The 56,716-nt window shown below is 72.1% G+C and carries 49 protein-coding genes, 3 rRNA genes and 1 pseudogene (1 of these 53 running past the window's edge); 40 read left to right on the forward strand and 13 right to left on the reverse strand.

The window, feature by feature from the left end:
• The 4 genes from IE326_RS30430 to IE326_RS30445 all read left to right on the forward strand — a co-directional run.
• On the forward strand, positions 1 to 188 hold the final stretch of the coding sequence (locus IE326_RS30430) for an ABC transporter ATP-binding protein (RefSeq protein ID WP_150227512.1). 604 nt of this gene lie to the left of the window's left edge; the window shows 188 of its 792 coding nt (coding positions 605-792); the start codon falls outside the window, past its left edge; the stop codon is at positions 186 to 188.
• A gap of 94 nt (positions 189 to 282) precedes the next feature.
• A complete protein-coding gene (locus IE326_RS30435) occupies positions 283 to 711 on the forward strand; it encodes an NfeD family protein (protein ID WP_150227511.1) in 429 nt (142 codons plus the stop codon).
• Between the two features lie 109 nt (positions 712 to 820).
• Entirely contained in the window at positions 821 to 1,765 is a 945-nt protein-coding gene (locus IE326_RS30440) for an SPFH domain-containing protein (protein WP_030763263.1), read from the forward strand.
• Between the two features lie 108 nt (positions 1,766 to 1,873).
• Positions 1,874 to 2,641 (forward strand): sulfite exporter TauE/SafE family protein, encoded by a 768-nt coding sequence (locus tag IE326_RS30445; RefSeq protein WP_150227510.1) that lies wholly within the window; start codon positions 1,874 to 1,876, stop codon positions 2,639 to 2,641.
• Positions 2,642 to 2,716: 75 nt separating this feature from the next.
• On the opposite strand, the gene IE326_RS30450 is transcribed toward IE326_RS30445, so the two are convergent.
• The 3 genes from IE326_RS30450 to IE326_RS30460 all read right to left on the reverse strand — a co-directional run bounded on the left by IE326_RS30450 (position 2,717) and on the right by IE326_RS30460 (position 4,738).
• Positions 2,717 to 3,223 carry an HNH endonuclease gene (locus tag IE326_RS30450; RefSeq protein WP_030763270.1) on the reverse strand — a complete coding sequence of 169 codons (507 nt, stop codon included), beginning with the start codon at positions 3,221 to 3,223 and terminating at the stop codon, positions 2,717 to 2,719.
• A gap of 158 nt (positions 3,224 to 3,381) precedes the next feature.
• On the reverse strand, positions 3,382 to 3,921 hold the full coding sequence (locus IE326_RS30455; protein ID WP_150227509.1) for a YbhB/YbcL family Raf kinase inhibitor-like protein: 540 nt from the start codon (positions 3,919 to 3,921) through the stop codon (positions 3,382 to 3,384).
• Positions 3,922 to 3,955: 34 nt separating this feature from the next.
• Positions 3,956 to 4,738 (reverse strand): sporulation protein, encoded by a 783-nt coding sequence (locus IE326_RS30460; RefSeq protein WP_150227508.1) that lies wholly within the window; start codon positions 4,736 to 4,738, stop codon positions 3,956 to 3,958.
• Between the two features lie 87 nt (positions 4,739 to 4,825).
• On the opposite strand from IE326_RS30460, the gene IE326_RS30465 reads away from it, so the two are divergent.
• The 6 genes and pseudogenes from IE326_RS30465 (at position 4,826) to IE326_RS40440 (ending at position 13,315) form a co-directional block, all read left to right on the forward strand.
• Positions 4,826 to 5,488 carry a DNA-3-methyladenine glycosylase gene (locus tag IE326_RS30465; protein ID WP_190043866.1) on the forward strand — a complete coding sequence of 221 codons (663 nt, stop codon included), beginning with the start codon at positions 4,826 to 4,828 and terminating at the stop codon, positions 5,486 to 5,488.
• A gap of 497 nt (positions 5,489 to 5,985) precedes the next feature.
• A 16S ribosomal RNA gene (locus IE326_RS30470) occupies positions 5,986 to 7,510 on the forward strand.
• 282 nt (positions 7,511 to 7,792) lie between these two features.
• A 23S ribosomal RNA gene (locus tag IE326_RS30475) occupies positions 7,793 to 10,914 on the forward strand.
• Positions 10,915 to 11,019: 105 nt separating this feature from the next.
• Positions 11,020 to 11,136, forward strand: a 5S ribosomal RNA gene (gene rrf, locus IE326_RS30480).
• Together the 16S, 23S and 5S rRNA genes form the textbook arrangement of a ribosomal RNA operon.
• A 484-nt stretch (positions 11,137 to 11,620) precedes the next feature.
• Positions 11,621 to 12,151: pseudogene (locus IE326_RS42045) on the forward strand (DEAD/DEAH box helicase); the annotation flags it as partial.
• Between the two features lie 339 nt (positions 12,152 to 12,490).
• Positions 12,491 to 13,315 (forward strand): tetratricopeptide repeat protein, encoded by an 825-nt coding sequence (locus IE326_RS40440; RefSeq protein ID WP_194735984.1) that lies wholly within the window; start codon positions 12,491 to 12,493, stop codon positions 13,313 to 13,315.
• 76 nt (positions 13,316 to 13,391) lie between these two features.
• Here the strand turns inward: IE326_RS40440 and IE326_RS30490 are convergent, their stop codons facing one another.
• Positions 13,392 to 14,684, reverse strand: coding sequence for a DUF1015 family protein (locus IE326_RS30490; protein ID WP_190043868.1), 1,293 nt, complete (start codon positions 14,682 to 14,684; stop codon positions 13,392 to 13,394).
• 83 nt (positions 14,685 to 14,767) lie between these two features.
• Here IE326_RS30490 and IE326_RS30495 point away from each other — a divergent pair, with 83 nt between their 5' ends.
• The 4 genes from IE326_RS30495 (at position 14,768) to IE326_RS30510 (ending at position 19,014) form a co-directional block, all read left to right on the forward strand.
• Positions 14,768 to 15,841, forward strand: coding sequence for an HAD hydrolase-like protein (locus IE326_RS30495; protein ID WP_150227504.1), 1,074 nt, complete (start codon positions 14,768 to 14,770; stop codon positions 15,839 to 15,841).
• 130 nt (positions 15,842 to 15,971) lie between these two features.
• Positions 15,972 to 17,027 carry an iron chelate uptake ABC transporter family permease subunit gene (locus IE326_RS30500; RefSeq protein ID WP_150227503.1) on the forward strand — a complete coding sequence of 352 codons (1,056 nt, stop codon included), beginning with the start codon at positions 15,972 to 15,974 and terminating at the stop codon, positions 17,025 to 17,027.
• On the forward strand, positions 17,024 to 18,055 hold the full coding sequence (locus tag IE326_RS30505) for a FecCD family ABC transporter permease (RefSeq protein ID WP_150227502.1): 1,032 nt from the start codon (positions 17,024 to 17,026) through the stop codon (positions 18,053 to 18,055). The genes IE326_RS30500 and IE326_RS30505 overlap by 4 nt, the downstream gene beginning before the upstream one ends.
• Before the next feature lie 44 nt (positions 18,056 to 18,099).
• A complete protein-coding gene (locus tag IE326_RS30510; RefSeq protein ID WP_229915738.1) occupies positions 18,100 to 19,014 on the forward strand; it encodes an ABC transporter ATP-binding protein in 915 nt (304 codons plus the stop codon).
• On the opposite strand, the gene IE326_RS30515 is transcribed toward IE326_RS30510, so the two are convergent.
• Complete coding sequence (locus IE326_RS30515; protein ID WP_150227501.1) at positions 19,003 to 19,350, reverse strand: SCP2 sterol-binding domain-containing protein; 348 nt, start codon at positions 19,348 to 19,350, stop codon at positions 19,003 to 19,005. The two genes, IE326_RS30510 and IE326_RS30515, sit on opposite strands and share 12 nt — an antisense overlap.
• Positions 19,351 to 19,392: 42 nt before the next feature.
• On the opposite strand from IE326_RS30515, the gene IE326_RS30520 reads away from it, so the two are divergent.
• The 5 genes from IE326_RS30520 to IE326_RS30540 all read left to right on the forward strand — a co-directional run bounded on the left by IE326_RS30520 (position 19,393) and on the right by IE326_RS30540 (position 24,688).
• Positions 19,393 to 19,662 (forward strand): hypothetical protein, encoded by a 270-nt coding sequence (locus tag IE326_RS30520; RefSeq protein ID WP_373310315.1) that lies wholly within the window; start codon positions 19,393 to 19,395, stop codon positions 19,660 to 19,662.
• A gap of 7 nt (positions 19,663 to 19,669) precedes the next feature.
• Positions 19,670 to 20,485, forward strand: coding sequence for a TlyA family RNA methyltransferase (locus IE326_RS30525; protein ID WP_150227500.1), 816 nt, complete (start codon positions 19,670 to 19,672; stop codon positions 20,483 to 20,485).
• On the forward strand, positions 20,482 to 21,399 hold the full coding sequence (locus IE326_RS30530; protein WP_373310317.1) for an NAD kinase: 918 nt from the start codon (positions 20,482 to 20,484) through the stop codon (positions 21,397 to 21,399). The genes IE326_RS30525 and IE326_RS30530 overlap by 4 nt, the downstream gene beginning before the upstream one ends.
• A 93-nt stretch (positions 21,400 to 21,492) precedes the next feature.
• Positions 21,493 to 23,235, forward strand: coding sequence for a DNA repair protein RecN (recN, locus tag IE326_RS30535; protein WP_150227499.1), 1,743 nt, complete (start codon positions 21,493 to 21,495; stop codon positions 23,233 to 23,235).
• Positions 23,236 to 23,599: 364 nt separating this feature from the next.
• A complete protein-coding gene (locus tag IE326_RS30540; protein ID WP_190043869.1) occupies positions 23,600 to 24,688 on the forward strand; it encodes a glycosyltransferase family 4 protein in 1,089 nt (362 codons plus the stop codon).
• 7 nt (positions 24,689 to 24,695) lie between these two features.
• Here IE326_RS30540 and IE326_RS30545 read toward each other — a convergent pair whose 3' ends face one another.
• Positions 24,696 to 26,318 (reverse strand): PucR family transcriptional regulator, encoded by a 1,623-nt coding sequence (locus IE326_RS30545; protein ID WP_150227497.1) that lies wholly within the window; start codon positions 26,316 to 26,318, stop codon positions 24,696 to 24,698.
• Positions 26,319 to 26,477: 159 nt separating this feature from the next.
• Here IE326_RS30545 and IE326_RS30550 point away from each other — a divergent pair, with 159 nt between their 5' ends.
• Both IE326_RS30550 and IE326_RS30555 read left to right on the forward strand, forming a co-directional pair.
• Positions 26,478 to 28,007: an APC family permease gene (locus IE326_RS30550; protein ID WP_150227496.1), complete on the forward strand. Its 1,530-nt coding sequence runs from the start codon at positions 26,478 to 26,480 to the stop codon at positions 28,005 to 28,007.
• A 29-nt stretch (positions 28,008 to 28,036) separates the two neighbouring features.
• The gene (locus tag IE326_RS30555; protein ID WP_190043870.1) at positions 28,037 to 29,668 is read left to right on the forward strand and encodes a flavin monoamine oxidase family protein; all 1,632 of its coding nucleotides are present in this window, start codon (positions 28,037 to 28,039) and stop codon (positions 29,666 to 29,668) included.
• A 39-nt stretch (positions 29,669 to 29,707) separates the two neighbouring features.
• On the opposite strand, the gene IE326_RS30560 is transcribed toward IE326_RS30555, so the two are convergent.
• Both IE326_RS30560 and IE326_RS30565 read right to left on the reverse strand, forming a co-directional pair.
• Positions 29,708 to 31,096 (reverse strand): FAD-binding oxidoreductase, encoded by a 1,389-nt coding sequence (locus tag IE326_RS30560; RefSeq protein ID WP_190043871.1) that lies wholly within the window; start codon positions 31,094 to 31,096, stop codon positions 29,708 to 29,710.
• Positions 31,097 to 31,173: 77 nt separating this feature from the next.
• Positions 31,174 to 32,976 carry a glycoside hydrolase family 15 protein gene (locus IE326_RS30565; protein ID WP_150227493.1) on the reverse strand — a complete coding sequence of 601 codons (1,803 nt, stop codon included), beginning with the start codon at positions 32,974 to 32,976 and terminating at the stop codon, positions 31,174 to 31,176.
• Between the two features lie 541 nt (positions 32,977 to 33,517).
• Here IE326_RS30565 and pyrG point away from each other — a divergent pair.
• The 14 genes from pyrG (at position 33,518) to IE326_RS30635 (ending at position 48,748) form a co-directional block, all read left to right on the forward strand.
• A complete protein-coding gene (gene pyrG / locus IE326_RS30570) occupies positions 33,518 to 35,170 on the forward strand; it encodes a CTP synthase (protein ID WP_150227492.1) in 1,653 nt (550 codons plus the stop codon).
• A gap of 85 nt (positions 35,171 to 35,255) precedes the next feature.
• Positions 35,256 to 35,882, forward strand: a complete 627-nt coding sequence (locus IE326_RS30575) for an NUDIX domain-containing protein (RefSeq protein WP_190043872.1) — start codon at positions 35,256 to 35,258, stop codon at positions 35,880 to 35,882.
• A 450-nt stretch (positions 35,883 to 36,332) separates the two neighbouring features.
• The gene (locus IE326_RS30580; protein ID WP_229915739.1) at positions 36,333 to 38,318 is read left to right on the forward strand and encodes an AAA family ATPase; all 1,986 of its coding nucleotides are present in this window, start codon (positions 36,333 to 36,335) and stop codon (positions 38,316 to 38,318) included.
• A gap of 146 nt (positions 38,319 to 38,464) precedes the next feature.
• Positions 38,465 to 39,580, forward strand: coding sequence for an alanine dehydrogenase (gene ald / locus IE326_RS30585; protein ID WP_150227489.1), 1,116 nt, complete (start codon positions 38,465 to 38,467; stop codon positions 39,578 to 39,580).
• A 453-nt stretch (positions 39,581 to 40,033) separates the two neighbouring features.
• On the forward strand, positions 40,034 to 41,077 hold the full coding sequence (locus IE326_RS30590) for a ParA family protein (protein ID WP_226651714.1): 1,044 nt from the start codon (positions 40,034 to 40,036) through the stop codon (positions 41,075 to 41,077).
• On the forward strand, positions 41,062 to 41,568 hold the full coding sequence (locus tag IE326_RS30595) for a hypothetical protein (RefSeq protein ID WP_150227488.1): 507 nt from the start codon (positions 41,062 to 41,064) through the stop codon (positions 41,566 to 41,568). Before IE326_RS30590 ends, IE326_RS30595 begins: the two co-directional genes overlap by 16 nt.
• 48 nt (positions 41,569 to 41,616) lie before the next feature.
• Positions 41,617 to 42,588 (forward strand): segregation and condensation protein A, encoded by a 972-nt coding sequence (locus tag IE326_RS30600; protein ID WP_190043874.1) that lies wholly within the window; start codon positions 41,617 to 41,619, stop codon positions 42,586 to 42,588.
• Complete coding sequence (scpB, locus tag IE326_RS30605; RefSeq protein WP_150227486.1) at positions 42,585 to 43,205, forward strand: SMC-Scp complex subunit ScpB; 621 nt, start codon at positions 42,585 to 42,587, stop codon at positions 43,203 to 43,205. Before IE326_RS30600 ends, scpB begins: the two co-directional genes overlap by 4 nt.
• Positions 43,205 to 44,338, forward strand: coding sequence for a pseudouridine synthase (locus tag IE326_RS30610; RefSeq protein ID WP_150227485.1), 1,134 nt, complete (start codon positions 43,205 to 43,207; stop codon positions 44,336 to 44,338). The genes scpB and IE326_RS30610 overlap by 1 nt, the downstream gene beginning before the upstream one ends.
• Positions 44,339 to 44,463: 125 nt before the next feature.
• Positions 44,464 to 45,117, forward strand: coding sequence for a nicotinamide riboside transporter PnuC (pnuC, locus tag IE326_RS30615; protein ID WP_190043875.1), 654 nt, complete (start codon positions 44,464 to 44,466; stop codon positions 45,115 to 45,117).
• Positions 45,114 to 46,196 (forward strand): AAA family ATPase, encoded by a 1,083-nt coding sequence (locus IE326_RS30620; RefSeq protein ID WP_190043876.1) that lies wholly within the window; start codon positions 45,114 to 45,116, stop codon positions 46,194 to 46,196. Before pnuC ends, IE326_RS30620 begins: the two co-directional genes overlap by 4 nt.
• On the forward strand, positions 46,193 to 46,930 hold the full coding sequence (locus IE326_RS30625; RefSeq protein WP_190043877.1) for an NUDIX hydrolase: 738 nt from the start codon (positions 46,193 to 46,195) through the stop codon (positions 46,928 to 46,930). Before IE326_RS30620 ends, IE326_RS30625 begins: the two co-directional genes overlap by 4 nt.
• Entirely contained in the window at positions 46,927 to 47,940 is a 1,014-nt protein-coding gene (locus IE326_RS30630; protein WP_150227481.1) for an ADP-ribosylglycohydrolase family protein, read from the forward strand. The genes IE326_RS30625 and IE326_RS30630 overlap by 4 nt, the downstream gene beginning before the upstream one ends.
• Positions 47,941 to 47,965: 25 nt before the next feature.
• Entirely contained in the window at positions 47,966 to 48,748 is a 783-nt protein-coding gene (locus IE326_RS30635) for a nucleotidyltransferase domain-containing protein (RefSeq protein WP_190043878.1), read from the forward strand.
• On the opposite strand, the gene IE326_RS30640 is transcribed toward IE326_RS30635, so the two are convergent.
• The 3 genes from IE326_RS30640 to IE326_RS30650 are packed head-to-tail and all read right to left on the reverse strand — an operon-like array spanning position 48,728 to position 50,307.
• Complete coding sequence (locus IE326_RS30640; protein ID WP_190043879.1) at positions 48,728 to 49,423, reverse strand: nucleotidyltransferase domain-containing protein; 696 nt, start codon at positions 49,421 to 49,423, stop codon at positions 48,728 to 48,730. The two genes, IE326_RS30635 and IE326_RS30640, sit on opposite strands and share 21 nt — an antisense overlap.
• A 10-nt stretch (positions 49,424 to 49,433) precedes the next feature.
• Positions 49,434 to 49,907, reverse strand: a complete 474-nt coding sequence (locus IE326_RS30645; protein ID WP_190043880.1) for a Rieske (2Fe-2S) protein — start codon at positions 49,905 to 49,907, stop codon at positions 49,434 to 49,436.
• A 55-nt stretch (positions 49,908 to 49,962) separates the two neighbouring features.
• Positions 49,963 to 50,307, reverse strand: a complete 345-nt coding sequence (locus IE326_RS30650) for a DUF952 domain-containing protein (protein ID WP_150227477.1) — start codon at positions 50,305 to 50,307, stop codon at positions 49,963 to 49,965.
• A gap of 65 nt (positions 50,308 to 50,372) precedes the next feature.
• On the opposite strand from IE326_RS30650, the gene IE326_RS30655 reads away from it, so the two are divergent.
• The 5 genes from IE326_RS30655 to der all read left to right on the forward strand — a co-directional run bounded on the left by IE326_RS30655 (position 50,373) and on the right by der (position 55,175).
• Entirely contained in the window at positions 50,373 to 50,858 is a 486-nt protein-coding gene (locus tag IE326_RS30655; RefSeq protein WP_506417387.1) for a YidB family protein, read from the forward strand.
• Between the two features lie 217 nt (positions 50,859 to 51,075).
• Positions 51,076 to 52,164, forward strand: coding sequence for a prephenate dehydrogenase (locus IE326_RS30660; RefSeq protein WP_190043881.1), 1,089 nt, complete (start codon positions 51,076 to 51,078; stop codon positions 52,162 to 52,164).
• A gap of 113 nt (positions 52,165 to 52,277) precedes the next feature.
• Positions 52,278 to 53,009, forward strand: a complete 732-nt coding sequence (gene cmk / locus IE326_RS30665) for a (d)CMP kinase (RefSeq protein ID WP_190044256.1) — start codon at positions 52,278 to 52,280, stop codon at positions 53,007 to 53,009.
• A gap of 53 nt (positions 53,010 to 53,062) precedes the next feature.
• Entirely contained in the window at positions 53,063 to 53,650 is a 588-nt protein-coding gene (locus IE326_RS30670) for a lysophospholipid acyltransferase family protein (RefSeq protein WP_373310354.1), read from the forward strand.
• 76 nt (positions 53,651 to 53,726) lie between these two features.
• A complete protein-coding gene (gene der, locus IE326_RS30675) occupies positions 53,727 to 55,175 on the forward strand; it encodes a ribosome biogenesis GTPase Der (RefSeq protein ID WP_030751318.1) in 1,449 nt (482 codons plus the stop codon).
• A 77-nt stretch (positions 55,176 to 55,252) separates the two neighbouring features.
• Here the strand turns inward: der and IE326_RS30680 are convergent, their stop codons facing one another.
• A complete protein-coding gene (locus IE326_RS30680) occupies positions 55,253 to 55,513 on the reverse strand; it encodes a hypothetical protein (protein ID WP_308440348.1) in 261 nt (86 codons plus the stop codon).
• 179 nt (positions 55,514 to 55,692) lie between these two features.
• On the reverse strand, positions 55,693 to 56,475 hold the full coding sequence (locus IE326_RS30685; protein ID WP_190043883.1) for a DUF8842 C-terminal domain-containing protein: 783 nt from the start codon (positions 56,473 to 56,475) through the stop codon (positions 55,693 to 55,695).
• Positions 56,476 to 56,716: the final 241 nt, after the last annotated feature.

The following is a 56,716-nucleotide window of genomic DNA, read 5'->3' on the forward strand; positions in this document are numbered from 1 at the left end:
CCCACCACGTCGAGGAGATCCCGCCGGGCTTCACCCACGTCCTGATGATCCGTCAGGGCAAGCTGCTCGCGGCCGGACCCGTGGAGACCGAGCTCAACTCCCGCAACCTCTCCCGCTGTTTCGGCCTCCCGCTCGTCGTCGAGCGCGTCGGCGACCGCTGGACCGCCCAGGGCCTCCCGCTCAAGTAGCCCCGCCCGACAGGGCCGTGGACCGCCGTGCCCCGCACAGCCACGGCACCCCGCGCCCTGTCCGATCCGGCCCCACCCGCCCTACCATGGCCCCGTGGACATCGACGCATGGATCTGGTGGCTGATCGGCGCGGTGGGGCTCGGCATCCCCCTGGTGCTGACCGCGATGCCGGAGTTCGGCATGTTCGCCGTCGGCGCGGTCGCCGGCGCGGTCACGGCGGCCCTCGGCTTCGGGGTCGTCGCCCAGGTGATCGTCTTCGTGGCCGTCTCCGTGGCGCTCCTCGCCGTCGTCCGCCCGATCGCGGCCCGCCACCGCGCGGGCACCCCCGCCCTCGCCACCGGCATCGACGCGCTGAAGGGCCGTCAGGCCCGCGTGCTGGAAAGGGTCGACGCCGAGGGCGGCCGCATCAAGCTCGCCGGCGAGGTCTGGTCGGCCCGCTCCCTCGACGCCACCCGCGTCTTCGAACCGGGCGACGAGGTCGACGTCGTCGAGATCGAAGGGGCGACCGCCGTCGTCATCTGACCGAAGCCCGCCCCACCACACCCATCCGTCTGGGAAACTCGATCATCGGAAGAGAAACCCGGAAGAGAAACCCGGCACACAACCGGCAGCGAAGGGCACGGGGAACACGATGTCAGCAGTCATCATCGTCCTGATCATTCTGGTGGTGCTCGTCTTCATCGCCCTGATCAAGACGATCCAGGTCATCCCGCAGGCCAGCGCCGCGATCGTGGAGCGCTTCGGCCGCTACACCCGCACCCTCAACGCCGGCCTCAACATCGTCGTCCCGTTCATCGACACGATCCGCAACCGCATCGACCTCCGTGAGCAGGTCGTGCCGTTCCCGCCCCAGCCGGTGATCACCCAGGACAACCTGGTCGTCAACATCGACACCGTCATCTACTACCAGGTGACCGACGCCAGGGCCGCGACCTACGAGGTCGCCAGCTACATCCAGGCCATCGAGCAGCTCACCGTCACCACGCTGCGCAACATCATCGGCGGCATGGACCTGGAGCGCACCCTCACCTCCCGCGAGGACATCAACGCCGCCCTCCGCGGCGTCCTCGACGAGGCCACCGGCAAGTGGGGCATCCGCGTCAACCGCGTCGAGCTCAAGGCCATCGAGCCGCCGACCTCCATCCAGGACTCGATGGAGAAGCAGATGCGCGCCGACCGCGACAAGCGCGCCGCCATCCTCCAGGCCGAGGGCGTCCGCCAGTCCGAGATCCTCCGCGCCGAGGGCGAGAAGCAGTCCGCCATCCTCCGCGCCGAGGGCGAGTCCCAGGCCGCGGCCCTCCGGGCGGAGGGCGAGGCCCAGGCCGTCCGCACCGTCTTCGAGGCCATCCACGCCGGCGACCCGGACCAGAAGCTCCTCTCGTACCAGTACCTCCAGATGCTCCCGAAGATCGCCGAGGGCGACGCCAACAAGCTCTGGATCGTGCCCAGCGAGATCGGCGACGCCCTCAAGGGCCTCTCCGGCGCCCTCGGCGGCATGGGCCAGGGCGGCGCCCCCGCCGCGCCCTTCACCAAGGACGTCCCGTCCGCCAGGCGAGAAGAACCCACCGTCGACTGAACCGGTGGCTGACACGTACACGTAATCCGTGCATGATCGGTGCGAGCCCCTCGACCCCGCCGCACGCGGGGCGGGGAGGCGAGCCACTGACCATGTGAGGAAAAGGCCGTGTCCATCTGGGAAGCCCTGGCGGTCTTCGCCGCAGGAATCGGCGCCGGCGCCATCAACACCATCGTCGGATCGGGCACGCTCATCACGTTCCCGGTCCTGCTCGCGACCGGCCTGCCCCCCATCACCGCGAACGTCTCCAACGCCCTCGGCCTCGTGCCCGGCTCCATCAGCGGGGCCATCGGCTACCGCCGCGAACTCAAGGGCCAGACCCGCCGGGTCCTCCGCCTCGGCGCCGCCGCCCTCGTCGGCGGCCTCGTCGGCGCGATCCTCCTCCTCGCCCTGCCCTCCGAGGCGTTCGACGCGATCGTCCCCGTCCTCATCGGACTGGCCCTGCTCCTCGTCCTCTTCCAGCCCCGCATCGCCGCCGCCGTCCGGCGCCGCCGCGAACGGACCGGCGGCGAGGCCCACCCCGACGGCGGCCCCGCCCTCCTCGTCGGCCTCACCCTCGCCAGCATGTACGGCGGCTACTTCGGCGCCGCCCAGGGGGTCCTCTACCTCTCCCTCATGGGCCTGCTCCTCCACGACGACCTCCAGCGGATCAACGCGGTCAAGAACATCCTCGGCGCCCTCGTCAACGGCGTCGCCGCCGTCTTCTTCCTCTTCGTCGCCGAGTTCGACTGGACCGCCGTCCTCCTCATCGCCGTCGGCTCCACCCTCGGCGGCCAGATCGGCGCCAAGGTCGGCCGCCGCCTCAAGCCGGCCGTCCTGCGCGGAGTGATCATCGCCGTCGGCATCGTCGCCATCCTCCAACTGACTCTGGGATGACGAGATGACGAAAGGGCCCGCCCCGGCCGGGGCGGGCCCTCACACGTCCGTATACGTACGGGCCGGGCGCGCGGATCAGGCGGCGGTACGGGCGAGCCACTCCGGCAGCTCCGACCGCTCACCGGCCCTCATCGCCAGCAGCATCGCGTCCGCGGGCGTCGGCACGAACGGCTGGAAGAGCAGCGGCATCCCCGCCTGCTCCGGCGTCCGGTCCGCCTTCCGGTGGTTGTCCTCCGCACAGGAAGCGACCGTATTCAGCCAACTGTCCCCGCCCCCCTGCGCCCGCGGCACCACGTGGTCCACGGTCGTCGCGCGCTTCCCGCAGTACGCGCACCGGTGCTGGTCCCTGACCAGCACCCCCCTCCTCGACCAGGGGGCCTGTCTTCGGAAGGGCACCCGGACGAAACGGCAGAGCCTGATCACCCGGGGCACCGGCAGGTCGACGGCGGCGGCACGCACCCGCAGATCGGGATGGGACTGCTCCACGACGGCCTTGTCCTGAAGGACCAGGACCACCGCACGGTTGAGTGTCACCGTCGAAAGCGGTTCGAAGCTCGCGTTCAACACCAGCGTGTCCCGCATTGTGCCCACCTCCCGTTGTGCCGGCCCACCCCCCTGGCGGGCTTGGATCAAACGATGGCCGGGCCGGCCGGGGTCGGACAACGCAATTTCGTGCGCAACAAAAGATGCCCGCTTCTGATCTCTCCAAGACCAGAAGCGGGCAAACAACAAACGAACGATCAGCCTTCGGCGGGAGCCGCGTACTCACCGACCAGCTGGGCGCGGCCCAGCGTGTGGAAACGCAGGTTGAACCCGACGGCGGCCGGAGAGGCGTCGGAGTCCGGCCCGAGCTTCTCCGTGTCCACCGCGTACACCGTGAACACGTAGCGGTGCGCCGGGTCCCCGGCCGGCGGGGCGGCCCCGCCGAAGTCCTTCGACCCGTAGTCGTTCCGCGCGTGCACCGCACCGGCCGGCAGTCCCTCGAAGGAGCCCGAACCGGCACCCTCGGGAAGCTCGGTCACCGACACCGGGATGTCGAAGAGCGACCAGTGCCAGAACCCGCTGCCCGTCGGCGCGTCCGGATCGAAGCAGGTGACCGCGAAGCTCTTGGTCCCCTCGGGGAAGCCCTCCCAGCGCAGCTGCGGGGAGACGTTCCCCTTCGCGTACACCTGAGCGTCCTTCAGCACCCCGCCGGGCGCCACGTCGTCACTCGTCACGGTGAACTCGGCCACCGGCGGGTGGAAGGCGTGGGGGAGCGGTGCCCTCGTGCCCTCGGACATGTCGAAACCTCCGTCCTGTTCGTGCGACCCGGGCCTACAGCCAGTTGCGACGGCCGCCGACCTCGGCGAGCCACTGGTTCAGGTACGCGTTCCAGTCGGTGCCCCGGTAGTCGTCCAGCCCCACCTTGAACGCCCGGAACGAGTCGCTGCCCTCGGTGAACAGCCCCGGCTTCTTGTCCATCTCCAGGACGACGTCCATCTCGCGGTCGTCCGCGACGAAGCTGACCTCGACCTGGTTCAGGCCGCGGTACTGCTGCGGCGCGAAGAACTCGATCTCCTGGTAGAAGGGCAGCCGCTGCCGGGTGCCGCGGATGTGCCCGCGCTCCATGTCGGCGCTCTTGAAGCGGAAGCCCAGCTGGATGAAGGCGTCGAGGATCGCCTGCTGCGCCGGCAGCGGGTGCACGTTGATCGGGTCGAGGTCGCCCGAGTCCACCGCGCGGGCGATCTCCAGCTCGGTCTTCACGCCGATCTCCATGCCGTGCAGCCGCTGCCCGGCGATCGTGTTGACCGGGGTCTCCCACGGGATCTCCAGGCCGAACGGCACCACGTGCACCGCCCCGGCCTTCACCTCGAACGCCCCGCCGAGCCGCACCTTCACGAACTCGACGTCCTGCTTGTGCTCCTGGTCGCCGCCCTCGACCTCCACGCGCGCCTGGAGCCCGACGGAAAGGCCCTCGATCTGCTGGTCGACGTTGCCGCCCTGGATCCGGACCTCGCCCTGGACGACACCGCCCGGGACGACGTTCTCCTCGGTGAGCACCGTCTCCACGGTCGCCCCGCCGGCGCCGAGGCTGGCCAGCAGCTTCTTGAATCCCATGCCAGTTTCTCCTTCTCGTTCCTGTCCCCTACATACGCGCGACGACCGTAGCGGGTTCCGGCCGGTTCCCGGTTAGGCTCGGGCGCCATGAGCGAGAGCCCCGACCGTACGCCGCTCCCTCGGAGCTTCTTCGACCGCCCCGTCCTGGAGGTCGCCCCGGACCTCCTGGGCCGCACCCTCGTCCGCACCACGGAAGAGGGCCGGATCGAGCTGAGGCTCACGGAGGTGGAGGCGTACGCCGGCGCGATCGACCCCGGCTCGCACGCCTTCCGCGGCCGCACGGCCCGCAACGCGGTCATGTTCGGCCCGCCGGGACACGCCTATGTCTACTTCACCTACGGCATGTGGCACTGCCTGAACCTGGTGTGCGGCCCCGAGGGCGAGGCGAGCGGCGTACTGCTCCGAGCGGGTGAAGTCCTCCACGGCGCCGACCTGGCCCGCCCCCGCCGCCGCTCGGCCCGCAAGGACACCGAACTCGCGAAGGGCCCGGCCCGTCTGGCCACCGCCCTGGACGTCCCCGGCACGCTCAACGGCACCGACGTCTGCGCAGGCCAGGACGCCCCCCTCGCGGTCCTCACCGGCACCCCGCCGTCCCCCTCCCTGATCCGTACGGGCCCGCGCACGGGCGTCGGAGGCGACGGCGCCGGCCACCCCTGGCGCTTCTGGATCACCGAGGACCCCACCGTCAGTCCGTACCGTCCCCACACGCCCCGGAAGCGCCGACTTGACCCGTCCCGCCCCGACGCGTAACGTAGCCCGAGCCGCTTGAGAAGGTCGTGCTTGTTCAAGCACACCGAGAGCGGCCATCCACTCCTTGACGACACACCCCACGGGGCCTATTTCGGCATGCCGGAATTCGTTTCCAAAAGGCTCGATTATGAGTCGCCGGGGAAATCGGTTAACGTAGTGGAAACGCCGGAAGGGCCCGGAGCGAAAGCGAACGGGGCCGGAAAGCACCGAGGAAATCGGGTCGGAAAGATCTGATAGAGTCGGAAACGAAGGAAGCGCCCGGAGGGCCCGGAAACGGGATCGAAGGAAGCGTCCGCACCTTGAGAACTCAACAGCGTGCCAAAAATCAACGCCAGATTAGTTGATACCCCGTCCATCTTCGGATGGTCGAGGTTCCTTTGAAAAGTCCATCCTCTTCGGGGGGTGGCGATGACACAGCGAGGACGCTGTGGACAGCGGGCCTTATTCCGGCTCGTCTGTCCCGCTCAACGCGAGTGTGACCGGATATCCGGTAAACATTCACGGAGAGTTTGATCCTGGCTCAGGACGAACGCTGGCGGCGTGCTTAACACATGCAAGTCGAACGATGAAGCCCTTCGGGGTGGATTAGTGGCGAACGGGTGAGTAACACGTGGGCAATCTGCCCTTCACTCTGGGACAAGCCCTGGAAACGGGGTCTAATACCGGATACGAGTTCAGGAGGCATCTTCTGGACTGGAAAGCTCCGGCGGTGAAGGATGAGCCCGCGGCCTATCAGCTTGTTGGTGGGGTAACGGCCCACCAAGGCGACGACGGGTAGCCGGCCTGAGAGGGCGACCGGCCACACTGGGACTGAGACACGGCCCAGACTCCTACGGGAGGCAGCAGTGGGGAATATTGCACAATGGGCGAAAGCCTGATGCAGCGACGCCGCGTGAGGGATGACGGCCTTCGGGTTGTAAACCTCTTTCAGCAGGGAAGAAGCGAAAGTGACGGTACCTGCAGAAGAAGCGCCGGCTAACTACGTGCCAGCAGCCGCGGTAATACGTAGGGCGCAAGCGTTGTCCGGAATTATTGGGCGTAAAGAGCTCGTAGGCGGCTTGTCACGTCGGGTGTGAAAGCCCGGGGCTTAACCCCGGGTCTGCATCCGATACGGGCAGGCTAGAGTGTGGTAGGGGAGATCGGAATTCCTGGTGTAGCGGTGAAATGCGCAGATATCAGGAGGAACACCGGTGGCGAAGGCGGATCTCTGGGCCATTACTGACGCTGAGGAGCGAAAGCGTGGGGAGCGAACAGGATTAGATACCCTGGTAGTCCACGCCGTAAACGTTGGGAACTAGGTGTTGGCGACATTCCACGTCGTCGGTGCCGCAGCTAACGCATTAAGTTCCCCGCCTGGGGAGTACGGCCGCAAGGCTAAAACTCAAAGGAATTGACGGGGGCCCGCACAAGCAGCGGAGCATGTGGCTTAATTCGACGCAACGCGAAGAACCTTACCAAGGCTTGACATATACCGGAAAGCGCCAGAGATGGTGCCCCCCTTGTGGTCGGTATACAGGTGGTGCATGGCTGTCGTCAGCTCGTGTCGTGAGATGTTGGGTTAAGTCCCGCAACGAGCGCAACCCTTGTCCTGTGTTGCCAGCATGCCCTTCGGGGTGATGGGGACTCACAGGAGACCGCCGGGGTCAACTCGGAGGAAGGTGGGGACGACGTCAAGTCATCATGCCCCTTATGTCTTGGGCTGCACACGTGCTACAATGGCCGGTACAAAGAGCTGCGATGCCGCGAGGCGGAGCGAATCTCAAAAAGCCGGTCTCAGTTCGGATTGGGGTCTGCAACTCGACCCCATGAAGTCGGAGTTGCTAGTAATCGCAGATCAGCATTGCTGCGGTGAATACGTTCCCGGGCCTTGTACACACCGCCCGTCACGTCACGAAAGTCGGTAACACCCGAAGCCGGTGGCCCAACCCCTCGGGGAGGGAGCTGTCGAAGGTGGGACCAGCGATTGGGACGAAGTCGTAACAAGGTAGCCGTACCGGAAGGTGCGGCTGGATCACCTCCTTTCTAAGGAGCACAGTACCGATTGCAGGCAAACGTTCTGCACGGTCAGCTCATGGGTGGAACGTTGATTAGTTGGCACGATCAGGCGAGTCCTTCACCAGTACTGCTTCGGCGTGGAACGTGAAGAGACCTCAAGAGATCGTGCCTGGCACGTTGTTGGGTATCTGAGGGTACGGCCGCAAGGTTGTGTCTTCGCGATGCCGGCCCCAGTGAAGCACCGAGTTTCGGTGTGTGATGGGTGGCTGGTCGTTGCTTGAGAACTGCACAGTGGACGCGAGCATCTGTGGCCAAGTTTTTAAGGGCGCACGGTGGATGCCTTGGCACCAGGAACCGATGAAGGACGTGGGAGGCCGCGATAGTCCCCGGGGAGCCGTCAACCAGGCTTTGATCCGGGGGTTTCCGAATGGGGAAACCCGGCAGTCGTCATGGGCTGTCACCCACTGCTGAACACATAGGCAGTGTGGAGGGAACGAGGGGAAGTGAAACATCTCAGTACCCTCAGGAAGAGAAAACAACCGTGATTCCGGGAGTAGTGGCGAGCGAAACCGGATGAGGCCAAACCGTATGCGTGTGATACCCGGCAGGGGTTGCGCATGCGGGGTTGTGGGAGTTCTCTTGATCAGTCTGCCGGCTGGTCGGCGAGTCAGAAACCGTATGGATAGTCGAAGGACATGCGAAAGGTCCGGCGTAGAGGGTAAGACCCCCGTAGACGAAATCTGTACGGCTCGCTTGAGTATTTCCCAAGTAGCACGGGGCCCGAGAAATCCCGTGTGAATCTGGCGGGACCACCCGCTAAGCCTAAATATTCCCTGGTGACCGATAGCGGATAGTACCGTGAGGGAATGGTGAAAAGTACCGCGGGAGCGGAGTGAAATAGTACCTGAAACCGTGTGCCTACAAGCCGTGGGAGCGTCGGACACAAGCTTGCTTGTGTCTCGTGACTGCGTGCCTTTTGAAGAATGAGCCTGCGAGTTTGCGGTGTGTTGCGAGGTTAACCCGTGTGGGGAAGCCGTAGCGAAAGCGAGTCCGAACAGGGCGATTCAGTAGCACGCTCAAGACCCGAAGCGGAGTGATCTAGCCATGGGCAGGTTGAAGCGGAGGTAAGACTTCGTGGAGGACCGAACCCACCAGGGTTGAAAACCTGGGGGATGACCTGTGGTTAGGGGTGAAAGGCCAATCAAACTCCGTGATAGCTGGTTCTCCCCGAAATGCATTTAGGTGCAGCGTCGTGTGTTTCTTGCCGGAGGTAGAGCACTGGATAGGCGATGGGCCCTACCGGGTTACTGACCTTAGCCAAACTCCGAATGCCGGTAAGTGAGAGCACGGCAGTGAGACTGTGGGGGATAAGCTCCATGGTCGAGAGGGAAACAGCCCAGAGCATCGACTAAGGCCCCTAAGCGTACGCTAAGTGGGAAAGGATGTGGAGTCGCAGAGACAACCAGGAGGTTGGCTTAGAAGCAGCCACCCTTGAAAGAGTGCGTAATAGCTCACTGGTCAAGTGATTCCGCGCCGACAATGTAGCGGGGCTCAAGCGTACCGCCGAAGTCGTGTCATTGCAGTACATACCCCCAACGGGGACTGTGATGGGTAGGGGAGCGTCGTGTGCCGGGTGAAGCAGCCGCGGAAGCGAGTTGTGGACGGTTCACGAGTGAGAATGCAGGCATGAGTAGCGATACACACGTGAGAAACGTGTGCGCCGATTGACTAAGGGTTCCTGGGTCAAGCTGATCTGCCCAGGGTAAGTCGGGACCTAAGGCGAGGCCGACAGGCGTAGTCGATGGACAACCGGTTGATATTCCGGTACCCGCTTTGAAACGCCCAATATCGAGCCCATTAATGCTAAGCCCGTGAAGCCGTTCCGGACCCTTCGGGGAATGGAAAGTGGTGGAGCCGGCGAACCAAGGTGGTAGTAGGTAAGCGATGGGGTGACGCAGGAAGGTAGTCCAGCCCGGGCGGTGGTTGTCCCGGGGTAAGGGTGTAGGACGCACGGTAGGCAAATCCGTCGTGCACATAGTCTGAGACCTGATGCCGAGCCGATTGTGGTGAAGTGGATGATCCTATGCTGTCGAGAAAAGCCTCTAGCGAGTTTCATGGCGGCCCGTACCCTAAACCGACTCAGGTGGTCAGGTAGAGAATACCGAGGCGTTCGGGTGAACTATGGTTAAGGAACTCGGCAAAATGCCCCCGTAACTTCGGGAGAAGGGGGGCCATCACTGGTGATGACACTTGCTGTCTGAGCTGGGGGTGGCCGCAGAGACCAGCGAGAAGCGACTGTTTACTAAAAACACAGGTCCGTGCGAAGCCGTAAGGCGATGTATACGGACTGACGCCTGCCCGGTGCTGGAACGTTAAGGGGACCGGTTAGTGACCTTTCGGGGTTGCGAAGCTGAGAACTTAAGCGCCAGTAAACGGCGGTGGTAACTATAACCATCCTAAGGTAGCGAAATTCCTTGTCGGGTAAGTTCCGACCTGCACGAATGGCGTAACGACTTCTCGACTGTCTCAACCATAGGCCCGGTGAAATTGCACTACGAGTAAAGATGCTCGTTTCGCGCAGAAGGACGGAAAGACCCCGGGACCTTTACTACAGTTTGATATTGGTGTTCGGTTCGGCTTGTGTAGGATAGGTGGGAGACTGTGAAGCGGCCACGCCAGTGGTTGTGGAGTCGTCGTTGAAATACCACTCTGGTCGTGCTGGATGTCTAACCTCGGTCCGTGATCCGGATCAGGGACAGTGTCTGATGGGTAGTTTAACTGGGGCGGTTGCCTCCCAAAGGGTAACGGAGGCGCCCAAAGGTTCCCTCAGCCTGGTTGGCAATCAGGTGTTGAGTGTAAGTGCACAAGGGAGCTTGACTGTGAGACCGACGGGTCGAGCAGGGACGAAAGTCGGGACTAGTGATCCGGCGGTGGCTTGTGGAAGCGCCGTCGCTCAACGGATAAAAGGTACCCCGGGGATAACAGGCTGATCTTCCCCAAGAGTCCATATCGACGGGATGGTTTGGCACCTCGATGTCGGCTCGTCGCATCCTGGGGCTGGAGTCGGTCCCAAGGGTTGGGCTGTTCGCCCATTAAAGCGGTACGCGAGCTGGGTTTAGAACGTCGTGAGACAGTTCGGTCCCTATCCTCTGTGCGCGTAGGAATATTGAGAAGGGCTGTCCCTAGTACGAGAGGACCGGGACGGACGAACCTCTGGTGTGCCAGTTGTCCTGCCAAGGGCATGGCTGGTTGGCTACGTTCGGGAGGGATAACCGCTGAAAGCATCTAAGCGGGAAGCCTGCTTCGAGATGAGTATTCCCACCTCCTTGAGAGGGTAAGGCTCCCAGTAGACGACTGGGTTGATAGGCCGGATGTGGAAGCCCAGTAATGGGTGGAGCTGACCGGTACTAATAGGCCGAGGGCTTGTCCTCAGTTGCTCGCGTCCACTGTGTTTGTTCTGAAGCAACGAACGGTTGCTGGTTTCAGAGCTGGAACACAACTACAGAGTGTGCTTGTTCGCTCGAAACCGATAGGGTTTCGGTGGTCATAGCGTTAGGGAAACGCCCGGTTACATTCCGAACCCGGAAGCTAAGCCTTTCAGCGCCGATGGTACTGCAGGGGGGACCCTGTGGGAGAGTAGGACACCGCCGAACAAATCTTCAGGACCCCTGGTCCCAGCGTTCACGCTGGGACCAGGGGTCCTTTTGTTTTTGCTTGACTTTTCCGAAGCGCGGTCGTGTGCCGGCTGCGCGAGAATGACTGCAGTACCCGAAGACAGGAGTCACGTCGATGTCCACCAACTCTCCCGACGACCGTCCGGAGCGCGAGCCGCGTCGCAGGGACGGTGCCGGTGGTGACCGGGGCGGCTTCCGTGGGCCGCGCCGCGACGACAACCGTGGTGGCGGCGGCTTCCGCCGCGATGACAACCGCGGCGGTGGCGGCGGCTACCGCCGTGACGACCGTGGTGACAGCCGTGACCGTGGTGGCGACAACCGGGGCGGCGACAACCGTGGTGGCGGTGGCTACCGTCGCGACGACCGCAGCGGTGGCGGCTTCCGCCGTGACGACAACCGCGGCGGTGGCGGCGGCTACCGTGGTGGCGACAACCGTGGCGGTGGCGGTTTCCGCCGCGATGACCGGCGCGATGAGCGTCCGTCGTCGTTCCGTCGCGACGACCGGCCCTCCTTCCCCCGTGACGACCGTGGCGGCGACAACCGCGGCGGTGGCGGCTTCCGCCGCGACGACCGTGGTGGCGACAACCGCGGTGGCGGCTTCCGTCGCGACGACCGTCGTGATGACAACCGGGGCGGCGGCGGTTTCCGCCGTGACGACCGGGGCGGTGACAACCGCGGTGGCGGTTTCCGCCGTGACGACCGGCGTGATGAGCGTCCGTCGTCGTTCCGTCGTGACGACCGGCCCTCCTTCCCCCGTGACGACCGTGGCGGCGACAACCGCGGCGGTGGCGGTTTCCGCCGCGATGACCGTGGTGGCGAGCGCGGTGGGTACCGTGGCCGGGACGACCGTCGTGATGACAACCGGGGCGGCGGCGGTTTCCGCCGTGACGACCGGGGTGGCGACAACCGCGGTGGCGGCTTCCGCCGTGACGACCGGCGTGACGAGCGTCCGTCGTCGTTCCGTCGCGACGACCGGCCCTCCTTCCCCCGTGACGACCGTGGCGGCGACAACCGCGGCGGTGGCGGCTTCCGTCGCGACGACCGTCGTGATGACAACCGGGGTGGCGGCGGTTTCCGCCGTGACGACCGGGGTGGCGACAACCGCGGTGGCGGCTTCCGCCGTGACGACCGGCGCGATGAGCGTCCGTCGTCGTTCCGTCGCGACGACCGGCCCTCGTACCGCCGTGACGACCGTGGCGGCGACAACCGCGGTGGTGGCTTCCGTCGTGACGACCGGGGTGGCGAGCGCGGTGGGTACCGTGGCCGGGACGACCGGGGTGGTTACGGGCGCCGGGACGACCGGGAGCGGAGCGACCGCGCGCCGCTCAAGCGGCTGCCGATCCCGCCGGAGGTCACCGGTGAGGAGATCGACCCCGATGTGCGCCAGGAGCTGATGAGCCTTCCCAAGGGGCTCGCCGACGACGTCGCGCGCAACCTCGTCATGGTCGCCCAGCTGATCGACGAGGACCCCGAGAAGGCGTACGGCTACTCCAAGGTCGCGCTGCGGCTCGCCTCGCGCGTCGCCGCCGTCCGCGAGGCCGCCGGGTTCGCCGCGTACGCCAACCAGAAGTACTCCGAGGCGCTGGCCGAGTTCCGGGCCGCGCGGCGGATGAGCGGTGGCGTGGAGCTGTGGCCCGTCATGGCCGACTGCGAGCGCGGCCTCGGCCGGCCCGAGCGGGCGCTGGCCATGGCCGGTGAGCCCGAGGTGCAGAAGCTCGACAAGGCCGGACAGGTCGAGATGCGGCTCGTCGCCGCCGGCGCCCGCCGGGACATGGGGCAGCTGGAGGCCGCCATCGTGACCCTCCAGAGCCCCGAGCTCGCCTCCCACGCCAACCACCCGTGGACCGCGCGCCTGCGCTACGCCTACGCAGACGCCCTGCTCGCCGCCGGGCGGGAGCAGGAGGCCCGGGAGTGGTTCGCCAAGGCCCTGGAGGCCGACAAGGACGGCGCCACGGACGCCTCCGACCGACTCGCCGAGCTGGACGGGGTCGAGTTCGTCGACGCCTTCGACGAGGACGAGGACGAGGACGAGACCGAGGACGCGAACGACGACCGGGACGGCGACGAGCCGAACCTTCGGGACGACGCCGACGACCTCGACGACGAGGACGACGAGGACGACGGTGAGGACGAGGCCGAGGACGACGAGCGGCGCTGACGTCCGGTGATCCGGTGACAGACGGAGGAGGGCGGCACCCCGGGGTGCCGCCCTCCTCCGCGTGCGGGGTGCGTCCTCAGTCGAGGGCGAGGCTGCGGAGGACCAGGCCCGTGGCCGGCTTGGGGCCGAACGAGGTCGACTTGCGGGGCATCGTCACGCCCTGGCGGGCCAGGTCGCGGACGACCTCCTCCCGTACCGGGTGCATGAGGACCGCCGTGCCGCCCCGGCGCTCGGCCTGGGCGACGGCCGCCGCCGTGTCGTGGATGTAGGCGATGTCCTCGGGGGCGTCCGGCACCCGCCAGACGTGCTCCAGGAGCGTGGCGTGCAGGACCGTGGCGTCCAGGGTCCGCCACGCCTCGGGGCGGTCCGTGCGGACCGTGCGGGCCAGCAGGGCCGGGTCCGGCCGGTCCAGGAGGTGGAAGGCGCCGTCGCCGGCGAGGAGGAAGGCGTTCCCCTCGGAGGCCGCCCCGGCCAGGGCCTCCAGGGCCTCCGGGAGCGGGCGCTCGACGCGGCGGACCCGGAAGGCGTCGCCGACGGCGGTCAGGGCGTCCGCCACGGGGAGCCGGCTGAGGAGGCGGTGGATCGCGCGGACCCGCAGCGGGTAGCGGACCGTGTCGATGAGGAGGACCAGGCCCTGGTTCCAGGGGCCGGGGGAGGGGTGCTCGTCGCGCAGCCGCAGATAGGTCGCCCAGCGGTGGTGCCCGTCCGCGATGAGCGCCTGGTGGCGGGCCAGCTCGGTGGTGACCGCCGCCTGCTCGGCCGGGTCCGTCACCGCCCACAGGCGGTGGTGGAAGCCGTCCTCGGTGGTCGTCGCGAGCAGCGGCTCGCGCAGCACCGCCCGCCCGATCACCGCGTCCGCGCCGTCGCCGTCGCCCGGATAGGTCAGGAGCAGCGGCTCCAGGTTGGCGGCCGTCGTCCGCATCAGCGCCGCCCGGTCCTCGACGACGTGCGGCATGACGTCCTCGTGGGGGAGGACGACCCCCTCGTCGGGCCTGGTCAGTTCGAGGGCGCCGATGATGCCGCGCTGGAGGACGCCGTCGCCCCGCTGCTCGTACACGTACAGCGCGGGGTGCGGGTCGGGGGCGAGGACGCCCTCGGCCAGCCAGCGGTCCATCGTCACCGCGGCCTTGCGGTGGCGGGTGCCCGCCGTGACGGCCTGCGGGAGGATCAGCCGCACGATGTTGTGCGGATCGGCGGACTCCAGATGGAGCAGCCCGTCAGGTCGGACGACGACGTCGTAGGGAGGGGACGTGACGGCCGCGAGACTGCCGACCCGCTCGGGGACGTACCGGATGCCGCGGAACGGATGCAGGCGCAGCCCCGCCGTGTCGTCGCGGACGGCGTCGGCCGCGTGACCTGAGGTGTTCATCTCGTCATCGTAGGCGCGCGGCGGGGATGCGCGATGATCGGGGGAGCGGGGGTCTTCCGGCGGTGAGTGAGGAGCGGATGGTCATGGCGCGAGACGGCCAGGAGCGGCGGACGGAACGGAGCCGTCCCGGCGGCAGCGCGGTCGCCTTGGACGAGGCGTACGACACGGCGCTGCTCGACCTCGACGGGGTCGTGTACTTCGCGGGCGGGGCGGCGGTCCCGCACGCCGTGGACGCGCTCGTCGCGGCGCGGGACGGCGGGATGCGGCTCGCGTACGTGACGAACAACGCGCTGCGGACGCCGGACGCGGTGGCCGGGCACCTCACCGAGCTGGGCGTGCCGGCCGAGCCCGGTGACGTCGTCACCTCGGCGCAGGCCGTGGCCCGGCTCGTCGCGGAGGACGTGCCCGAGGGGTCCCGGGTGCTCGTCGTCGGCGGCGAGGGGCTGCGGGTGGCGCTGCGCGAGCGGGGGCTCGTCCCCGTCGAGTCGGCCGACGACGCGCCGGTGGCCGTCGTCCAGGGGTACGGCGGGCCGGACATGGGCTGGGGGCGGTTCGCCGAGGCCGCGTACGCGATCGGGCGGGGCGTGCCGTGGTACGCCTCCAACACCGACCTGACCATCCCCGGGGCCCGGGGCATCGGGCCCGGCAACGGCGCCGCCGTCGAGGTCGTCCGGATCGCCACCGGCGGCCGGGCCGAGCCGAAGGTCGCGGGGAAGCCGCAGCCGCCGATGCACCGGGAGACCGTGCTGCGCACCGGGGCGGAGCGCCCGCTGGTCGTCGGGGACCGGCTGGACACCGACATCGAGGGCGCGTTCAACGGCGGCGTCGACTCGCTGCTCGTGCTGACCGGCGTCACCGACGGGGCGACGCTGCTCGCGGCGGTGCCCGAGCACCGGCCGACGTACGTGGCGGCGGACCTGCGGGGGCTGCTCACCGCGCACCCGGAGGTCGTCGCGGACGCCGACGGCGGGTTCCGGTGCGGACGGTGGCGGGCCTCGGTGGCCGGGGACGCGCTCGTCCTGGAGGGCGAGGGCGAGGACGCGGGGGACGACGCCCTCGACGGGCTGCGGGCGCTCTGCGGGGCGGCCTGGACGTGGGCCGGGGCCGGTGCGTGCGGGCTGGACGCGGGCAAGGCGCTGGCGCGGCTCGGGCTGTAGCGGGGCGGCAGGGGCGGCGGGTGCCGGGGAGGCCGGCGCCGGGCCGGTCTTCCCGGCGGATCGGGCCGTGCCCGTGGCCGGAGGCCCCCGACCCCTGCTAGATCAATGTTGGGTAGGCTAACCTAACTGCGTGTTGGTCGAGAGTCCCTCCCGTACGAGCGCGGAGCCGGCAGGCGCCGGGCGGTCCCCGAGGCGCCGGAACTCCGTGCGCGCCCTGGGGCTGCTCGCGGCCGTCGGCGTCCTGCTGCTTGTCTGTGTCCTCAGCATCATGATCGGTGCCAAGCCGGTGCCGATCGGAGACGTGTGGCACGGACTGTTCCACAACAGCGGCGTCGGCAACGACGTCGTCATCCACGACGTGCGGGTGCCCCGCACCCTGCTCGGGCTGCTCGTCGGCCTCGGGCTCGGCCTGGCCGGCGCGGTCATGCAGGGGCTCACGCGCAACCCGCTGGCGGAGCCCGGACTGCTCGGCGTGAACGCCGGGGCCGCCGCCGCCGTCGTCTCGGCCATCGCCTTCCTCGGCGTCACCGACGTCCGGGACTACGTGTGGTTCGCCTTCGTCGGCGCCGCCGTCGTCTCCGTCGTCGTGTACGTCCTCGGCGGCAGCCGCAGCACCACCCCGGTGCGGCTCGCGCTCGCCGGCACGGCCGCCACCGCCGCCCTGTACGGCTACGTCAACGCCGTCCAGCTGCTGAACGCGGCCGCCCTCGACCGGCTCCGCTTCTGGACCGTCGGCTCGCTGGCCTCCGCCGACATGGACACCGTCCGCCGGATCGCGCCGTTCGTCCTCGCCGGCGCCGTGCTGGCCCTGGCGATCGCGCGGCCCCTCAACGCCATGGAGATGGGCGACGACGCCGCCCGCGCGCTCGGCGTGGGCGTCAACCGGACCCGGATCACCGCGATGGTCGCCGTCACCCTGATGTGCGGCGCCGCGACCGCCGCCTGCGGGCCGATCGTCTTCCTCGGCCTGATGGTGCCGTACATGGTCCGCGCGATCACCGGCCCCGACATGCGGTGGATCCTGCCCTACGCGGCCGTGCTCGCGCCCGTGCTGCTGCTCGGCTCCGACGTCCTCGGCCGGGTCGTCGTCCGGCCCGCCGAGCTCCAGGTCGGCATCGTGACGGCCCTCGTCGGCGGGCCCGTCTTCATCCGACTCGTACGCCGCAAGAGGATGGCCCAGCTGTGACCACCAAGACCCTGCGGACCGGCGGGCTCTCCCTGCGGTACGCGCCGCGGGCCGCGCTCTCCGGCGCCGGGCTGCTCCTGCTCGCCCTCGGCGTCGCCACCGTCCTGGTCTGCACCGGCGACTTCCCCATGACGCCCCGCGAGGTCCTCGACACCCTGCTCGGGAACGGCACGCCCGTCCAGGAGTTCGCGGTGCTGGAACTGCGGTTGCCCCGGGTGCTCGTCGCGATCCTCGTCGGCGGCGCGCTCGCCCTCGGCGGGGCCGTCTTCCAGTCGATCTCGCGCAACCCGCTGGGCAGCCCCGACGTCATCGGCTTCGGCCAGGGCGCCACCGTCGGCGCGCTCACCGTCATCGTCCTCTTCCAGGGCAGCGCCGTCGCCACCGCCCTCGGCGCCGTCGCCGGCGGGATCGTCACCGGCGCCGCGATCTACCTGCTCGCCTGGAAGCGGGGCGTGCACGGCTACCGGCTGGTGCTCGTCGGCATCGGCGCCGCCGCCATGCTGACCTCGGTCATCCACTACCTCATCACCAAGGCCAACCTGACGGACGCCACCCGCGCCACGGTGTGGATGACGGGCTCCCTCGAAGGCCGCGACTGGACCCAGTTCTGGCCGCTGCTCGCCGTCTGCTGCGTGCTCGTGCCGCTGGTCCTCGGCCACGGCCGGGCGCTGCGGATGCTGGAGATGGGCGACGACGCCGCGTACGCCCTCGGCGTGAAGGTCGAGCGGACCCGGATCGTCCTGATGGCCTCCGCCGTGCTGCTCGTCGCCGTCGCCACCTCGGCGGCCGGGCCCATCGTCTTCGTCTCCCTCAGCGCCCCCCAGCTGGCCCGCCGGCTCACCCGCGCGCCCGGCCCCAACCTGGCGGTCTCCGCCGTCATGGGCGCGGCGCTCCTGCTGGGCGCCGACTGGATCGCCGGCAACGCCTTCGGCGACCGGCAGCTGCCCGTCGGCGTCATCACCGGCATCCTCGGCGGCTGCTACCTGCTCTGGCTGCTCGTCAGCGAACGCAAGGCGGGCCGGATATGAGCGCGCCCCAGGACCACCCGAACCAGGACACCAGGAGTACCCCCATGAGCGGTCGGCAGCAGCAGCGCCTCGGGGCCGAGTCGGTCACCCTCGCGTACGAGCAGCGGGTCATCGCCCGCGACCTGTCCGTCGAGATCCCCGACCACTCCTTCACCGTCATCGTCGGCCCCAACGCCTGCGGCAAGTCGACGCTGCTGCGCGCCCTCTCGCGGATGCTGAAGCCCGCGCAGGGCCGGGTGCTGCTCGACGGGCAGTCGATCCACTCGATGCCCGCCAAGAAGGTCGCCCGCACCCTGGGCCTGCTGCCGCAGTCGTCCGTCGCGCCCGACGGCATCACCGTCGCCGACCTCGTCGCCCGCGGCCGCTACCCGCACCAGGGGCTGCTGCGCCAGTGGTCGCCGGAGGACGAGCGGATCGTCCAGGAGTCGATGGAGTCCACCGGGGTCGCCGAGCTCGCCGACCGCTTCGTGGACGAGCTGTCCGGCGGCCAGCGCCAGCGGGTGTGGATCGCCATGGCCCTCGCCCAGCAGACCCCGCTGCTGCTGCTCGACGAGCCGACGACGTACCTCGACATCCAGCACCAGATCGACGTCCTCGACCTCTGCGCCGAGCTGCACGAGAACCAGGGGCGGACGCTCGTCGCCGTCCTGCACGACCTCAACCACGCGGCCCGGTACGCCACCCACCTCATCGCGGTGCGCGGCGGCGAGGTGGTCGCCGAGGGGCCGCCGTCCGAGGTCGTCACCGCCGAGCTGGTCGAGCGGGTCTTCGGGCTGCGCTGCCAGGTCATCGACGACCCGGAGACGGGCACCCCGCTCGTCGTCCCGGCCGGGCGGCAGGCACGGGCGGGCCGGCGGTCCGCCCCGGGGCGGACGGGGGAGGCCGCCCCGGACCCCACCCAGGACCCCGCCCAGGAGCCCGCGCAGGAGTCCGGGCAGGCGCCCGCGCTACAGAAGTGACCGCAGCCGCAGCAGGTCGCGGAAGCCGGCCTCCAGCCTGACCCGGCCGGAGGCCCACGCCTTCGCGAAGTTCAGTTCGCCGTTCACCATCGCGACCAGGTCGTCGCCGGTCATCGCCAGACGGATCTGGGCCTTCCGGGCCGGCGGGCCCGCCGCCGTCGACTCCACGAGCATCCGGCCGCCCGCCAGCCGGCCGGTGAAGGTCGTGTCGAGGTCGGTGAGGTGGCAGCTCAGGGTGCGGTCGAGCGCGGCCGCGCCCCGGACGTCGCCGTCCGTCCGCGCGAGGTTGTCCGCCAGCTTGTCGAGTGCGCCGCGGCACTCCGTGATCGTCGCCATCGCCGTCGACCGTACCCCAGGGCTTCGCGGTAGCGTCGGGGCATGAGCGAAGCGATGCCGGACGCCCCCGAGGGGACCGGGGAGCCCGGGGCCGAGGCGTACGACTCCACCGGGCCGCTGGGCGTGGCGCGGGAGGCCACCGGCCTCCCGGCCGTCGACGGGCTCCTGGAGCGGCTGGGGGAGGTCGACGGCCTCCCGGCGGACGTACACCTCGCGGTGTACGAGGATGTACACCGGGGCCTGCGCGCCGAGCTGACCTCGCTCGACGAGCGTCCCGCCCCCGCATCCCGTCCGCACGACCCCAGGAGCTGATCCCGACGTGGCAGGAGTGGCACGCCGCCGTCTCGACGCCGAGCTGGTCCGGCGCAAACTCGCCCGCTCGCGCGAGCACGCCAGCCAGCTGATCGCCGCGGGCCGGGTGACCGTCGGCAAGACCGTCGCCACCAAGCCCGCCACCCAGGTCGAGACCGCCGCGGCGATCGTCGTCGTCCAGGACGACTCCGACCCCGACTACGTCTCGCGCGGCGGCCACAAGCTCGCCGGCGCCTTCGCCGCCTTCGTCCCGCTGGGGCTGCGGATCGAGGGCCGGCGCGCGCTGGACGCAGGGGCCTCCACCGGCGGCTTCACCGACGTCCTGCTGCGCTCCGGCGCCGGGCACGTCGTCGCCGTCGACGTCGGCTACGGCCAGCTCGCCTGGTCGCTCCAGAGCGACGAGCGGGTCACCGTCAAGGACCGCACCAACGTGCGGGAGTTGACACTCGACGCCATCGACGGCGTCCCCGTCGACCTCGTCGTCGGCGACCTCTCCTTCATCCCGCTCGGCCTCGTCCTGCCCGCGCTCGTCGCCTGCACCGCGCCCGACGCCGACCTCGTCCTGATGGTGAAACCGCAGTTCGAGGTGGGCAAGGAGCGGCTCGGCTCGGGCGGCGTCGTCCGCAGCGCCGAGCTGCGCGCCGACGCCGTGAAGAACGTGGCCCGGCGCGCGGCGGAGCTCGGGCTCGGGGTGGTGGGCGTCACCGCCAGCCCGTTGCCCGGTCCTTCGGGGAACGTCGAGTACTTTCTGTGGCTGCGGGCCGGAGCGCCCGCACTCGATCCGGCGGATGTGGACCGCGCCGTGGCGGAAGGACCTCGTTGACAGAGACAGTGGCACCCCAGGCGGCACGTACCGTCCTCCTGCTCGCGCACACCGGCCGGCCGGCCGCCGTGCGCAGCGCCGAACTCGTCGTGCTGGGGCTGCTGCGCAGCGGCATCGGCGTCCGGGTCCTGGAGGCGGAGGCGACGGACCTGCCGCTGCCGCCCGCCGTGGAGAAGATCCCCGACGACTGCCCGGAGGCGCTCGACGGCTGCGAGCTGATCATCGTCCTCGGCGGTGACGGGACGCTGCTGCGCGGCGCCGAGTTCTCCCGCGCCTCCGGCGTGCCGATGCTCGGCGTCAACCTCGGCCGCGTCGGCTTCCTCGCCGAGGCGGAGCGCGACGACCTCGACAAGGTCGTCGACCGGGTCGTCACCAAGGCGTACGAGGTCGAGGAGCGGATGACCCTCGACGTGGCCGTCTACCAGAACGGCGACGTGCTGCACCGGGACTGGGCCCTCAACGAGGCCGCCGTGCAGAAGGTGTCCCCGGAGCGGATGCTGGAGGTCGTCCTCGCCGTCGACGGGCGGCCCGTCACCGGCTTCGGCTGCGACGGGGTGATCTGCGCGACACCCACCGGTTCCACCGCCTACGCCTTCTCGGCCGGCGGGCCCGTGGTCTGGCCCGAGGTCGAGGCGCTCCTGATGGTGCCGATCGGGGCGCACGCGCTGTTCGCCAAGCCGCTCGTCACCACGCCCGAGTCGGTCCTCGCCGTCGAGGTCGAGCCGCACACCCCGCACGGGGTGCTGTGGTGCGACGGGCGGCGGACCGTGGAGCTGCCCGCCGGCGCCCGGGTGGAGGTCCGGCGCGGCGCCGTCCCGGTGCGGCTCGCCCGGCTCCACCACGCCTCCTTCACGGACCGGCTCGTCGCCAAGTTCGCCCTGCCGGTCTCCGGGTGGCGGGGCGCACCCCGCTGACCGCCCCGCCGGCCTCTTCCCGACCGCCCTCCGACCGCCCGGTCGACCGCCCCGAGCCGGGGCCGATGTCGCATCCCGGGGCGGAAACCTCGTATGGTCTGGGGCGTGCTGGAGGAGATGCGGATACGGTCGCTCGGAGTCATCGACGACGCGGTGGTCGAGCTGTCGCCCGGCTTCACCGCGGTGACCGGTGAGACCGGCGCGGGCAAGACCATGGTCGTCACGAGCCTGGGGCTGCTGCTCGGCGGACGGGCCGATCCGGCCCTGGTGCGGATCGGGGCCGCCGCGGCGGTCGTCGAGGGGCGGATCAGCCTGCCGCCCGGCGCGCCCGTCGCGGTGCGCGCCGAGGAGGCGGGGGCCGAACTCGACGACGGCGCCCTGCTGGTGACCCGTACGGTCTCCGCCGAGGGGCGCTCGCGGGCCCACCTCGGCGGCCGTTCGGTGCCCGTCGGGCTGCTCGCCGAGCTCGCCGACGAACTCGTCGCCGTCCACGGCCAGACCGACCAGCAGGGCCTGCTCAAGCCCGCCCGGCAGCGCGGCGCGCTCGACCGGTACGCCGGCGAGGCCGTGGCCAAGCCGCTCGCCGCCTACGGCGAGGCGTACCGGCGCCTGCGGGCCGTCACCGCCGAGCTGGACGAGATCACCACCCGGGCACGTGAGCGAGCGCAGGAGGCCGACCTGCTGCGCTTCGGGCTCGCCGAGATCGAGGCCGTGGAGCCGCGCGCGGGCGAGGACGTGGAGCTGGCGGCCGAGGCCGAGCGGCTCGGGCACGCCGAGGCCCTGGCGTCCGCCGCCGCGCTCGCCCACGCCGCGCTGGTGGGGAACCCGGAGGACCCGGAGTCCGTCGACGCGACCACGCTGGTCGCCGGCGCGGGCCGGGCGCTGGAGGGCGTGCGGGCGCACGACCCGGCGCTCGCCGCGCTCGCCGACCGGATGGGGGAGATCTCCATCCTGCTGTCGGACGTGGCCGGGGAGCTCGCCGGATACGCCGACGACCTGGACGCCGACCCGCTGCGGCTCGCCGCCGTCGAGGAGCGGCGCGCCGCGCTCACCCAGCTCACCAGGAAGTACGGGGACTCCGTCGCCGCCGTCCTGGCCTGGGCGGAGGAGAGCGCGGACCGGCTCGGGCGGCTGGACGGCGACGACGAGCGGATCGAGGAGCTGACCGCCGAGCGGGACCGGCTGCGCGACGAGCTGTCCGTCCTCGCGCAGCGGCTCACCGACGCCCGGACGGAGGCCGCGGACCGGTTCGCCGGGGCGGTCACCGCCGAGCTGGCCTCGCTGGCCATGCCGCACGCGCGGGTGTCCTTCGCGCTCGCGCAGACCGAGGACCCGGAGGGCGTCGAGGTCGGCGGGCGGCGGGTGGCGTACGGGCCGTCCGGCGCCGACGAGGTCGAGCTGCTGCTCGCCCCGCACCCCGGTGCCCCGCCGCGGCCCATCGCCAAGGGCGCGTCCGGCGGTGAGCTGTCGCGCGTGATGCTCGCCGTCGAGGTGGTCTTCGCCGGGGTCGACCCGGTGCCGACGTACCTCTTCGACGAGGTCGACGCGGGCGTCGGCGGCAAGGCGGCGGTGGAGATCGGCCGCCGGCTCGCCAAGCTGGCCCGCACCGCGCAGGTCGTCGTCGTCACCCACCTGCCGCAGGTGGCGGCCTTCGCCGACCGGCAGCTGCTGGTGGAGAAGACCCACGACGGCTCCGTCACGCGTTCCGGCGTCACCGTCCTGGAGGGCGAGGAGCGGGTCAGGGAGCTCTCCCGGATGCTCGCCGGGCAGGAGGACTCCGAGACCGCCCGGGCCCACGCGGAGGAACTGCTGGCCACCGCCAGGGCCGACGGCTGACCCGGGCCCGCCGGGACGCGGGAGTCCCCTGGGGCCGGGGGGCTCGCCGAGATGCGGGAGCCCTCCGGGACGCGGGGGCCCGGCCGGCGTGAAGGTCCCGGTCCGCCTCACCCCGGGAGCCCTCCGGGACGCGGGGGGCTCACCGAGATGCGGGGTCCCCCGAGACGAGGGAGCCCCCTGTGGCGCGGGAGCCCGTCGAGACGAGGGGGCCCGCCGATGCCACGGGGGGCGCGTGGAGGAATGGTGCGCGCTCCCTCGGACGGGTGAACTCGGGGGAGGGGCGGGGCGACGGTCCGGGCAACGACGCGGTGTCGGTCCCGGAACGTGCGTACGGGTGGGCCCCGGGGCTGGCATCCTTGGGCGCGTGACACAGCTCCGTACGGTCCAAGTGCTGGGCGGCGGCAGCGCGGGCAGCAGCGCGCACGTCCGATCACTTGCCTCGGGGCTGGTGGCGAGGGGCGTGCGGGTGACCGTGTGCGCCCCCGCCGAACTCGACCGGCTCTACGACTACTCCGGCACCGGCGCGCACGTCGTGCCGCTGCCCCGCCGCAACGACCCGGCGACCGTCGGCGTGCTCCGCAACGCCTGCATCGGCGCCGACGTCGTCCACGCCCACGGCCTGCACGCCTCCGTGCGGGCCGCGCTCGCCGTCTCCGGTGGCGTCGGACCCGCCCGCACCCCGCTCGTCACCACCTGGCACGGCCGGCCGCGCGCCGAAGGCCCCCGGGCCGGACTCGTCCGGCTCCTGGAGCGCCGCACCGTGCGGGCCGCGGCCGTCGTCCTCGCCACCTCCTCCGAACTCGTCGACCGGGCCCGCAGGCGCGGCGCCCGCGACGCCCGGCTCGCCCCCGTCACCGTGCCCCCCGCCCGCGGCCCCGTCTGCCTCCACGACGGCAAGGCCCGCGCCGAACTCGGCGCCGTGGACCGGCCGCTGCTCATGGCCGTCGGCGCGCTGGAGGGCGACCGGGGGTACGGGACGCTGCTCGACGCGGCGCGGGAGTGGCGGGGGCTCGACCCGCAGCCGCTGCTCGTCATCGCCGGCGAGGGCCGCGAACGGGCCGCGCTCCAGCGGCGGATCGTCGCCGAAGGACTCGGCGTCCGGCTCATCGGCCGCCGCGATGACGTCGCCGAACTCCTCGCCGCCGCCGACGTCGCCGTCCTGCCCTCCCGCTGGGAGGCGCGCTCGCTGCTCGCGCAGGAGGCGCTGCGGCTCGGCGTGCCGCTGGTCGCCACCGCCGTCGGCGGCGTCCCCGAACTCGTCGGCGACGCCGCCGAACTCGTCCCGTACGGCGACCCCGGCGCCCTCGCCCGGGCCGTGCGCGGACTCCTCGACGACGAGGACCGCCGGATGGACCTCGCCGCGGCGGGCCGCACCCAGGCCCGGACCTGGCCGTCGGAGGACGACACCATCGCCCACGTCCTCAGCGTCTACGACGAGCTCTCCGGCCGCTGACGCCCCTTCACGGCGTGTGCCGCCGGGCGCGGAGCGCCAGCGACAGGGCGAGGACCGTCTGGGGGTCGTCCAGGTCCGTGCCCAGGAGTTCCGAGATGCGGGCCAGTCGGTTGTAGAGGGTCTGGCGGTTGAGGTGCAGCTCCCGGGCCGTCTCCGCCTTGCGGCCCGCGTGCGCCAGATACGTCTCCAGGGTGGGCAGCAGCGGGGGACGGGAGGTCCGGTCGTGGTCCCGGAGCGGGCCGATCGCCCGGTCCACGAAGGCCGCCAGGTCCGGATGGTCGCGCAGCCGCCACAGCAGCAGGTCGATGTCGAGGCGCCGGGCGTCGTACCAGGGCCGGTCCACGAGGCCCTGCGCCGCCGTCGCGGTCTCCGCCGCGTGCCGCAGCCCCGCCGAGGCCGCCGCCCAGCCGCCCGCCATGCCGACCACCACGACCGGCGGGTGCGCCCCTGCGCCCTCCAGGCCGGCCCGCTCCACCCCGGCCCGCAGAGCCGCCGCGACCCGGTCCGCCACCGCCGTCCGCTCCGTCTCGGACCGCAGGCCGAGCAGCAGCGGCACCCGGCCCTCGACCGGGCGGACGCCGAGCAGGGCCGGGACGCCCACGGAGGACAGCTCCTCGTGGACGGCGCGGGCCAGCAGCGCCCAGCTGCCGGACGGGGACAGCTCGGGGGCGAGGCGCATGACCACCGGCAGCAGCGGTCCCTCGCCCGGCCGGAAGCCCAGCACCCGGGCCTGCGCCGGGGCGTCCTCCGCCGAGATCCGGCCCTCCGCGAGGTCCGTCAGGAAGTCGCCGCGGCCGCGCGCCGCCAGCTCCTCCTCCTGCCGGGCCTGCATGAGGACGACCGCGAGGAGGCCCGCCGCCCGCTCGGCGGCCATCCGGTGGACGGGGGAGAGGGCGCCGGAGACCGCGAGGAGCACGAGCCGGGCCCGCACCGAACCCGTACCGGGGCCCCCGCCGGGGACGTCGACGAGGACCGTGCCCGTCGGCGGCCCCGACTCGCGGGCGGCGCGCTGGCCGCGCAGCCCGTCCCACACCTGGAGCGGGTCGGCCGGGCCGGACTCGGTGCCCGCCGCGTACAGCAGCTGCCCGTCGGCGGTCTCCAGGAAGACCGGGTTCGCGGCGAAGTCGGAGAGGATGCGGAGCACCTGGGGGACCCCGCCGCCGCCGAGCAGCGCCTCGGTGCACTGGCGGTGGACCTCCTCGGCCCGCCGCTGGAGCGCGTAGTGGCCGTTGACGATCTCGGTGTGGATCTCCTCGGTGACCGCGACGAACGGCACCTCGCGGTGCAGCTGGACCAGCGGCATCCCGGTCGCGCGGGCGGTCTCCACTATGGTCGCGGGGAGGCGGGCGAAGCGCGGGCCCAGCTCGACGACGAGGGCCGCGATGCCCCGGTCCGCGAGGCGGCGCACGAAGGCCCGCTGCTCGGCGGGGCGGGTGCCCAGGCCGAGCCCGGTGGTCAGCAGCAGCTCGCCGCCCTTCAGCAGGGACGCGATGTTGGGCACCTCGCCCGCGTGCACCCAGCGCACGGTCCGCTGGAGCCGGTCGGCGCCGGCGACGACCTCCGGGAGGCCGCTGCGGAGCCCCGGGAGTTCGAGTGCCCGTTGTACGGTGATGCCGCCCTGCGTGTCCATGGGCGGACGGTATCGCCCGGGGTGTTTCCGGGACATCACCCGATCGTCACAGGGCCCGACAGTTCGTACAACAGGACGACAACTCGTCGTGGCGCGGCGGGAATTGTATGACCAGTTGTCGCTTGTGGCCTACGTCACTCCCGAGGATGCTCTCGCGCCATGGCAGACACCTCCACTCCGCCGGGCGGCTCCGCGCCCCGCGTCGACCGCCTCAAGGCGAACTCCGTCGGACTCGTCGGCGTCGTCTTCATGGCCGTGGCCACCGCCGCGCCGATCACCGCCATGACCGGCAACCTCCCCATCGCCGTCGGCTTCGGCAACGGCACCGGGGCCCCCGCCGGCTACCTCTTCGCCACCCTCGTCCTGACCGTCTTCTCGGTCGGGTACGTGGCCATGGCCAAGCGGATCACCGCCGCCGGCGCCTTCTACGGCTACATCTCGCACGGCCTCGGCCGGATCGCCGGCATGGCCTCCGGGATGCTCGCCGTCCTCGCCTACATCGTCTTCGAGGCGTCCATCGTCGGCGTCTTCTCCTACTTCGCGAAGACCACCGTCGCCGACCAGCTCGGCGTCGACCTCCCCTGGATCCTGTACGCGGCCGCCATGCTGGCCGTCACCGCCGTCCTGTCGTACTTCGACATCAACCTGACCGCCAAGGCCCTCGGCGTGATGCTCGTCGCGGAGATCGCCGTCCTCTTCGCGGTCGCCACCGCCGTCCTGATCCACGGCGGCGGCCCCGACGGCATCCCCGTCGAACCGGTCGACCCGAGGAACGCCTTCACCGGCGCCTCCGCCGGCCTCGGCCTCTTCTTCGCCTTCTGGTCCTGGGTCGGCTTCGAGTCCACCGCCATGTACGGCGAGGAGTCCCGCGACCCCAAGCGCGTCATCCCCCGCGCCACCCTCATCTCCGTCATCGGAGTCGGCCTCTTCTACATCTACGTCTCCTGGATGACGATCGCCGGCAACGGCCTCGACGGCTCCGTCGCCCTCTCCACCTCCAAGAACCCGCTCGACCTCTTCTTCGCCCCCACCCAGGGCTTCATCGGCGCCTGGGCCGTCGACGCCTTCCAGTGGCTGCTGCTCACCGGCTCCTTCGCCTGCGGCATGGCCTTCCACCAGTGCGCCTCCCGCTACCTCTACGCCATCGGCCGCGAGGGCTTCCTCCACCCGGCCCTCGGCCGCACCCACCCCCGGCACGGCTCGCCCTACCTGGCGTCCTTCGTGCAGAGCGCGATCGCCGTCGCCCTCGTCGGCGCCTTCTGGCTCACCGGCCAGGACCCCTACGTCCACCTGTACACGCTGCTCGCGATCCTCGGCACGATGGCCATCCTCATCGTGCAGACCCTCTGCTCCTTCGCCGTCATCGGCTACTTCCGCAGGAACCACCCCGAGGACCGGCACTGGTTCAGGACCCTCGTCGCCCCCCTCCTCGGCGGCATCGGCATGATCGCCGTCGTCGTCCTCCTCGTCGTCAACATGGAGACCGCCGCCGGCACGGCCGCGGACTCCCTCTTCTTCAAGGCGATCCCGTGGACCGTCGGCGCCGTCTTCCTCGGCGGCCTCGCCCTCGGCCTGTACCTCAAGGCCAAGCGGCCCGAGCGCTACGAGATCATCGGCCGGATCGTCCTGGAGGACGCGGCCGAACGCGACGAGGAACCGGCGGAGCACGTCCCCGCGGCACACGGCTGACCCCTTCCGTCCCCACCCAGGAGCGCCCCATGGCACGCACCAACCCGATGCACCTCCTGAACCGCCTCGCCACCGACCACGCCGCCGCCCGCAGGCTCGGCCTCCCCGTGGACGAACTCCGCGGCCTGCGAGGCGACCCCCTCGGCCGCCGCACCCTCCTCAAGGCCGCCGCCGCGGCCGGCGTCGCGACCGCCGCCGCGACCGCCCCGGCCGCCGCGGCCGTCCCCGACCCGCCGGTGCGGTCCGACGCCCGGATCGCCGTCGTCGGCGCCGGCATCGCCGGCCTCACCGCCGCCCTCACCCTCCAGGACGCGGGACTCGCGCCCGTCCTCTACGAGGCCGACCCGGCCCGCGTCGGCGGCCGCATGTGGACCCAGCGCGCCCACTGGGCGTACGGGCAGACCTCCGAGATCGGCGGCGAACTCATCGACACCAGCCACAAGAAGATGCTGGAGCTCTGCCGCCGCTTCGGCCTCCCCGTCGAGGACTTCCTCGGCGGCGGCCCCAACGGAGCCGAGGAGGTCCTCTGGTTCGACGGCGGCTACTACCCGCGCGAACAGGCCGACGTGGACTTCAACGGCGTCTACCAGGCGCTGCGCCGCGACCTCTCGGAAGCGGGGGAGGTGCTCTGGAACCGGACCACCCCCACCGGCACCGCCCTCGACGACATGTCGCTGTACGAGTGGATCGAGAGCCGCGTCCCCGGCGGACACTCCTCGCCGCTCGGGAAGTTCATCGACGTCGCCTACAACGTCGAGTACGGCGCCGACACCACCGCACAGTCCTCGCTCGCCCTCGTCCTGCTCATGGGCTACCAGACCAATCCGGGCAACTTCAACATCTGGGGCCTGTCCAACGAGCGCTACCACATCACCGGAGGCAACGACCGGCTCCCGAACGCCATCGCCGGCGCCCTGAACCCCGGCACCCTCCGGACGGGCTGGACCCTCCAGGCGGTACGGGCGAACGCCGACGGCACCCAGACCCTCACCTTCGCCGAGGGCGGCGCCACCCGCACCGTCACCGCCGACCACACCGTCCTGTGCGTCCCGCTGCCCGTCCTCCAGCGGCTCGACCTCACCCGGGCCGGCTTCGACCCGCTGATGACGAACCTGCTGCGGGACGCCCGCATGGGCCACTGCACCAAGCTCAACATGCAGTTCGGCACCCGTCCCTGGCGCGGCACCGGCGCCTGGCCCGGCGTCTCGGCGGGCGACTGCTTCACCGACCTCGACGTCCAGCAGACCTGGGACACCACCAAGGTCCAGGGCGGCACCGGCGGCATCCTCATCCAGTACAACGGCGGCAGCCTCGCCCGGAACCTGAACCCCGCCGGCCCCTTCTCCACCGAGTCCGACCCGTACGTGCGCGGCCTGGTGAACCGCTACCTCGCCGGGATCGACAGCTTCTTCCCGGGCACCTCACGGGCCTGGAACGGCCGCGCCCAGCTCTCCGCCTGGCACAAGAACCCGAACGTCCTGGGCGCCTACTCCTACTGGCCGGTGGGCTACCTCCACCGGTACGCGGGGTACGAGGGCAGGGCCCAGGGCAACGTCCACATCGGCGGCGAGCACTGCTCCTACGACTTCCAGGGCTTCATGGAGGGCGGCGCCACCGAGGGCGAGCGGGCCGCGAAGGAGGTGATCGACGCCCTGCGGTGACGGAGCGGGCGGGGTGGACGGCGGGGACGGCGGCGGGGGTCAGGCCGCCGGCCGGACGTTGTGGTTGAGGCGGAACACGTTGTCGGGGTCGAACGCCGCCTTCACCGCGGCGAGCCGGGGGAGGTTCTCCTCGCCGAACCCGGCGACGACCCGCCGCTCGCCCTCCTCGCCGATGAAGTTGAGGTACACGGCGTCCGTCGTCCACGGCCGCACGGCGGTCCGGACGTCGTGCACCCACTGCACCACCCGCCCGTCGTCCGCCGGGTCCTCCCAGGTCGCGAACGGGTGCACCACCCACGGCGCGGTCCGCCACGGCTGCGGATAGCCGGACGGACCGGCCGCCACCGCCCCGCCCATCAGGAACAGCACGTGCTGGGTGGCGGTCCCCTCCGGGATCCGCTCGCCCCGCGCGGCGAAGACGTCCACGGCCTCGTCCGGGAGACCGCTCAGATACTCCGCCGACCAGTAGTTCCGCAGCCCCGGCGGATCGTCCAGCATGCACTGGAGGTCCGCGTACGGGACGTCGGAGACGACCTCCACCACCGGCCGCAGCGCCAGCAGCGGCTCGGCCGTCTCGCGGACCCGGGCCACCGGCCCGGCGCACGTCACCAGCGCCCCGCAGACCAGCTGCCCGACCAGGTGCGCGGGCACGAAGGGCTCCGGCGGGGCCGGGAAGTAGATGACCCCGCCGCCGATCTCGTCCGGCGCCCGCGCCCCCAGGTCCCGGTAGGCGCGCAGCACGGCGGGGCCGGACCGGGGCGGGAAGAGCAGCAGGGCGAAGCTCATGTGCGGCAGCTCGTGCAGCCGCAGCGTCAGCGAGGTGGCCACCCCGAAGTTGCCGCCGCCGCCGTGCAGCGCCCAGAACAGCTCCGGGTTCTCCTCCGGGCCCGCCACCACGTGCCTGCCCTCCGCGGTGATCAGCTCGGCCGCCAGCAGGTTGTCCGAGGCGAGCCCGAACTTCCGCTCCAGCCAGCCGGACCCGCCGCCCAGCACGAAGCCGCCGACGCCCGTCGTGGAGACCCGCCCGCCCGTCGTCGCCAGCCCGAACGGCTGGGTCGCCCGGTCGAGGTGGCTCATGGTCGCCCCGCCCTCGACCCGTACCGTCCTGTGCTCCGGGTCCACGACCACCGCGTGCATCCGCCGCAGGTCGACCACGAGCCCGCCGTCGACCACCGAGGTCCCGGCGACGCTGTGCCCGCCGCCGCGCACCGCGATCGGCAGCCCCGTCTCCCGGCCGAAGAGGATCGCGTTGGACACGTCCGCCGGGCCCGCGCACTGGGCGATCACCGCGGGACGGCGGTCGATCATCCCGTTGTGGACGGCCCTGGCCTCGTCGTAGCCGGGATCGCCGGGGACGTACACCGCACCGGCCATGTCCTCGCGGAGCCCGGCCAGGGCGGTTTCCGAAGCGGTGGTGTGGGGAGCCATGACGCCCCCCTTTCGTACGGGGGCCAGGACACCTCTCATCGTAGGTCCGGCCCCCGCCGGGCGCTCCCCGGCCCGCGTCAGCCCCCGTAGGCGCCGCTCGCCGTCAGCCGCAGCGCGGTGTCGATCAGCGGGACGTGGCTGAACGCCTGCGGGAAGTTGCCCACCTGCCGCTGGAGCCGGGCGTCCCACTCCTCGGCGAGCAGCCCCAGGTCGTTGCGGAGCGAGAGCAGCCGCTCGAAGAGGTTCCTGGCCTCGTCGACCCGGCCGATCATCGCCAGGTCGTCGGCGAGCCAGAAGGAACAGGCGAGGAAGGCGCCCTCGTCGCCCTCCAGGCCGTCCACGCCCGCCTCCTCGCCCGCCGTCGGGTAGCGCAGCACGAAGCCGTCCTCGGTGGACAGCTCCCGCTGGATCGCCTCGATCGTGCCGATCACCCGCTTGTCGTCGGGCGGCAGGAAGCCCATCTGCGGGATCAGCAGCAGCGAGGCGTCCAGCTCCCGGGAGCCGTACGACTGGGTGAAGGTGTTCCGCTCCTTGTCGTAGCCCTTCTCGCAGACGTCCCGGTGGATCTCGTCGCGCAGCTCCCGCCAGCGCTCCAGGGGGCCGTCCGCGTCCCCGGACTCGATCAGCTTGATCGTGCGGTCCACCGCCACCCAGGCCATCACCTTGGAGTGGGTGAAGTGCCGGCGGGGGCCGCGGACCTCCCAGATGCCCTCGTCGGGCTGGTTCCAGTTCTTCTCCAGGTACTCGATCAGCTTCAGCTGGAGCAGAGAGGCGTAGTCGTTGCGGGACAGACCCGTCATGTGCGCCAGGTGCAGGGCCTCGGTGACCTCGCCGTACACGTCCAGCTGGAGCTGGCTGGCGGCGCCGTTGCCGACCCGGACCGGGCCGGAGTTCTCGTACCCCGGCAGCCAGTCCAGCTCCGCCTCGCCGAGCTCCCGCTCGCCCGCGATCCCGTACATGATCTGGAGGTTCTCCGGGTCGCCCGCGACCGCGCGGAGCAGCCAGTCCCGCCAGGCGCGGGCCTCCTCGCGGTAGCCGGTGCGCAGCATCGAGGAGAGGGTGATGGCCGCGTCCCGCAGCCAGGTGTAGCGGTAGTCCCAGTTCCGCACGCCGCCGATCTCCTCCGGGAGGGAGGTCGTCGGCGCGGCGACGATCCCGCCGGTGGGGGCGTACGTCAGCGCCTTCAGGGTGATCAGGGAGCGGACCACGGCCTCCCGGTAGGGGCCGTGGTACGTGCAGTGCTCCACCCACTCGCGCCAGAAGCCGGTGGTCGCCTCCAGCGAGCCCTCCGGGTCCGGCAGCGGCGGCGGCTCCTTGTGCGAGGGCTGCCAGGACAGCGTGAAGGCGATCCGCTCGCCGGGGGCGACGGTGAACTCGGAGTAGGTGGTGAGGTCCTCTCCGTGGGTCTCGGCCTCGGTGTCGAACCAGACCGAGTCGGGGCCGGCCACCGCGACCGTGCGCTCGCCGACCTTGTGCACCCAGGGCACGATCCGGCCGTAGCTGAAGCGCATCCGCAGCGCGGAACGCATCCGCACCCGGCCGCTGACGCCCTCCACGATCCGGATCAGCTGGGGCGCGCCGTCGCGCGGCGGCATGAAGTCCGTCACCCGGACCGTGCCGCGCGGGGTGTCCCACTCGGACTCCAGGACCAGGGAGTCGCCCCGGTAGCGGCGGCGGTCGGCGGGGGCCGGCTCGGCGTCGTCCGGGCCGGCCGGGCCCACTCTCCAGAAGCCGTGCTCCTCGGTGCCGAGCAGTCCCGCGAAGACCGCGTGCGAGTCGAAGCGGGGCAGGCAGAGCCAGTCCACGCTGCCGTCCCGGCAGACCAGCGCCGCGGTCTGCATGTCTCCGATGAGTGCGTAATCCTCGATACGCCCGGCCACGTGCTTCACTCCAGTCGAACGGCCTTGTCCGCCCCGCGGGACGCGTGCGGCGGGTGGTGCGGGGTCGCGAAGAGGTGCCCGCGGTGCCAGTGTGCGGGATGTCCGGCCCCGGCAGTGGGTCGAGGGGAGGCGACACGGCTCCCGGTCCGGCGCCGCGGGCGGGGGTGATGCCGTCGGCCGGCCGCTCGGGGACACGCCCCGGCGGGATGGTCCGCACCCTAGTGACCGTGATGATCACCTGCGTAACGCGCTACTCCGTATGGGTGAACAGTTCTTCTCGGATCTTCCCCGGATGCCCCGGAAACCCTTAGGGAACCCCCGGCGGGCGCCTTTTCCACCCCCTCCCGCCGGGTCGGCCGCTGTGCCGACCGTGTGGCCGGAAGCGGTCTCCGGATGTCACTGATACCCTGGTACCCCGTGGACCGGTGGGAAACGGCACCAGCCGAAACCCCCGAAACCGCAGCGACGGCACCCCCGATTCTTCCGGAGGGCCTGCCGCTTCGCACCTCCAGAACGCGACCACGGGAGCCCCCTCTTGGCGATGCCGCCCAAATCCACGACGACCAAGCACATCTTCGTCACCGGGGGTGTCGCCTCCTCGCTCGGCAAGGGCCTCACCGCCTCCAGCCTGGGTGCGCTCCTCAAGGCCCGGGGCCTGCGGGTCACGATGCAGAAGCTCGACCCGTACCTCAACGTCGACCCGGGCACGATGAACCCCTTCCAGCACGGTGAGGTGTTCGTCACCAACGACGGCGCCGAGACCGACCTGGACATCGGCCACTACGAGCGCTTCCTCGACGTCGACCTCGACGGCTCGGCCAACGTCACCACCGGCCAGGTCTACTCGCAGGTCATCGCCAAGGAGCGGCGCGGCGAGTACCTCGGCGACACCGTGCAGGTCATCCCGCACATCACCAACGAGATCAAGTCCCGGATCCGCCGCATGGCGACCGACGACGTCGACGTCGTCATCACCGAGGTCGGCGGCACGGTCGGCGACATCGAGTCGCTGCCCTTCCTGGAGACCGTCCGCCAGGTCCGCCACGAGGTCGGCCGCGACAACGTCTTCGTCGTGCACATCTCGCTGCTGCCCTACATCGGCCCCTCCGGCGAGCTGAAGACCAAGCCGACCCAGCACTCCGTCGCCGCCCTGCGCAACATCGGCATCCAGCCCGACGCGATCGTGCTGCGCGCCGACCGCGAGGTCCCGACCGCCATCAAGCGCAAGATCTCGCTGATGTGCGACGTCGACGAGGCCGCGGTGGTCGCCGCCATCGACGCCCCGTCGATCTACGACATCCCGAAGGTGCTGCACACCGAGGGCCTGGACGCCTACGTGGTGCGCAAGCTCGACCTGCCCTTCCGCGACGTGGACTGGACCGTCTGGGAGGACCTCCTGGACCGGGTCCACAACCCGGAGCACGAGGTCACCGTCGCCCTCGTCGGCAAGTACATCGACCTGCCCGACGCCTACCTGTCGGTGACCGAGGCCATGCGCGCCGGCGGCTTCGCCAACAAGGCACGGGTCAAGGTGAAGTGGGTCACCTCCGACGACTGCAAGACCCAGGCGGGCGCCGAGAAGCAGCTCGGCGACTGCGACGCGATCCTCATCCCGGGCGGCTTCGGCGACCGCGGCGTCTCCGGCAAGGTCGGCGCCATCCAGTACGCCCGCGAGCACAAGGTGCCGCTGCTCGGCATCTGCCTGGGCCTCCAGTGCATCGTGATCGAGGCGGCCCGGAACCTGGCGGGCATCCCCGAGGCGAACTCCACCGAGTTCGACCCGGCCACCGCGCACCCGGTCGTCTCCACGATGGAGGAGCAGCTCGCGTACGTCGAGGGCGCCGGCGACCTGGGCGGCACGATGCGCCTCGGCCTCTACCCGGCGAAGCTCGCCGAGGGCTCGGTCGTCCGCGAGACCTACGACGGCGAGCCGTACGTCGAGGAGCGCCACCGCCACCGCTACGAGGTGAACAACGCGTACCGCGCCGAGCTGGAGAAGAAGGCCGGCCTGGTCTTCTCCGGCACCTCCCCGGACAACAAGCTCGTCGAGTTCGTCGAGTACCCGAAGGAGATTCACCCCTACCTGGTCGCCACCCAGGCGCACCCGGAGCTGAAGTCCCGCCCGACCCGCCCCCACCCGCTCTTCGCGGGCCTGGTCAAGGCGGCCGTCGAGCGCAGGACGGGCAAGAAGTAGTCAGGCGTTAACGTTGCCGGGGTACGGGTCCTGACGGACCGGTACCCCGGTTTTCGCATGCGGTTCGGCCACGGGAGGACATCAGATGAAGGTGCAGGACACCCCGGAGGAGTGGCAGGTCGTCGCCACCGCCACCCCCTTCACGGGAAAGAAGACGAGTGTCCGCACGGACGACGTGGTCATGCCGGACGGCTCGGTCGCCCGCCGCGACTACCAGGTCCACCCGGGCTCCGTGGCCGTCCTCGCGGTGGACGACCGGGACCGCGTGCTGGTGCTGCGGCAGTACCGCCACCCCGTGCGGCAGAAGCTGTGGGAGATCCCGGCCGGACTGCTCGACGTGCCCGGGGAGAACCCGCTGCACGCGGCCCAGCGCGAGCTGTACGAGGAGGCGTACGCCAAGGCGGGGGAGTGGCGGGTCCTGACGGACGTCTACACCACGCCGGGCGGCTGCGACGAGGCCGTCCGGATCTTCCTGGCCCGCGACCTCGCCGAGGCGGAGGGGGAGCGGTACGCGGTCTCCGAGGAGGAGGCCGACATGGAGGTGGAGCGGGTCCCGCTGGACGAGCTGCTGCGCGGCGTCCTCGCGGGCGAGCTGCACAACAACTGTCTGGTGGTGGGCGTCCTGTCCCTGGTCGCCGCCCGTGCGGCCGGCGGCGAGGAGGCCCTCCGGCCGGCCGACGCGCCCTGGCCGGCCCGGCCGTTCGAGGCGTGACGCGACTGCGGCGCCGCCGGCTCGCGGGGCGCGCCCCCGCCCCGTTGCGGGCAGGCGTTCCGCAGGGCGGAACGGGTGGGCACAACGGGGCGCCGCCCTTGCCGGTGCCGGAGGCTTCCGGGCCCGGACCCGCACCGGACGGGCGCCGCGCCACGGGTGCGGGCCAGGGCGCGGCACGCGGAGGCGCCGTTCAGGGCGCCGTCCCGTGTGCCCACCCGTCCCGCCCTGCGGGACGCCTGCCCACACGGGCGGGGGCGCGGCCCACAACGGGGCGGGTGCGCGCCCCGTGGCGGGGGGAACGGGCCGGTGTGACTGTCGGCTGATCCGATCGGGGGATGTGTCCGCCGCGCTCCGCCGGGTCCGTGGTGGGGGCTGAACTACGCTCGTACACGCCCGTGCGGACTCCCCCGCGGGGATCGGCTCGTGCGCAGGTGGACGGGAGCGTGGCCCGTGACGGATCAGGCGGTGGCAACGGCCGGCAGCCGGCAGTTCTACGGCCGGCAGCGGGAGTTGAAGGCGCTGCGCACCGACATCGAACGGACCGGTCTCGACACCCTCACCGGCCGCAAGGCGCCCCGCGCCCGCGTCCTGCTCGTCGCCGGCCGGCCCGGCTCCGGCCGCACCGCGCTCGCCGAGGAACTGATCGCCTCGCTCGCCGACCGCTACCCCGACGGCGTCCTCAGGGCCCGGCTGACCGAGCCCGGCGGCGACCCCGTGCCGACCGCCCGGGCCGCCCGCGAACTGCTGCGCGACCTCGGGGTCGCCGAGCCGCCCGGCGCCGCCGAGGACGAGCTGACCGAACTGGTCCGCGAGGCGCTGGGCGCCCGCCGGGCGGTCCTGCTGCTCGACGACGCCGTCGACGCCGAGCAGGTCGACCCCCTCCTCCCCGACAACCCCGACGCCCTCGTCGTCGCGGTGGCGCGCGGGCCGCTCACCGGCATCCCGGACGTGCGGCCCTGCACCCTCGGCGGGCTCGACCCGAAGTCCGCCATCGAACTGCTGACCTCCGCCACCGGCTCGGTCCGCATCACCGTCGACCCGCAGGCCGCCGAGGCGCTGGTCGAGGAGTGCGGGGGACTGCCCGGCGCGGTGGTGCTGGCGGGCGGCTGGCTGGCCGGCCGGCCCGAGGTCTCCGTCGCCGACCTCGCCAAGCGGCTCCGCGGGCTGACCGGCGACCCCCTCACCCGTACCTTCGTCCTCGCCCACGAGGCGCTGCCGGGCCCGGCGGCCCGGATACTGCGCTACCTGGCGGTCGCCCCGCTCGGCCGGGCCGACGCCCACACCGCCTCCGCCCTGGCCGGCTGCTCGGTCTCCGCGGCGGCCACCACCCTCGCGGACTTCGCCCGCCTGGGCCTGGTCGCCGAGGCGGGGGACGGGCAGTACGAGGCCCCCGGCCATCTCGTCCCCCTGCTCCGCGCCCAGCTGGAGGAGCGCGACCGGCCCGCCGAGGTGCAGCTCGCGCGGGCCCGGATGCTGGAGCGGACCGTGCGGCTCCTCCAGTCCTGCCGCGCGGTCACCGAACCCGAGGGCTCCCCGGCCCGCCGCAAGCTCGCCGGCCTGCCGAAGGCCCTGCGCTTCCCGACCGCCGAGGAGGCCGCGCGGTGGCTGGCCTCCCGCCGGCCCGCGCTGCTGGCCTGCGCCCGGCTGGCGGTGGCCGACGGCGAGCTGGACACCCTCGCCCGCCGGCTGATCGCCTCCCTGGTGCGGGCGCTCACCGCGCACGGCGGGGCCGAGGCCGCCGCTCCCGACCTGTACGGGCTGCACCGGCTCGTCCTCGACGTGGCCGAGCGGCGCGGGCTGCACCGCGAGCGGGCCGCGGCGCTGCTGAACCTCGGCGACCTCGACGCCCGGACCGGTCGCACGAAGGACGCTCTGCTGCGATATCGGTCGGCATGGGAGGCCGGCAGGCAGGCAAATGATCCGTATGCCACCGGTCGCGCAATGGAATCCGTAGGTGGGAGCTATCAGGAGCTCGGCGACTGGCAGCGGGCCGGCGACTGGTACAGCCGCGCCCTCGCCCAGCGCCTGGCCCGCGACGAGCGGGCCGACCAGGCGCGGCTGTACGCCCGCCTCGGCGCCGTGCAGACCTATGCCGGGCGGTACGGGGAGGCGCTGCGGCACTGGCGGGCGGCCGCGGCCGGGTACCGCAGGCTCGGCGATCTCCCGGGCCACGCACGGGCGTTGAGCGAGGCGGCCCGGGTCCAGGAGTACGCGGGCCGCCCCGAGGAGTCGCTGCGGACCTGCGAGGAGGCCGTCGAATGGGCCCGTCGCGCCCGTGACGTCCGGCTCCAGGCGGCCCTCCAGCTGCGGCTCGCCGACACCCTCGACCGGCTCGGGGACCCGGCGGCGGCGCGGCTGCACAGGGCCGCAGCGGACCGTCTGCTGGAAACCGGACGCTTTGCCTACGAAATCCGCAGTGGGTCTGCTGAAGATTAGTACTTTGAAAGGCTAGACAGCGGGAACTCCTTCATTAGACTGGTTCCGCCGCGTTCGAACGTGGTCTGCCCCGTTGCGCTGTGGTGCATCCGGGTATGTATCGCAGTGCACCAGTTATCCCCCTGATTCAAGGACCGTGATCGACGATGAAGGTCGGCATCCCCCGCGAGGTCAAGAACAACGAGTTCCGCGTGGCCATCACCCCCGCCGGTGTCCACGAGCTCGTCCGCAACGGCCACCAGGTCTTCATCGAGCAGAACGCCGGCGTCGGCTCCTCGATCACGGACGAGGAGTACGTCGCCGCGGGCGCCGAGATCCTCGCCACGGCCGACGAGGTCTGGGCCACCGCGGACCTGCTCCTCAAGGTCAAGGAGCCGATCGCGGAGGAGTACCACCGCCTCCGCAAGGACCAGACGCTCTTCACCTACCTGCACCTCGCCGCCTCCAAGGAGTGCACGGACGCCCTCCTGGAGTCCGGCACCACCGCCATCGCGTACGAGACGGTCGAGACCGCGAACCGCGCGCTCCCGCTGCTCGCCCCGATGTCCGAGGTCGCGGGCCGCCTGGCCCCGCAGGTCGGCGCCTACCACCTGATGCGCCCGGCCGGCGGCCGCGGCGTCCTCCCCGGCGGCGTCCCCGGCACTCACGCCGGCAAGGCCGTCGTCATCGGCGGCGGCGTCTCCGGCTGGAACGCCACCCAGATCGCCGTCGGCATGGGCTTCCACGTGACCCTGCTCGACCGCGACATCAACAAGCTCCGCGAGGCCGACAAGATCTTCGGCACCAAGGTGCAGACGATGGTCTCCAACGCCTACGAGCTGGAGAAGGCCGTCGTCGAGGCCGACCTCGTCATCGGCGCCGTCCTCATCCCGGGCGCCAAGGCCCCGAAGCTGGTCACCAACGAGCTCGTCGCCAAGATGAAGCCCGGAAGTGTCCTTGTCGACATCGCGATCGACCAGGGCGGCTGCTTCGAGGACTCGCACCCGACCACCCACGCCGAGCCGACCTTCCAGGTCCACAACTCGGTCTTCTACTGCGTCGCCAACATGCCGGGCGCGGTCCCGAACACCTCCACCTACGCCCTCACCAACGCCACGCTGCCCTACATCGTGTCGCTGGCGAACAACGGCTGGGCCGAGGCGATCCGCCGCGACGCCGCCCTCGGCCTGGGCCTCAACACCCATGACGGCAAGGTGGTCTACAAGGAGGTCGCCGAGGCGCACGGCTACGAGCACGTCGAGCTGAGCACCCTCGTCGGCTGACCCGGAAAGCCCCGGAAGGCGGCCCCGGCGACGACTCCGTCAACGCCCGCCGTCAATGTCACACACCCGGCCGGACCTTGTTCGACAAGGTCCGGCCGGCTGTGTCTCCGGCCACGCCAAAACGTTCGGTCAACTCGCCTCGAACGTAACCCTTTAACCGTTTCGCACACCCCTGAAACGTGTGGATGGATGGCCGCGCACCCTTGACAGAGCCGTGTTCGGTTGCCGACACAACGGGCCGGGTCCGGGCGATTGTGTTGCTGCGGAGCGGTGACACGCCATAGAGTCGCCAACCGTCGGCATGGTGCCACGCTGACAGATCGATAAATGTTCCTGGTCACATCCAAGGAGGTAAGACGACTTGTGAATGAGTCGACATTTACTCCCGGGAGCGGTGCGCCAGGTGCCCCGGTCGGCTCCGTCGCGGTGCGGACCTTCGCGACGCACCAGCCCATGACGACAACCCACACGCTGAAGACGATGGACGGCCTACACGTGAACGCCACGGCCGGCAACGAGATGGGCCGAGAGTCCACCCACTTCGCCGCCTACGACGAGCTGCCCGAGGGGCACTTCTACGACCCCGACGCCGAGTACGAGCCCGACCCGGAGTACGCGGCCACCCTCGCGCCCGACGCTGCCCGCCAGCGCCGCGAGCGGATCGGTCCCACCGGACGGCCGCTCCCGTACTTCCCGATCCCGGGCCCGCTGACCGACCACGGCCCCGCCAAGATCATCGCGATGTGCAACCAGAAGGGCGGCGTCGGCAAGACCACGTCGACCATCAACCTGGGTGCCGCGCTCGCCGAGTACGGACGGCGGGTGCTGCTCGTCGACTTCGACCCGCAGGGCGCCCTGTCGGTCGGCCTCGGCGTGAACCCGATGGAGCTCGACCTCACCGTCTACAACCTGCTCATGGAGCGGGGCATGTCGGCGGACGAGGTGCTGCTCAAGACGGCGGTCCCCAACATGGACCTGCTGCCGAGCAACATCGACCTCTCCGCCGCCGAGGTGCAGCTGGTCTCCGAGGTCGCGCGCGAGTCCACGCTCCAGCGCGCCCTCAAGCCGCTGATGAACGACTACGACTACATCGTGATCGACTGTCAGCCCTCGCTCGGCCTGCTGACCGTGAACGCCCTGACGGCGGCCCACAAGGTCATCGTGCCGCTGGAGTGCGAGTTCTTCGCGCTGCGCGGCGTCGCCCTGCTGACCGAGACCATCGAGAAGGTCCAGGAGCGGCTCAACCCCGAGCTGGAGCTCGACGGCATCCTCGCCACCATGTACGACTCCCGGACGGTGCACTCCCGCGAGGTCCTGGCGCGCGTCGTCGAGGCCTTCGACGACCACGTCTACCACACGGTGATCGGCCGGACGGTGCGCTTCCCGGAGACCACGGTCGCCGGCGAGCCCATCACCACGTACGCCTCCAACTCCGTGGGCGCCGCCGCCTACCGCCAGCTCGCCAGGGAGGTGCTCGCCCGGTGTCACGCCGAGTGAGTCTGCCCGGAGCCGACGAACTCTTCCGTACGACCGGGGGGATGGCACTTCAGGCGTCCTCGCCCCGCCGAACCGTTCCCGCTCCGGCGGGAGAGAGCGACCCGGCGGCCGGAGCGGACGGCGGTGCCGCCGAGCACGCGCCGGCCGACTCGGAGGCGGCCGAGCCGCGGGCCCGGGAGACCGAGGCCGTCCCCCCGCAGCAGCCCGCCCCCGTGAAGGCGGCCGCGCAGGCGGCCGCTCCCGCGCGGCGCCGGGGCCGGACCACCAACCGGCGCCCCAGCGGACGGGAGCGCCACGACGAGAAGATCACGGTCTACGTCTCCGCCGAGGAGCTCATGGACCTGGAGCACGCGCGGCTCGTGCTGCGCGGCGAGCACGGCCTCGCCGTGGACCGCGGCCGGATCGTCCGCGAGGCGGTCGCCGTGGTCCTGGCCGACCTGGAGTCCCGCGGCGACGCGAGCATCCTGGTCCGCCGTCTGCGCGGCCGCTGACGGTAGCCTGCGGGCGGCCCCGCCCCCGCACCCCTGGAACCGCCCCCGATGCCCCAGCACGCCGACGAGACGTCCCGCCCACCGCGCCGCCGCGCACTCGGGCGGGGCGGCGTGCCGGAGCGGACCCCGGAGCCGGGCCCCGTACGGGAGGCAGAGCCGGGACCCGTACGGCAGCCGGAGCCGGGGCCCGCACCCGGGCCGGAGTCCGTGCCCGCGCGTGACCCGGAGTCCGGCGACGGGCGGTTCACCGTGCGGCTCGCCAACTTCGAGGGGCCCTTCGACCTGCTCCTCCAGCTGATCACCAAGCACAAGCTGGACGTCACCGAGGTCGCCCTCTCACGGGTCACCGACGAGTTCATGGCCCACCTGCGGGCCCTGGGGCCCGACGGGGACCTCGACCAGACCACCGAGTTCCTGGTCGTCGCCGCCACCCTGCTCGACCTCAAGACCGCCCGGCTGCTGCCCGCCGCCGAGGTCGAGGACGAGGCCGACCTCGCCCTCCTGGAGGCCCGCGACCTGCTCTTCGCCCGGCTCCTCCAGTACCGGGCGTACAAGCGGATCTCCGAGATCCTCGCCGACCGCTGGGAGGCGGAGGGCCTCCGCCACCCCCGGACCGTCGGCCTGGAGCCCCACCACGCCGCGCTGCTCCCCGAGGTCGTCCTCTCGATCGGCGCCGAGGGCTTCGCGAAGCTCGCCGCGAAGGCCCTCCAGCCCAGGGCGAAGCCGCAGCTCCGCGTCGACCACATCCACGCCCCCCTGGTCAGCGTCCGGGAGCAGGCCGCGATCGTCGCCGCCCTGCTGCGCGAGCGCGGCACCGCGAGCTTCCGGGAGCTGGCGGAGGGCGCCGGGGACACCCTCACCGTCGTCGCCCGCTTCCTCGCCCTCCTGGAGCTCTACCGGGAGAGGGCCGTCGCCCTCGACCAGGAGGACCCGCTCGGCGACCTCACGGTCTCCTGGACCGGCGGGGACGGCGAGACCCGCGTCACCGAAGAGTTCGACCAGGAGGACCAGCCCGCATGAGCGACCTCGCACCCGCCCTCGAAGCCGTCCTCATGGTCGTGGACGAGCCCGCCGCCGAGACCGACCTCGCCCGGGTCCTCGGCCGCACCCCCCAGGAGGTCGCGGACGCCCTGCGCGAGCTGGCCGACGCCTACACCGCCGAGGGCCGCGGCTTCGAGCTGCGCCGGGTCGCCGGCGGCTGGCGCTACTACACCCGCCCGGCCCACGCCGCCGCCGTCGAGGCGTACGTCCTGGACGGCCGGCAGGCCCGGCTGACCCAGGCCGCCCTGGAGACCCTGGCGGTCGTCGCGTACCGCCAGCCGGTCAGCCGTTCCCGGGTCTCCGCGGTCCGCGGGGTCAACTGCGACGGCGTGATGCGGACCCTCCTCCAGCGGGGTCTCGTGGAGGAGACGGGCGCGGAACCCGAAACAGGTGCGATCCTGTACAGGACGACGAACTACTTCCTGGAGCGGATGGGCCTGCGCGGCCTGGACGAGCTCCCGGAGCTCGCGCCCTTCCTCCCCGAGGCGGACGCGGTCGAGCCGGACTCCCTGGAAGGCGTTCCGTCGTTCGATCCCGACCAGGACGAAGGACCCGGCCGGGGCGGACCAGCGGACGAAGAGACGACGGAAGTTTGATGCGAAGCAGCAGCGGCAGGAACAGCGGAAACAACGGCGGGAGCCGTGGTGCCAAGAGCGGCGGCCGCGGCAACGACTACCGGGGCGCGGGGAACAACCGCGACGAGCGCGGCCAGAGCGCCGGCCGCCCCCGCAAGACCCGCCCCGAGGAGCGCAGCTACGACGTGAGCATGCCCTCGGACGGCGCGAAGGACGCCCCCCGCAAGGGACGCGGCGACGCGGCCCGCGGCGGCGCCAAGGGCGGCCCGAAGCAGTCCCCGAAGCAGCCCGCGGGCGGGCAGCGGCGGGGCCCCGGCGGCCGTACGGCCCCGGCGCGCTCGCGCGAGTACGAGGCCAGGACCGAGGAGCGCAACCGCGAGCGGTACGCGAACAAGCCCCAGGTCAAGACCCCCAAGACCTTCCCGGGCGCCGAGCAGGAGGGCGAGCGGCTCCAGAAGGTGCTGGCCCGCGCGGGCTACGGCTCGCGCCGCGCCTGCGAGGAGCTCATCGAGCAGGCCCGCGTCGAGGTCAACGGCGAGATCGTCCTGGAGCAGGGCCTCCGTGTGAAGGACAGCGACGAGATCCGCGTCGACGGCCTGTCCGTCGCCACCCAGTCGTACCAGTTCTTCGCGCTGAACAAGCCGGCCGGCGTCGTCTCCACCATGGAGGACCCCGACGGCCGCCAGTGCCTGGGCGACTACGTAACCAACCGGGAGACCCGCCTCTTCCACGTCGGCCGGCTCGACACCGAGACCGAGGGCATCATCCTGCTCACCAACCACGGCGAGCTGGCCCACCGCCTCACGCACCCGAAGTACGGGGTGAAGAAGACCTACCTGGCGGCCGTCACCGGACCGCTGCCCCGCGAGGTCGGCAAGCGGCTCAAGGAGGGCATCGAGCTGGAGGACGGCTACGCCCGCGCCGACCACTTCCGCGTGGTCGAGCAGCTCGGCAAGAACTACCTGGTCGAGGTCGTGCTCCACGAGGGCCGCAAGCACATCGTCCGCCGCATGCTCGCCGAGGCGGGCTTCCCGGTGGAGAAGCTGGTCCGCACCGCCTTCGGCCCGATCGGGCTCGGCGACCAGAAGTCGGGCTGGCTGCGCCGCCTGTCCAACACCGAGGTCGGCATGCTGATGAAGGAAGTCGGTCTGTAAGGACCCGCCTCCTGACCGGAAGGGCCCCGTATCCCCCCCGCGGATACGGGGCCCTTCGCGTTCCCCCGCCTTGTGCGCGACCCCCGCCACCTTTTATAGTCACAGTGACTCTTAAGGAGGCGGGCGTGAGCCTCGCGGACGTACTCGAACCCCTCCAGCGGCCCCTCTTCACGCTGCTGGACACCCCGATCAGCTGGACCGAGGTCCTCGGCTTCGGCAGCGGCGCCCTCTGCGTCTGGCTCGTCGCCCGGCAGCACCTCGCCAACTGGCCGGTCGGCATCGCCAACAACCTCTTCTTCGTGCTGCTCTTCACCCAGGCCGGCCTCTACGCCGACGCCGGCCTCCAGATCGTCTTCATCGCCCTCGCCGCCTACGGCTGGTGGACCTGGACCCACGGGGGTGGACCAGGCTCCGCCGGGGCCCTCCCGGTGCGGCGCACCACCCGCACCGAGTGGACCTGGCTGCTCGCGGCGGGGGCGGTGGGGACCCTCGCCCTCACCCTCCTCCTCGACCGGACCACCGACTCCACCGTCCCCTTCTGGGACGCCCTCACCACCGGCCTCTCCCTCATGGCCACCTACGGCCAGTGCCGCAAGCGCCTGGAGTCCTGGTGGCTGTGGATCGCCGCCGACGTGGTCTACGTCCCCCTGTACGCCCACAAGGGGCTCTACCTGACCTCGCTGCTGTACGTCGGCTTCATGGCCCTGTGCGCGGCCGGACTGCGCGGCTGGAGCCGCGACCTCGCCGCCACCCGCCGCCCGCTGGAGGCGGCCGCGTGAGCACCCGCCACGGCCACGGTCTCGTCCTCGGCAAGTTCTACCCGCCGCACGCCGGCCACCACCACCTCGTCCGCACCGCCCTCGCCGCCTGCGAGCGCGTCACCGTCCTCGTCTGCGCCTCCTCCGTCGAGTCCCTGCCGCTGGCGGAGCGGGTCGCCTGGATGCGCGAGGTCCACCCCGACGCCCTCGTCGTCGGCGCCGTCGACGACATCCCCGTCGACCTCACCGACCCCGCCGTCTGGGACGCCCACATGGCGGTCTTCCGGGCCGCCGTCCCCGAGCCCGTCGACGCCGTCTTCACCTCGGAGCCGTACGGCGAGGAACTCGCCCGCCGCTTCGGCGCCGCCGCCGTCCTCGTCGACCCCGGCCGCACCGCCTTCCCCGTCTCCGGCACCGCCGTCCGCGCCGACCCCGCGGCCTGCTGGGACTTCCTCGCCGCGCCCGTGCGGGCCGCGCTCACCCGCCGGGTCGTCGTCCTCGGCGCCGAGTCCACCGGCACCACCACCATGGCCCTCGCCCTCGCCGACCACTACCGGCGGCGCGGCGGCGTCTGGGCGCGCACCCGCTACGTCCCCGAGTACGGCCGCGAGCACAGCGAGCTCAAGCTCGCCGAACTGCGGGCCGTGCGCCCCGGCGCCGACTGGTCCGAGGTCGCCTTCCACACCACCGACTTCCCCGTCATCGCCCAGCGCCAGGCCGAGCTGGAGGAGGAGGCCGCGCGCGACGGCTCGCCCGTCCTCTTCTGCGACACCGACGCCTTCGCCACCACCATCTGGCACGAGCGGTACCTGGGCACCACCAGTGCCGCCACCGGCGAGATCGCCGCCCGCGGCCGGCAGCACCTGTGGCTGCTCACCGACCACCGGGGCGTCGACTTCGAGGACGACGGGCTGCGCGACGGCGAACACCTCCGCCCCTGGATGACCGCCCGCTTCCTCACCCAGCTCGCCCGCACCGGCCGCCGCACCGTCGTCCTCACCGGACCCCACGAGGAGCGCCTCGCCACCGCCGTCGCCGCCGTCGACGCCCTCCTCGCCGAGGGCCCGCGCCTCGCCGACCCCCTCCCGGAGCGCCGATGACCACCCCGCCCCGCCCCGAGGGGTACGACCCCCGGGCCTTCGAGCCCTTCGCCGTCACCGTCGACCTCGCCGTCCTCACCGTCCGCGCCGGCCGGCTCCACGTCCTCCTCGTCCAGCGCGGCCAGGAGCCGTACGCGGGCGCCTGGGCGCTCCCCGGCGGCTTCGTGCTGCCCCGCGAGTCCGCCGGGACGGCCGCCCGCCGCGAACTCGCCGAGGAGACCGGCCTGCCCGACGCCGTCGTCGCCGGACTCCACCTCGAACAGCTCCGCACCTACACCGAACCGGACCGCGACCCGAGGATGCGGGTCGTCTCCGTCGCGTACACCGCCCTCGTCCCCGACCTGCCCGAACCGCGCGGCGGCGGCGACGCGGCCGAGGCCCGCTGGCTGCCCTACGACGAGGTCCCGCCGCTCGCCTTCGACCACGACGTGATCCTGGCCGACGCCCGGAGGCGCGTCGGCGCCAAGCTGGAGTACACCTGCCTCGCCACCGCCTTCTGCCCGCCCGAGTTCACCCTCGGCGAGCTCCGGGAGGTCTACGAGACGGTCTGGGGCGTCCCGCTCGACCGCCCCAACTTCCGGCGCAAGGTCCTCACCACCCCCGGCTTCGTCGAGCCGGTCGAAGGACCGCCGCGCCTCACCGGCGGACGGGGGAAACCCGCCGCGCTCTACCGGGCGGGCGGGGCCACCGCCCTCCACCCGCCGCTGCTCCGACCGGAAGGACGATCCGCATGAACAAGCAGGCCGCCACGGGGGCGCTGATGGGGCTGGCGCTGGGGGACGCGCTGGGCTTCCCGACCGAGTTCAACGACGTGCCCGCGATCCTGGCCAAGTGCGGGCCGTGGCGGGAGATGGCGCTGCCGGTGACCCGGGGGACCGCATACATCACCGACGACACCCAGATGACCCTCGCCTTCGCCCGGGGCCTTCGGACCGCCATGGACAGCGGCCTGCTCACCCCGCACCGGCTCGCCCGGCCCGTGCGGGACGAGTACGTCGACTGGTACCACTCCCCGGAGAACAACCGCGCCCCCGGCAACACCTGTCTGCTCGCCTGCCGACTCCTCGACAGCGACCGCCGCTGGCAGGACGCCAGCCAGATCGGGTCCAAGGGCTGCGGCGCCAACATGCGGGTCGCGCCCATCGGGCTCGTCCCCGGCCTGAGCGAGGAACAGCGGGCGGGCGCCGCCCAGCTCCAGGCCGCCCTCACCCACGGACACCCCACCGGGCTCGCCGCCTCCGACCTGACCGCGCGGGCCGTGTGGCTGCTCGCCCGGGGGGCCGACCCGACCGGGCTCGTCGGGCAGCTGCGCTCGTACGCGTACGAGAACCGCGACCGCTACCACGAGCGGTGGCTCGGCGACCTGTGGACCCGCTCGCAGGACCCGGACGCACTCCACTTCGCGCGGCGCGGCTGGGACGAGTGCCTGGCCGTCCTCGAACGGCTCGACTCCGTGCAGCGCACCGCCGACCCGGAGCTCGACCCCTGCACGTACACGGGCGACGGGTGGATCGCGGAGGAGGCGCTCGCCACCGGGCTGCTCTGCTTCCTGCTCTTCCCCGGCGAGCCGCTGACCGCCCTGCGCCGGGCCGCCTGCACCCGGGGCGACTCCGACTCGATCGCGGCCCTCGCCGGGGCCTTCGCGGGCGCCCACCTGGGCGCGGACGCCTGGCCCGCCGAGTGGACCGCGCGGATCGAGCACCGGGACGAGCTGCTGGCGCTCGGGGCCCTCTGGGACGCGTGAGCGGATTCTGGAAGGCTGGTGTCCCATGACGCTCACCATCGAGGCCCACAAGGCCGAACTGACCGCCGTGGTGGCCGGGGAGCCCGACCCGCTCCTCTTCGCCACGGTCTCCGGCGCCCACCTGTACGGCTTCCCGTCCCGCGACTCCGACGTGGACCTGCGCGGCGTCCACCTGCTGCCCGCCGAGGCGCTGGTCGGGCTCCGCGAGCCGGAGGAGACCCGGGACCGGATGTGGGAGCGGGACGGCGTCGAGATGGACCTCGTCACGCACGACCTGCGGAAGTTCGCCCGGCTGATGCTGCGCCGCAACGGCTACGTCCTGGAGCAGCTCACCTCGCCGCTGGTCGTGCACACCACCCCGGTCCACGCCGAGCTGCTGGCCCTCGTGCCCGGGGTGCTCACCCCCCACCACGCCCACCACTACCGGGGCTTCGCCGCGACCCAGTGGCGGCTCTTCGAGAAGAGCGGCGAGCTCAAGCCGCTGCTGTACGCCTACCGGGCGCTGCTCACCGGCATCCACCTCATGCGCTCCGGCGAGGTCCAGGCCCACTTGCCGACCCTCGCCGGCGACGTCCCGGAGGCCCCGGCCCGGATCGCGGACCTGGTCGCCGCGAAGACGGCCGCCGAGCACGGCACCGCCACCGTCGCGCCGGAGGACGTGCGGGCCGAGGTGGAGGCCCTGCACGGCGTCCTGGACGAGGCCCGGACGGCCTCGCGCCTCCCGGACGCGGTGAGCGCCGGGGACGCCCTCCACGACCTGGTGGTACGGGCCCGGCTGGAGGTCCGGCTAGAGCTCCTGGAGGGCTGAGGCCCGGCGGGCGCGGACCAGGAGGTCCTGGACGCGCGCGCGGTCGGGGACGGCGGGGAGCGGGGAGACGACGAGGGCGTCGTCGGCCTCGTCCTGGAGGCGGTTCATCCACGCCTCCACCTCCGGCCACGGCACCTCGCCGCGCTTGACGGCGAGCAGCCGCTCCCGGTCCCCGCCCACGTCGATCCGCAGCTCGCCGGTGCGCAGCAGGTCCCGGCAGCTGCCGAGCAGGCGCAGCAGGTGCATGGCGTGCTTCCAGCGCGGACGGCCGTACTGGCGGACGTCCGCCTCCAGCTTGCGGCGCTGGCCGCCCGCGTAGCGGACGAAGGTGCCGTGGGCCTGCCGGGAGAGGAAGGCGCCGCGCAGGGCGAGGAGTTCGTCGCCCCACGCGGTGGTGTGGGTGACGAGCGGGGAGTGGAGGCACTCCAGGACGTTGGGGTTGTTGCGGAGGGCCAGCTCGCAGAAGCGTTCCAGCTCCCAGCTGAACTGCTCGGGGGCCGGGCCCTCCACGTGCGCCGGGGGCTTGTCGAAGCGCCAGAAGAGCGGCGTGGGGGCGAGGTAGACGCCCCGCGCGTCGGTGTCGCTGTCCTCGGTGGCCAGCCCGAAGGCGCGCGAGCCCATCACGCAGGCGTAGACGGTGTGCTCGCGCACCAGCGACTCGGGGGACGTGTCCATGGCGGCCAGGCTACGCGAGCGTGATCGTCTCGCCGGAGACGGTGATCCGCTCGGCGGGCAGCGGGCGCGACGCCGGTCCGGTCTTCACCGCGCCGTCCGCGATGTCGTACTTCGAGCCGTGGCAGGGGCAGTCGATCGTGCCGTCCGCGACCTTGTTCACCGTGCAGCCCTGGTGGGTGCAGATCGCCGAGAAGGCCTTGAACTCGCCCTTCACCGGCTGGGTGACGACCACCTTGCGGTCCGCGAAGACCGTGCCGCCGCCCACCGGGATCTCCGAGGTGCTCGCCAGCGGGGTGCCGCCGGCCGGCGTGCCCGTGGCGGTGCCGGTGGGCTCCGCGGTGGCCGGCGCGCTCGTCCCCGTACCGCCGTCGCCGCCGCCCCCGCCGTCGTCCGAACCGCACCCCGCGGTCGTCGCCGCGGTCGCCGTCGTCAGGGCCGCCGCGGCGAGCAGAACCGACCTGCGGGGTGTCGTCCGTGAAGTCATGCGGCCCAGCTTCGCCCGGTCCGCGCCGCCGTGCGCGCGGCACGCCGGGCCCGGCCTAGACCCGGGGCGCCAACTCCCCCGCACGGCCGTCCGCGCCGGGCCGCACCTCCAGGACGGCGGTCACCGCGGCCCGCTCGACCGGGCCGTACACGTGCGGGAAGAGCCGGTCGCCCGAACCCTCCCAGCGGACCTCCGCGGAGAGCAGGGACTCGTCGATCACCAGCGCCAGGAGCGGCCCCGGCACGTCCCGGTAGCGGGCGTCGGCGACCTCCAGCGCCGCCCGCTCGTCCGCCGAGCAGTGCACGAAGCCCTCGGCGGCCAGCGACGGCGGGGCGTAGGGGAGGGCGGGGGAGGCGGACCATCCGGCCCAGTCGGCGAGGGGGACGACGTGGAAGAGCATCCGCCCTTTCTACCCCCTCGCGTCCCCGGCCGCCGCGGCTACTCCGGGTGGCGGAACATCCCGGGATGGGTGAGATTGGGGCTGTTCCTCACTGGACGAAAGGCAGGACCATGGCGGGAAACGATCTCGGCGGTCTCCTCGGCTCGCTGCTGGGCGGCGGGAACGGCGGCCAGGGCGGCGGAGGCGCCGGCGGCATCCTGGGCTCCCTGCTCGGCGCCCTCGCGGGCGGCGGCGGCCGGGGGAGCGGCGGCGCGGGCGGCCAGAACCCCCTCGGCGGGCTCCTCGACATGCTCACCAGGTCCGGCCTCGCCGACCAGGCCCAGTCCTGGATCGGCACCGGCGACAACAAGCCCGTCGACGGCGCGCAGATCACGCGGGCGCTCCCCGACGAGACCCTCCAGCAGGTCGCGCGGGACGCCGGGGTCAGCCCCGAGCAGGCCGCCGACGAGATCGCCCGCTCGCTGCCGCAGGCCGTCGACAAGCTGACCCCCGGCGGCTCGCTCCCCGAGGGCGGCTCCCTGGAGGACATCATCCGGGCCCAGAAGCTCTGAGCGCCCCGGAAGCCCCGGGCGGCCCGGAAGCCCCGGGCGGCCGTACGCCGCTCCGCGCCCGCCCCGCGTCTCGCAGGGCGGGCGCGCGCACGGGTGCCGCCGGCGGCTGACTAGGCTGGACCCAGGCGTCGCGCAGCGATGCCCAGTCGCCGCGTACGCGATGTCCAGGGGCCCCGCCCCGCCCCGCCCCCGCCCCGCGCCCCAAGGACCCCGCCCCGTGAGAACAGCGCTCGTCATCGGAACCGGACTGATCGGCACCTCCGCCGCCCTCGCCCTCGCCGGGCGGGGCGTCACGGTCCACCTCCGCGACCACGACCCGGCGAGCGCCCGGACCGCCGCCGCCCTCGGCGCGGGCACCGACGCGGAGCCCGAGGGCCCGGTGGACCTCGCGATCGTCGCCGTACCGCCGGCGCACACCGCCGCCACCCTCGCCGGGGCCATGCGCGCCGGCGCCGCCCGCGGCTACCTGGACGTCGCCAGCGTCAAGGGCGGCCCGCAGCGGGAGCTGGAGGCCATGGGCCTCGACCTCGCCCCGTACATCGGCACCCACCCCATGTCCGGCAAGGAGCGCTCCGGGCCGCTCGCCGCCACCGCCGACCTCTTCGAGGGCCGGCCCTGGGTGCTCACCCCGACCCGGGCCACCGACACCGAGGTCCTCAACCTCGCCCTGGAGCTCGTCGCGCTCTGCCGGGCCGTGCCCGTCGTCATGGACGCCGACGCCCACGACCGCGCCGTCGCCCTCGTCTCCCACACCCCGCAGCTCGTCTCCTCGATGGTCGCGGCGCGCCTGGAGGAGGCCGAGGAGTCGGCCGTCCGCCTCTGCGGGCAGGGCATCCGGGACGTCACCCGCATCGCCGCCTCCGACCCGCGCATGTGGATCGACATCCTCTCCGCCAACCCCGGGCCGGTCGCCGACGTCCTCTCCGGCGTCGCCGCCGACCTCGACGAGACGGTCCGCGCGCTGCGCTCCCTCCAGTCCGCCGACGAGCAGAAGCGGCGCGACGGCGCCACCGGCGTCGAGGACGTGCTCCGCCGGGGCAACGCGGGCCGCGCCCGCGTCCCCGGCAAGCACGGCGCCGCCCCCGCCGTCTACGAGACCGTCGCCGTCCTCATCAGCGACCGGCCGGGCGAGCTGGCCCGCATCTTCGCCGACGCCGGGCGGGCCGGGGTCAACATCGAGGACGTCCGCATCGAGCACGCGACCGGCCAGCAGGCGGGCCTCGTCCAGCTCATGGTCGACCCCTCGGCGGCCCCCGCCCTCGCGGCGGCGCTCCGCGAGCGGGGCTGGGCCCTGCGCACCGGCTGACCCCCGCCGCCGCGGGCCCCGGCACCGCTGGGCCGAACGGGTGCGGGGGACTCGGTAACCTTGTAGGGGCCCCCTCACGCATCCGCCGGGGCCGCCGCTCCCGCAGGAAGGTCATCCTCACCGTGGAATCCGTGATCGTCGCCATCGACGGCCCCTCCGGCACGGGCAAGTCGAGCACCTCGAAGGCGGTCGCCGCCAAGCTGGGGCTGAGCTACCTGGACACCGGTGCCCAGTACCGGGCGATCACCTGGTGGATGATCAGCAACGGCGTGGACGTCACCGACGCCGACGCCGTCGCGAACGCCGCGGGCAAGCCCGTCATCGTCTCCGGCACCGACCCGTCCCGGCCCACCATCACCGTGGACGGCGTCGACGCCTCCGGCCCGATCCGCACCGAGGAGGTCACCTCCCGGGTCAGCGCCGTCAGCGCCGTGCCCGAGGTGCGCGCCCTCATCACCGAGCTCCAGCGCTCCATCGCCCGCGGCGCCGAGGCCGGCATCGTCGTCGAGGGCCGGGACATCGGCACCACCGTCCTCCCGGACGCCGACCTCAAGGTCTTCCTCACCGCCTCGCCCGAGGCCCGCGCCGCCCGCCGCTCCGGCGAGCTCAAGGGCGCCGACGTCCGCGCCACCCAGGAGGCCCTGGTCAAGCGGGACGCAGCCGACTCCAGCCGCAAGACCTCCCCGCTCGCCAAGGCCGACGACGCCGTCGAGGTCGACACCACCGAGCTCACCCTTGACCAGGTCATCGAGTGCGTCGTGACCCTGGTGGAGGAGCACTCGGCCGAAGCGGAGTCGAGGCGGAGCGCGACCGAAGGCGCGGAGAAGCGGAGGGGCGGCAAGTGACCCAGCCCTCCGCGAAGGGGGCCGCCGTCGGCCGCCGCATCGGCATCGGGCTGATGTACGGCTTCTGGAAGCCGCGCGTGCTCGGCGCCTGGCGGGTGCCGGCCTCCGGCCCCGTCATCCTCGCCGTCAACCACGCGCACAACATCGACGGTCCCATGCTCATGGGCACCGCCCCGCGCCCCGTGCACTTCCTCATCAAGAAGGAGGCGTTCGTCGGGCCGCTGGGCGGCTTCCTGGAGGGCATCGGCCAGCTCAAGGTCGACCGGGACTCCACGGACCGCCACGCGATCGGCAACGCGCTGGGCGTCCTGGAGCAGGGCGGCGTCCTCGGGATCTTCCCCGAGGGCACCCGGGGCGAGGGCGACTTCGCCTCGCTCCGCGCCGGCCTCGCCTACTTCGCGGTGCGCTCCGGCGCCCCCATCGTCCCGGTGGCGGTGCTCGGCAGCACCGAGCGGCCCGGCCGCCTGGTGAAGGGCCTGCCGGCCCTCCGCAGCCGGGTGGACGTCGTCTTCGGCGACCCCTTCGCGGCGGGCGACGGCAGCGGCCGGCGGACCCGCAAGGCGCTGGACGAGGCCACGCTCCGGATCCAGGAGCACCTCACCGACCACCTGAAAAACGCCAGGCGCCTCACCGGGCGCTGAGCGACACTCTCAGTAGTGGGCCCACGGCTCCGGCCGGCCGGGACCACCGACCACGAATGATCAAGGAACGGACTTCATGAACGACCAGCACGACCACGGGGCACTTGGCGACGCCGAGTACGCGGAGTTCATGGAGCTCGCCGCGGAAGAAGGCTTCGACGTCGAGGACGTGGAGGACGCGATCGAGGAGGCCGGCCACGGCCCGCTCCCCGTCCTCGCCGTCGTCGGCCGTCCGAACGTCGGCAAGTCGACCCTGGTGAACCGCATCATCGGCCGCCGCGAGGCTGTTGTCGAGGACCGCCCCGGCGTCACCCGCGACCGCGTCACCTACGAGGCCGAATGGGCCGGCCGCCGCTTCAAGATCGTCGACACCGGCGGCTGGGAGCAGGACGTCCTCGGCATCGACGCCTCCGTCGCCACCCAGGCCGAGTACGCCATCGAGGCCGCCGACGCCTGCCTCTTCGTCGTGGACGCCACCGTCGGCGCCACCGACACCGACGAGGCCGTCGTCAAGCTGCTCCGCCGCGCGGGCAAGCCGGTCGTCCTCGCCGCCAACAAGGTCGACGGCCAGTCCGGCGAGGCCGACGCGGCCATGCTGTGGTCCCTCGGCCTCGGCGAGCCGTTCCCCGTCTCCTCGCTGCACGGCCGCGGCACCGGCGACCTCCTCGACGAGGTCCTGCGGAAGCTGCCCGAGGCCCCCGAGCAGAGCTTCGGCAAGGCCATCGGCGGCCCCCGCCGCATCGCCCTCATCGGCCGTCCCAACGTCGGCAAGTCCTCCCTGCTCAACAAGGTCGCCGGCGAGGACCGCGTGGTCGTCAACGAGCTGGCCGGCACCACCCGCGACCCGGTCGACGAGCTCATCGAGCTCGGCGGCGTGACGTGGAAGTTCGTCGACACCGCGGGCATCCGCAAGAAGGTCCACCTCCAGGCCGGCGCCGACTACTACGCCTCGCTGCGCACGGCCGCCGCCGTGGAGAAGGCCGAGGTCGCGGTCATCCTGATCGACACCACCGACAACATCTCGGTGCAGGACCAGCGGATCATCACGATGGCCGTCGAGTCCGGCCGCGCCATCGTCATCGCGTACAACAAGTGGGACGAGCTCGACGAGGAGCGCCGTTACTACCTGGAGCGCGAGATCGAGACCGAGATGCAGCAGGTCTCCTGGGCGCCCCGGGTCAACGTCTCCGCGAAGACCGGCCGCCACATGGAGAAGCTGGTCCCGGCGATCGAGACCGCCCTCGCCGGCTGGGAGACCCGCGTCCCCACCGGCCGGCTCAACGCCTTCCTCGGCGAGCTCGTCGCCGCGCACCCGCACCCGATCCGCGGCGGCAAGCAGCCCCGCATCCTCTTCGGCACCCAGGCCGGCACCAAGCCCCCGCGCTTCGTGCTCTTCGCCTCGGGCTTCCTGGAGGCGGGCTACCGCCGCTTCATCGAGCGCCGGCTGCGCGAGGAGTTCGGCTTCGAGGGCACCCCGATCCACATCTCGGTCCGCGTCCGCGAGAAGCGCGGCAAGAAGAAGTAGCCCCGCCGGGGCACAGCGAACGGCCGAGGGCCGGAGTCGTGGGGGACGACTCCGGCCCTCGGCCGTTCGCGGACCGCTCAGTGGCTCCTGCGGGGACCCGGCGGCAGCGCCGCCTGCGGCTGCGCCTGCCAGGACGGGGGGTGGTACGCCGTCTGCGCGGAGGAGTGGAAGCCCGACAGGCCCGTGCTCGTCGCCGTGCCGAAGGCCCGGAAGGCGAGCCCCTCCTCACCGCTGCGGTCGCCCGGGAGCGTGCGGAACGACCGGCGGTACTCCGAGTACAGGGCGTCGAAGATCGGCGTCGTCGAGTACCCGGCCGGGAGGTCCTGCGCCGGCCGCATGCCGGGGATCGGACTCGGATACGGCTGGGGGAAAGGGTCGTATGGGTGCACATAGGTGCCAACGACCCCGCCCCCCGTCGGATGCGGGCGGCTCTCCGAAAGGGGGGCCTGCCGGGGACGCGGCACGACCGGGACGCCGGGCGGACGCGCCGGCCCTATCCCCGGGCGCCCGTCGTCCATCAGGTACCGGCCAGCGGCATTGCGGCGGCGACCAGGCGGCCGTTGGCCGCGGCCTTCTCCAGGGCGTCGCGCAGCAGGTCCTCGCGCGGCTGCTGGCCGATGGAGCCGACCGGCGCGGCGAAGACGAGGACGGTGTGCGACTTGTTGGCCGCCGCGCGCCAGCCCTCGGTGACCTGGAGCGGCTGGTGGGCCTGCCACCAGGCGCTCTGGCCCGCGCCGCCGGGGCCCGGCTGGAGCACCGAGTGCAGCTGGCCCATGGCGACCAGGACCGACCAGCCGGGCAGCGCGGCCGGGCTGGTGTTCAGGTCGGCGACCGGATGGAAGCCCTGCTCGGCGAGGAGCGACAGGAACTCGTCGGTGAGCCCGCCCGAGCCCGGCCGGGCCACCGGCGCGGTCGGCTCCACGACCAGCGCCGGGTGGAGCTCGCCGTCGATCAGGACGAGGCCGCTGGTGACGCCGAGCACCGCCTGCTCGGGGTGGGCGGAGGTCAGCGCGTCGGCCGCGTCGGCGGCGGTGATGGAGGCGACGGCGCCCTGGAGCTGCTCCTCGGCGACCCGGACGACCTGCGACGGGATGCAGCCGGCGTGGGCGAACGCGAGGACCGCGGTCTCCTCGCCGACGAAGAGCACCGTGGAGGTGCGCTCCTGCTCGGAGTCGCCCGGCGTGCGGCAGGAGGTGCAGTCGTAGCTGCCCGGGGCGTTGTCGCCGGCGAGCAGTCGGTCGGCTTCTTCGTCGCCGATCTCGGCGCGTACGTCCTCGCTGACGTCGAGCATGCGCGGCACGGAGGGCTCCCTGGAGTCGGTGCGGACGGGCCCCGGGCTTTTCCCGGGCGTCTCTCATGCCGAGTTCAACGGGTCAGGCGCGGGCGGGGTCACGCGCGGAAGGGGGGCAAGTTGCCCGCGGCGCGTGCGGGGACGGGCCCGGGGGAGGGGCGGGGGAAGGGGACGGGGGGATGACTCCGACCGGGTGGGATGTGAACAGCGTTCCGCGCGGCACGGGGCCGGGCCGCCGGGGGCCGACCTA

This window comes from Streptomyces filamentosus, assembly GCF_014654895.1.
Classification (GTDB): domain Bacteria; phylum Actinomycetota; class Actinomycetes; order Streptomycetales; family Streptomycetaceae; genus Streptomyces; species Streptomyces filamentosus.

Excerpts from the sequence above, each read along its gene's own strand:
- ald (WP_150227489.1), top strand. The coding sequence starts at position 38,465 with ATGAAGGTCGGCATCCCCCGCGAGGTCAAGAACAACGAGTTCCGCGTG.
- IE326_RS30450 (WP_030763270.1), bottom strand. The coding sequence starts at position 3,223 with ATGCGGGACACGCTGGTGTTGAACGCGAGCTTCGAACCGCTTTCGACG.
- recN (WP_150227499.1), top strand. The coding sequence starts at position 21,493 with ATGGTCTGGGGCGTGCTGGAGGAGATGCGGATACGGTCGCTCGGAGTC.
- IE326_RS30560 (WP_190043871.1), bottom strand. The coding sequence starts at position 31,096 with ATGGCTCCCCACACCACCGCTTCGGAAACCGCCCTGGCCGGGCTCCGC.
- IE326_RS30495 (WP_150227504.1), top strand. The coding sequence starts at position 14,768 with ATGGCGCGAGACGGCCAGGAGCGGCGGACGGAACGGAGCCGTCCCGGC.
- IE326_RS30465 (WP_190043866.1), top strand. The coding sequence starts at position 4,826 with ATGAGCGAGAGCCCCGACCGTACGCCGCTCCCTCGGAGCTTCTTCGAC.
- IE326_RS30635 (WP_190043878.1), top strand. The coding sequence starts at position 47,966 with ATGACGCTCACCATCGAGGCCCACAAGGCCGAACTGACCGCCGTGGTG.
- IE326_RS30625 (WP_190043877.1), top strand. The coding sequence starts at position 46,193 with ATGACCACCCCGCCCCGCCCCGAGGGGTACGACCCCCGGGCCTTCGAG.
- pyrG (WP_150227492.1), top strand. The coding sequence starts at position 33,518 with ATGCCGCCCAAATCCACGACGACCAAGCACATCTTCGTCACCGGGGGT.
- IE326_RS30440 (WP_030763263.1), top strand. The coding sequence starts at position 821 with ATGTCAGCAGTCATCATCGTCCTGATCATTCTGGTGGTGCTCGTCTTC.
- IE326_RS30600 (WP_190043874.1), top strand. The coding sequence starts at position 41,617 with ATGCCCCAGCACGCCGACGAGACGTCCCGCCCACCGCGCCGCCGCGCA.
- IE326_RS30590 (WP_226651714.1), top strand. The coding sequence starts at position 40,034 with ATGACGACAACCCACACGCTGAAGACGATGGACGGCCTACACGTGAAC.
- IE326_RS30575 (WP_190043872.1), top strand. The coding sequence starts at position 35,256 with ATGAAGGTGCAGGACACCCCGGAGGAGTGGCAGGTCGTCGCCACCGCC.
- IE326_RS30460 (WP_150227508.1), bottom strand. The coding sequence starts at position 4,738 with ATGGGATTCAAGAAGCTGCTGGCCAGCCTCGGCGCCGGCGGGGCGACC.
- IE326_RS30610 (WP_150227485.1), top strand. The coding sequence starts at position 43,205 with ATGCGAAGCAGCAGCGGCAGGAACAGCGGAAACAACGGCGGGAGCCGT.
- IE326_RS30510 (WP_229915738.1), top strand. The coding sequence starts at position 18,100 with ATGAGCGGTCGGCAGCAGCAGCGCCTCGGGGCCGAGTCGGTCACCCTC.
- IE326_RS30645 (WP_190043880.1), bottom strand. The coding sequence starts at position 49,907 with ATGACTTCACGGACGACACCCCGCAGGTCGGTTCTGCTCGCCGCGGCG.
- IE326_RS30630 (WP_150227481.1), top strand. The coding sequence starts at position 46,927 with ATGAACAAGCAGGCCGCCACGGGGGCGCTGATGGGGCTGGCGCTGGGG.
- IE326_RS30555 (WP_190043870.1), top strand. The coding sequence starts at position 28,037 with ATGGCACGCACCAACCCGATGCACCTCCTGAACCGCCTCGCCACCGAC.
- IE326_RS30650 (WP_150227477.1), bottom strand. The coding sequence starts at position 50,307 with ATGCTCTTCCACGTCGTCCCCCTCGCCGACTGGGCCGGATGGTCCGCC.
- IE326_RS30670 (WP_373310354.1), top strand. The coding sequence starts at position 53,063 with ATGTACGGCTTCTGGAAGCCGCGCGTGCTCGGCGCCTGGCGGGTGCCG.
- IE326_RS30550 (WP_150227496.1), top strand. The coding sequence starts at position 26,478 with ATGGCAGACACCTCCACTCCGCCGGGCGGCTCCGCGCCCCGCGTCGAC.
- IE326_RS30655 (WP_506417387.1), top strand. The coding sequence starts at position 50,373 with ATGGGTGAGATTGGGGCTGTTCCTCACTGGACGAAAGGCAGGACCATG.
- IE326_RS30520 (WP_373310315.1), top strand. The coding sequence starts at position 19,393 with ATGAGCGAAGCGATGCCGGACGCCCCCGAGGGGACCGGGGAGCCCGGG.
- IE326_RS30680 (WP_308440348.1), bottom strand. The coding sequence starts at position 55,513 with ATGCGGCCGGCGCAGGACCTCCCGGCCGGGTACTCGACGACGCCGATC.
- der (WP_030751318.1), top strand. The coding sequence starts at position 53,727 with ATGAACGACCAGCACGACCACGGGGCACTTGGCGACGCCGAGTACGCG.
- IE326_RS30515 (WP_150227501.1), bottom strand. The coding sequence starts at position 19,350 with ATGGCGACGATCACGGAGTGCCGCGGCGCACTCGACAAGCTGGCGGAC.
- IE326_RS30490 (WP_190043868.1), bottom strand. The coding sequence starts at position 14,684 with ATGAACACCTCAGGTCACGCGGCCGACGCCGTCCGCGACGACACGGCG.
- IE326_RS30640 (WP_190043879.1), bottom strand. The coding sequence starts at position 49,423 with ATGGACACGTCCCCCGAGTCGCTGGTGCGCGAGCACACCGTCTACGCC.
- IE326_RS30545 (WP_150227497.1), bottom strand. The coding sequence starts at position 26,318 with ATGGACACGCAGGGCGGCATCACCGTACAACGGGCACTCGAACTCCCG.
- scpB (WP_150227486.1), top strand. The coding sequence starts at position 42,585 with ATGAGCGACCTCGCACCCGCCCTCGAAGCCGTCCTCATGGTCGTGGAC.
- IE326_RS30455 (WP_150227509.1), bottom strand. The coding sequence starts at position 3,921 with ATGTCCGAGGGCACGAGGGCACCGCTCCCCCACGCCTTCCACCCGCCG.